Below are 57671 nucleotides of genomic sequence, written 5' to 3'. Positions count from 1 at the left end.
GCGGTTACATGATGACCGGCGGGCACCTTGGAGCACTCTATCAACCGGCTGAACTTATTATCATCGGCGGCGCAGGGGTAGGGGCTTTTATCGTTGGCAACAACGGTAAATCGATCAAGGGCACGTTGAAGGCAATTCCATTGCTGTTCCGTCGCTCGAAATACACCAAAAGCATGTATATGGATCTGCTGGCGCTGCTCTATCGCCTGATGGCGAAGTCGCGTCAGCAGGGGATGTTCTCGCTTGAACGGGATATCGAAAACCCGAAAGAGAGCGAAATTTTTGCCAGCTATCCGCGCATTCTGGCGGACGCCATGATGCTGGATTTCATCGTCGATTACCTGCGTCTCATCATCAGCGGCAATATGAATACCTTCGAAATCGAAGCGCTGATGGACGAAGAGATCGAAACCCACGAAAGCGAATCTGAAGTGCCGGCCAACAGCCTGGCGCTGGTGGGCGACTCCCTTCCGGCGTTTGGTATCGTGGCGGCGGTCATGGGGGTGGTACACGCCCTGGCCTCGGCGGACCGCCCGGCGGCTGAACTGGGCGCGCTGATTGCCCATGCGATGGTGGGCACCTTCCTCGGTATTTTGCTGGCTTATGGTTTTATCTCTCCGCTGGCAAGCGTGCTGCGCCAGAAAAGCGCGGAAACGACCAAAATGATGCAGTGCGTGAAGATCACGCTGCTCTCTAACCTCAACGGTTACGCGCCACCGATCGCGGTTGAATTTGGCCGTAAAACGCTTTACTCCAGCGAGCGTCCGTCGTTTATCGAGCTTGAAGAACACGTGCGCGCGGTGAAAAACCCAAACCAACAGACGACAACTGAGGACGCATGAAAAACCAGTCCCATCCGATCGTCATTGTCAAAAAACGCAAGCACAAGGGCGGCGGGCACGGTTCCCACGGCTCCTGGAAAATCGCGTACGCCGACTTTATGACCGCAATGATGGCGTTCTTTCTGGTGATGTGGCTGATCTCCATCTCCAGCCCGAAGGAGCTTATCCAGATTGCCGAATATTTCCGTACCCCGCTGGCGACGGCGGTGACCGGTGGGCCGCGTATCTCTAACAGCGAAAGCCCGATCCCTGGCGGAGGCGATGATTACACCCAGCAGAAGGGTGAGGTGAAAAAAGAGCCGAACATCGACGAGCTGAAACGCAAGATGGAGCAGGCGCGTCTGAAAAAACTGCGTGGCGATCTCGACCAGCTGATTGAAGCAGATCCTAAACTGCGCGCGCTGCGGCCGCACCTGAAAATCGATCTGGTCCAGGAAGGGCTGCGTATTCAGATTATCGACAGCCAGAACCGCCCGATGTTTAAAACCGGGAGTGCGGAAGTTGAGCCGTACATGCGCGATATTTTACGCGCCATTGCGCCGGTGCTGAACGGCATTCCTAACCGAATCAGCCTTTCGGGCCACACGGATGACTTCCCGTACGCCAGTGGGGAGAAGGGATACAGCAACTGGGAGCTTTCTGCCGATCGTGCCAACGCCTCGCGTCGCGAGCTGGTGGCAGGTGGGCTTGATGATGGCAAGGTACTGCGCGTGGTCGGCATGGCAGCAACCATGCGGGTCTCCGACCGCGGGCCGGATGACGCCATCAACCGTCGTATCAGTCTTTTAGTGCTGAACCAGCAGGCGGAGCAGGCCATCCTGCACGAAAACGCCGAAAGTCAGAATGAGTCACTGGACGATTTAAAACAGCCTGGGGCCGTCCCTGCGGCTGCCGTTCCAACATCGCCACCAGCCAATCCGAGGTGATAGCGTGAGCATGGATATTAGCGATTTTTACCAGACATTCTTTGATGAAGCCGACGAACTGTTGGCGGATATGGAGCAACATTTGCTCGATCTGGTGCCCGAAGCACCGGACTCCGAGCAGCTCAATGCCATCTTCCGCGCGGCGCATTCTATTAAAGGCGGAGCCGGAACGTTTGGATTTACCATCCTGCAGGAAACGACCCATTTAATGGAAAACCTGCTTGATGAAGCACGACGCGGTGAGATGCAGCTCAATACCGACATTATCAACCTGTTTTTGGAAACCAAAGATATTATGCAGGAACAGCTCGACGCCTATAAAAGTTCGGCAGAGCCTGATGCCGCCAGCTTTGAATACATCTGCAATGCGCTGCGCCAGCTCGCCCTGGAAGCCAAAGGTGAGGTCGCTGCAGCCGTTGTCCCTGCGGCAAAGCTGAGCGTTGTCGATGCGGTTGCTGCTGAAGAGGCCGCGCCAGCCGCCGCGCAAGCGGGCAAGCTGCGCGTTGTGCTGTCACGCCTGAAAGAGAGCGAAGTTAACCTGCTGGAAGAAGAGCTGGGTAACCTGGCGAAATTAAGTAACGTAGTGAAAGGCAAAGACAGCCTCGCGGCGACCCTCGATGACGGTATCTGTCAGGACGATATCGTGGCGGTGCTGTGCTTTGTCATTGAAGCCGACCAGATCGCCTTCGAAACGGAAGCCGCCGCGGTAGAAGCTCCGGCTGCAGAAGAAGAGGTTGCTGTCGTTGCCCAGGCCGCCGCACCGGCTGTGGCCCCAGCGGCCCCAGTGCTGAAGGCGGTGCCAAAAGAGGCCGCGGCGCCTGGCCGTGGTGAAAAACCGGCCGCGCGCTCCAGTGAGTCCACCAGCATTCGCGTTGCCGTTGAGAAGGTTGACCAGCTGATTAACCTGGTTGGCGAACTGGTGATCACCCAGTCCATGCTGGCGCAGCGTTCTAACGAACTCGACCCGGTCACGCACGGCGATCTGATCACCAGCATGGGCCAGCTGCAGCGTAACGCCCGCGACCTGCAGGAATCGGTGATGTCCATCCGCATGATGCCGATGGAATATGTCTTCAGCCGCTTCCCGCGCCTGGTGCGCGACCTTGCCAGCAAGCTAAATAAGCAGATTGAACTGACCCTGATGGGCAGCTCAACGGAGCTGGATAAGAGCCTGATCGAGCGCATCATCGACCCGTTAACGCACCTGGTGCGTAACAGCCTCGACCACGGTATTGAACTGCCGGAAAACCGCATTGCCGCCGGGAAATCTCCGGTCGGGAATCTGATCCTCTCTGCGGAACATCAGGGCGGGAACATCTGCATCGAAGTGACCGACGACGGCGCGGGCCTTAACCGCGAGCGCATCCTGGCGAAAGCCATTTCACAGGGGATGGCGGTGAATGAAAACATGACCGACGAAGAAGTGGGCATGCTGATCTTCGCGCCGGGCTTCTCGACCGCCGAGCAGGTGACGGACGTCTCCGGACGCGGCGTCGGCATGGACGTGGTGAAACGTAACATTCAGGAGATGGGCGGCCACGTTGAGATCCAGTCTAAACAGGGCTCCGGCACCACCATCCGCATCCTGCTCCCGCTGACGCTGGCGATCCTCGACGGCATGTCGGTCAAAGTCGCGGACGAAGTCTTCATTCTGCCGCTGAACGCGGTGATGGAATCCCTCCAGCCGCGTGAAGAAGATCTGCATCCGCTGGCAGGCGGCGAGCGCGTTCTCGAAGTGCGCGGTGAGTACCTGCCGCTGGTCGAGCTGTGGAAAGTGTTCGAAGTGGACGGGGCGAAGACCGAGGCCACGCAGGGTATCGTGGTGATCCTGCAAAGCGCGGGCCGTCGCTACGCGCTGCTGGTCGATCAGCTGATTGGTCAGCACCAGGTGGTGGTGAAGAATCTCGAAAGCAACTACCGCAAGGTGCCGGGTATTTCTGCTGCCACCATTCTGGGGGATGGTAGCGTAGCGCTGATCGTCGACGTGTCGGCGCTTCAGGGATTAAATCGTGAACAACGTGTGGCGTACACAGCCGCCTGATTAAGTAGAAGGTAATAACATGACCGGTATGAGTAATGTAACGAAACTGGCGGGCGAGCCATCAGGGCAGGAGTTCCTGGTATTCACTTTGGGCGATGAGGAGTACGGCATCGATATCCTGAAAGTGCAGGAAATTCGTGGTTACGACCAGGTTACCCGCATCGCTAACACGCCAGCGTTTATTAAAGGCGTCACCAACCTGCGCGGCGTGATTGTGCCAATCGTGGATCTGCGCGTGAAGTTCAGCCAGGGCGACGTTGACTACAACGACAATACCGTCGTGATCGTCCTGAACCTGGGACAGCGCGTGGTGGGTATCGTGGTGGATGGCGTATCTGACGTGCTTTCCCTGACCTCTGACCAGATTCGTCCTGCGCCGGAGTTTGCGGTCACGCTGTCGACCGAATACCTGACCGGCCTGGGGGCGCTCGGCGAGCGTATGCTGATTCTGGTGAACATCGAGAAGCTGCTGAACAGCGAAGAGATGGCGCTGCTGGATATCGCGGCGAATCATGTAGCGTAGGTAAATGCAAAACGGCAACCCAGGTTGCCGTTTTTTTTATTTGCTCCCTCTCCCACAGGGAGAGGGCTGGGGTGAGGGCATCAGGCCTCACCCTTTTTCATGCCATTACGCTTCCTGCTTTACCAGTTCAGCTTCAGCTTCCCGCGCACCTTCATTCTGCGAGAGCATCGCCGTCGCAATCCCGTTCCCCAGAACGTTAATCGCGGAACGCCCCATATCCAGGAAGTGGTCGATCCCCATCAGCAGCAGGATCCCCGCCACCGGAATGTTAAAGCTCGGGATCGTTGCGGCCAGCACCACCAGCGAAGAACGCGGCACGCCCGCAATGCCTTTTGACGCCAGCATCAGGGTTAACATCAGCACCGTCACCTCAGAGAAGCTCAGGTGAATGTTGTACGCCTGCGCAATAAACATCGAGGCAAACGAGCAGTACACCATTGACCCCACGAGGTTGAAGGAGTAGCCAATCGGCAGAACGAAAGAGGCGATATTGCGCGAGCAGCCAAAGCGCTCCAGCTGCTCCAGCGTTTTAGGGTAGGCCGCTTCAGAACTGCTGGTGGTGAATGCGACCAGCACCGGATCTTTCAGCATGCTGACCAGGCGAAACACCTCTTTTTTCAGCACCATGTAACCCACGGCCAGCAGCACCATGCAGGTGAGAAGAATGGCAACGTAGTAGCCGCCAATAAAGGAGGCGTAGTTCAACAGGATGCCCAGACCCTGCGTGGCAATGACGGAGGAGATCGCCGCGAAGATGGCCAGTGGCGCAACGTACATCACGTAACCCGTTACCTTCAGCATGATATGGGAAACCACATCCAGTGCGGCCACCAGCGGCGCGTTGAATTTCTGCCCCAGCGACGCGCCGCCGATGCCGAAGAACATCGAGAACACCACAATCTGCAGGATCTCATTGTTCGACATCGCCCCCGCGATGCTGGTGGGAATGGTGTGAGACAGGAACGCTTTCAGCGTCATCCCGCCCACGGCCAGACCGGTATCCACCGCCTCGGTTGGAATAGTCAGGTTCAGGCCGCTTCCCGGACGCTCCAGCGTAACGATAAACAGTCCGACCAGAATAGAAAGCACGGATGAACTGATGAACCATACCATCGCTTTGCCGCCCACCCGGCCTATGGTGGAGGTTTCTCCCAGCTTCATAATGCCTACGGTCAGCGTGCTGAAGACCAGTGGCGCAATAACCATTTTGATCAGACGGAGGAAAATATCGGTCAGAAGGGTAATATTATCCGACCAGGCTTTGATGGCATCCGCAGATGCGTACTCGTGAATTGCCGCCCCTGAAAGAATACCCGCCAGCATGAATATCACGATGAAGAGTGTAAGTTTGTTTGCACTTGCCACGAAAAAAGACCCTCTATGCGCTATCAGATGTCGCCCGCGCCGATACATATAAATTTTTTATTACTGCGCGGGAAAATATTCGGCACATAAATTGACGCAAAGCGTAGGGGGATACAACAAGTTTTTAAGTTTTATTGATTTTGTTGTTGGTGGCATAACGATATATTGTGATGGTGATCACACTATAAGGGATATATTCTCTTCTGAAAAAATAAAAATGCGGCCAAAATAATTTTAATTCATTGTTATTTATAAGAATATTAAGTCAATAGGACACAAGGATTATGCGTTTTGGGGCGGGTGGTGGAAGCGATATCCGTAAACTAAATTCTCATTAACCCCTCTCAGTGGAACCTTAAGCGGGGCTAACATCTTGAACAGCATAAATAAAATGTGGCAAGGGAACGCGTTTGACTTCCGGAGGGTGGAAAATGAAAAGAAAACGCCTTTTAATCTGCGCTGGCGCGTTACTGGCGGCGACAACGGTACATCCTGCGCTGGCCGTGACCAGCAGCGGCACCATCGGTGCGACGCTGACCCTCACAAACGGGTGTCTGATTAACGGATCGCCCACGCAAAACGGTATTAACTTCGGGACACTCGATTTTGGTACCCATCCCGCCACGTTTTCCACGCTGACCACCCAGCTCACCGGCGCCAGCGGCGGGAATACGTTCACCATTCAGTGCACCACCGCCAGCTATACGGTGGCGATCACCGGCAACACTAACTCCACCGCACCCGGTACCGTGGTCGGCACGCCGGGCACGCCTGCGCGCTATCTGATCAATACCGCCAATGCGGCGCAGGGCGTGGCTTACAGTCTGTACAGCGACAGCGGATTTAACAACGTCATCGCCAACAACGCGGCGCTGCCGGTCGCGTCGACGGCGGGCGGGGTCAACAGCTACACCCTTTACGGGCGCATCACCGGCGGCGGTAACAGCGTCACGGTGGTGCCGGGCACTTATACCGACACGATCAACGTCAGCGTCACCTACTAGCTCCAGCCATGAAGGCCTCCTTTTTAAGTCTGCGCGCTTGCGCAGAGGGGATTGTGCAGCCTTTTTTTGCGCTAGCGCTGGGGCTGACCCTGGTTTCCGGGGCCGGCGCGGTGACGTCGCAGTCGTTTAAGGTGAGCGCGACCGTCGTGCCGGGATGTTCTGTCACGACGGGGACCGGCGGGATCTTCGGGACGCTGGATTTTGGAACCCATACCGGCGTGGAGAGTGCCCCGGTCAGCACCAGCTTTGTGCCCAACGGGGCGCTGTCCATCGCCTGCACGCCGGGCGTGGCGCTGAGCATGAGTATCAACGGCGGGCAAAACTACGCCTCGGTGCGCCGCATGACGCGTTCAGGCGGCACCGACGTGGTGGGCTACCGGCTTTACAGCAGCAGTTCACTGGCGGCGAACAGTGAGATTGGGGTCAACCAGGCCATCCCGGTGACCTACACCAACAGCAACAATATTGCACTACCACTTTTTGGCGTAGCGCTGCTGACGGGATTTAGCCCGGCAGGCACCTATTCCGATCAGCTCACCGTGACCTTGTCATGGTGAAAAAGGGAGAACATTCGATGAAGCCACTATTCAGGCATTGGTACCTGGTGAGTATGTTGGGCGTGACCGCCATGGCGGCAGGACAGGCGCAGGCGGCGGCGACCATTCTGTTATGGCCCATCGATCCGTGGCTGTCGGCCGACAGCAAAGCGACTGAATTGTGGATCCAGAATCAGGGAAACAGTGCCACAACGATGCAGGTGCGCATTGTGCGCTGGAAGCAGGAGGGGGGCTTTGAGCGCTATACCGCCCAGCAGGACGTGGTCGCCAGCCCGCCCATCGTCACCATCGGCAAAGGCAGTAAACAGCTGATCCGCCTGATCAAACAGGGTACGGTTCCGATGGGCGTTGAACAAGCCTATCGCATTATCGTGGATGAAATTCCCCAGCCGGACGCGAAGGCCGACCCCGCCATCGGCCTTAAACTGCAGATGCGCTATTCCATACCGCTGTTCGTTTACGGACAGGGGATCCCGACAATAAAAGAGGGGGCGCATCATGCCCTCGTGGATACCCGTAACCTGAGCTGGCGCGTCACGCAGGTGGCGGGCCAGCCTGCCATTGAAGTGCGCAATCAGGGCGATGTTCACGTCAGGCTCAGCCAGGTGGCGCTGGAGCAGGGGGGACAAAAGCGCATGATTGCGGATGGCCTGCTGGGCTATGTGCTGCCGGGCAGCACCCGCAGCTGGCCGATTCCGACCGGGATCCGCCAGCCCAGCCAGATCAGCGCGCAGATTAATGCCAGGGATGCACAATGGCAGTCGACGCCCGTCAACTGAAGCCCGCAATGATGATCCTGCTTTGCGTGAGTACCAGTACCTGGGCCGAACCGGGTGATGACAGCTTACCGCCGCCGCCGCAAGCGCAGGCGATAAACGGGGAGGCGGTTTTCCAGCTCGCCCTGGTACTGAACCACTACGACACCGGGCTGGTGGTTCCCGTGACGCAACGCGACGGCGCTTACTATATCTCCAGCGCCGATTTGCTGCGCGCCGGGCTTCCGCCTGAACATGTGCCCAACGGCGACGTCAATCTCAGCACGCTTCCGGCGGTGCGGGTGGAGTACGACAGTCCCGCCCAGCGTCTGCTGCTGACCGTGCCCCGTGAGTGGATAACCTCCCGCGTCACCCCGTTTGGCGGCCAGCCGACGCAGAGTAAGCCTCACTATGGCAGAGGCGCGCTGCTCAATTACGATTTTTATACCAACCATACCGAGCACGTCGGCGGGCAGGCCTCGCTCTGGCATGAATTCCGCTACTTCAATGAAAACGGTTCATTCTCCTCCACCGGCTACGCCCGCGAAAATTTCACCGGCAACGACGGTCAGCAGGAGGGCTATGTCCGCTATGACACCACCCTGCTGGTGACCAACGAGGAGGACGCCACCACCTGGACCGCCGGGGATGTCATCAGCGATGCCCTGAGCTGGAGCAGCAGCGTCCGCATGGGCGGGATCAGCTATGGGCGTGATTTCTCCCTGCGTCCGGACCTGGTGACCTGGCCGCTGCCGGAATTTTCAGGTGAAGCGGCGGTGCCGACCTCGGTCGACCTCTTCATCAACGGCTACCGCTCCGGGTCCACGCAGCTGCAGCCCGGACCGTTCACCCTGACGAACCTGCCCTACATTAACGGCGCCGGGGATGCGGTGCTGGTCACCACCGATGCGCTGGGGCGCCAGGTGAGTACCACGCTGCCGTTTTACGTCACCAGCGATCTGCTGAAAGAAGGGCTGAGCGACGGGGCCGTTACCCTGGGGAGCCTGCGGCGCAACTACGGCATTAAGAATTTTGACTACGGCCCGGCGGCGGGGAGCGGATCGTATCGCTACGGCCTGACGGACTGGCTGACGCTGGAGGGGCACGCCGAAGGCGCGGAGGAACTGGCGCTCGCCGGTGCGGGGACGGTGGTCAAGCTGGGGCGTTTTGGCGTGGTGAATACCTCGTACAGCCAGAGCCGGATGCGCGGAGATGACGGCGGGCAAATCAACTGGGGCTACCAGTACAGCACCAGCGAGTTCAGCCTCGCCACCCAGCATACCCGCCGCGATCGCGGCTTTGGTAACCTGGCCCTGTATGACCAGCCGACGGTGTACGACGAAAATGACCGCCCCATCGCCAGCTTTAGCCGCAATACCGATCAATATTCCCTGACCTTCAACCTGGGGGAATACGGCAACATCGGGGCGGCCTGGATCGGCGTGGAGAGCTTTGACAGCCAGAAAACCGAGCTGCTTAACCTCTCCTGGAGCCGAAATCTGTGGGGCTCCAGCAGCATTTACCTCGCCGCCAGCCGGGACCAGCAGCGGGGCGACTGGACGGTCGCGATGTCATTCCAGGTGCCGCTGGGCGAACGCGACAGCGCGGCGCTCACCGTGGAAAATACCCCGGATGCAGGCAGCACGCAGCGCATCAACTACAACCACTCGATGCCCTCCGACGGCGGCTTCAGCTGGAATATGGCGTGGGCGAACCAGTCGCGATCGAATAACTACCAGCAGGGAACGGTGGGCTGGCGCAATAACAATATCGAGCTGCAGGGGGGCGGGTACGGCGAGAAGGGCATGATGACCTGGTGGAGCGAAGCGATGGGCTCCCTGGTGCTGATGGACGGCGAACTGTTTGCGGCAAACAAAATCAACGATGCGTTTGTGGTCATCAGCACCGATGGCCAGCCGGATGTCCCCGTCAGCTATGAAAACCAGCCGGTTGGTAAAACCAACCGCAACGGGTATCTGCTGGTGAGCGGCGTCTCGGCCTATTACCCGGCAAGCTACAGTATTAACACCTTGAACCTGCCTGCCGACACCCGGCTGAAAGAGACCGAGCGGCGGGTGGCGATCCGCCGCCACAGCGGTTATCTGGTGGATTTCCCGATGGAACAGGAGCGGGTAGCGAGCGTCATCCTGCACGACGCGCAGGGGGAGGCCATTCCGGTGGGAAGCCAGGTTCGACGCGCCTCGCGCAGCAATGCGGTGGTGGGATATGACGGGATTGCCTGGCTGGAAAACCTCAGCGACGTCAATCTGCTCGACGTCACGACGCCGACAGGCAAACGCTGCAGGGCAACGCTGACCATCGGCGCGAACCCGGACCACAGGCTGCAAACCTACGGCCCGCTGGTCTGCCGGGAGGGGCCATGAAGCGCTGGGTGATGTTGCTCCTGCTGCTGCTCTCCGGCGGCAGCTGGGCGGCCTGTACCGTCAGCACGGTCAATGCGTCGTTCGGCAGCGTCACGTCGTTTGCGCTGAGCGGCTCCGGGGAGGTGGAGACCACCGGCACGCTGGTGGTGGCGTGTGATGCGATACTCAACCTGCTGACGAACGACTCGGTGACGCTGAACTACACCGCAGCAACGATATCGGCCAACAGTCGTGCGACCCTGAAACGCACCGATAATGCCGCCATCACGGACGTGATCCCCACCCGGCTGTGTGGACTTTCGGGTTGCGCGAGCAGCAGTGAGGTACAGATAAGTAAATCGTATACCTGGAGCGGAAATACCTTGCTGGGATTGCTCGGGTCAAAGCAGTACAACATTCCGCTCTATTTCCGCACCGTCGCCGGACAAAACGTCTCTGCCGGGCCGTATCAGGTGCAGTTAACCTTCAGCGTTAACTACAGCGTCTGTTCCGTGGGGGCGCTCGGTATTTGCACCATCAATCAAACGGGAACCGCGACGACCAGTATTCTGCTTAACCTGACCGTCACCAACGACTGCAGCGCCATGACCACGCCGGACGTCAACTTTAGCAGTGCGCCGCTGGTGCAAAATTTCCCCACGGTCTCGCAGGCGATTGCCGTCACCTGTACCAAAGGCAGTACCTATACCATCGGGATTAACAATGGTGCCAACGCGCTGAATAACGTGCGCCGGATGGTGAGCGGCAGTAACTACCTGAGTTATGACATCTATAAAGAAGCCACGACTAACCGCTGGGGCAGCAGCGGCAGCGAACGCTGGACCAGCGCGACCTCCTCGCTGGTCAGCGCCGACGGCCTGCTGCGTACCTATAACTACACCGCCAAAGTCCTGACGAATCAGGCCACGCCACCCGCCGGTACCTACACCGATACGCTGATTGTTGACGTCGCGTTTTAACCCCGCGCTTTTCCCTTTCGCAAATGTAAAGTTCCTGTGGCCTGTGCCGATAACACCGTTAATAAATCTATGAGAAGGTGTTGTATGTTGAACCGTATCCGCGTTGTCACAATGCTAATGATGGTGCTGGTCATTTTCGCACTACTTCAGCTTATCTCCGGCGGGCTTTTTTTCTCGTCGTTAAAACAGAACCAGGACAGCTTCGCCGCCTCGAACGATCTCCGCCTGCAGCAGAGTGAGCTCACGTCGACGTGGGATCTGATGCTGCAAACGCGCATCAACCTGAGCCGCTCGTCCGCGCGCATGATGATGGATCCGAACAATCAGCAGAGCAGCGCGAAAACCGATCTGCTAAAAAATGCCCGGGCTACGCTGGCCGACGCGGCTAAACACTACGCCGCCTTCAGGCAAATCGCACCGCAGCCTGCTATGGCGCAGGTGAGCCAGAACATTGATGAAAAATACAGCGCCTACTATGCCGGGCTTACGGAGCTGATCCAGTTCCTGGAGAGCGGCAACATGGATGCCTACTTCGCACAGCCGACGCAGGGGATGCAAAACGCACTCGGCGCGGCGCTGGGGGAATACGCGAAGGCCAGCGGCGATCTGTATCACTCGGCCTTTACTGAAAGCCAGAATGACTACCGCTTTGCGAAATGGCAGATGGCGGTATTGGCCCTGGCGCTGGTCATTGTGCTGTTCGCTGTGTGGTACGGCATTCGCCACATCCTGCTGAACCCTCTCGGCCGCGTGATTGCCCATATTCGCGAGATTGCCTCTGGCGATCTGACCAAAACGCTGACCGTTTCCGGACGTAACGAGATCACCGAGCTGGCCAACAGCGTCGACCACATGCAGCGTTCATTGATCGAGACCGTCGCCAACGTGCGTAACGGATCCGAGGCGATCTATACCGGCACCAGCGAAATCGCGATGGGGAATAACGATCTCTCATCTCGTACCGAGCAGCAGGCGTCGGCGCTGGAAGAGACGGCCGCCAGCATGGAGCAGCTCACCGCAACCGTGAAGCAGAACGCCGATAACGCCCGCCAGGCGTCTCAGCTGGCAGAAAGCGCCTCCGAAACCGCGCAGCGCGGCGGTCGCGTGGTGGATGGCGTGGTGAAAACCATGCACGAAATCGCCGACAGCTCGAAGAAAATCGCCGACATCATCAGCGTCATCGACGGCATTGCCTTCCAGACCAACATCCTCGCGCTCAACGCCGCCGTGGAAGCGGCACGCGCGGGCGAGCAGGGGCGCGGGTTTGCGGTGGTGGCCGGGGAAGTGCGCAACCTTGCCAGCCGCAGCGCCAACGCGGCAAAAGAGATTAAATCCCTGATTGAAGACTCCGTCTCCCGCGTGGATACCGGCTCCGTGCTGGTGGAGAGTGCCGGGGAGACCATGAATGACATCGTGAATGCCGTTACCCGCGTGACGGACATCATGGGGGAAATCGCCTCTGCGTCCGATGAGCAGAGTCGTGGTATCGACCAGGTTGCCCTGGCGGTATCGGAAATGGACCGCGTGACACAGCAAAACGCCGCGCTGGTGCAGGAGTCCGCTGCGGCGGCCGCTGCGCTGGAAGACCAGGCGAGCCGTCTGAAGATGGCCGTCTCGGCGTTTCGTCTCGCTTCACTCGCTGGAAATACGGTCACTGCGCAAGCTACGTACCGCGCGCCAGCCGCCGACACGGCGGTCACCCGCACGCGTGCTGCAACGACCGGACAAGATGAAAACTGGGAAACATTTTGACTGACAATTAAACCGCGGCTGCTTGCCGCTTGATGGGAGCGTGGATGTTAAATCGTATTCGTATCTCGACCACACTGTTTTTGATTCTGATCCTTTGCGGTGTGTTGCAGGTTGGCAGTAACGGGTTGTCTTTTTGGGCGTTTCGCGATGGCTATCAGAATTTGCAGGACGTTGAGGCGAGTAATCAACAGCGCTCCGCACTGGCACAAACGCGTGCCGTGCTGTTGCAGGCAAGCACTGCGCTGAACAAGGCAGGAACCTTAACCGCGCTCAGCTATCCGCCGGATGACATTAAGGCGCTGATGGCAACGGCGCGCGACAGCCTGAAGCAGGCAGACGCACAGTTTAAGGCCTTCACGGCGCAGGCGGCCGACGGCGAGAAAGAGAAAGCGCTGAAGGCGGCCATGAAAAAGAACTTTGAGCAGTGGTACAGCGATCTGGACCACCAGGCGACCTGGCTTGAGAACAACCAGCTTTCGGACTTCATGGCCGCTCCGGTCCAGGCGTCTCAGGCGGCGTTTGACGGCAGCTTTGACGCATGGCAGCAGGATATCAATCAGTCTGTTCTGCGCGCCGGTGAAGCAAGCCGCACCAGCTATCACATGTCCGGCGTTATCTTTGCCGTCGTTGTGATTCTGGCGGGGCTGCTGACCGGCGGGGCGCTGCTCTGGGCGCGCAGAATGATTGTGCAGCCGCTGGCGATTATCAGCAGCCACTTCGACAGTATTGCGAAGGGGGATCTGGCGCGTCCGGTGGCGGTGTTTGGCAAAAACGAAATTTCGGCGATCTTTGCCAGCCTGAAGGCCATGCAGGGGTCGCTGCGGGAAACGGTATCCGACGTGCGTCAGGGCAGTTATGCCATGCATACGGGGATCTCAGAGATTGCGGCGGGGAATAACGATCTCTCGTCCCGCACCGAGCAGCAGGCGGCGTCGCTGGCGCAGACGGCGGCCAGTATGGAACAGCTGACCGCGACGGTAAGCCAGAACGCCGATAACGCGCGCCAGGCGTCTGACCTGTCAAAACAGGCGGCGCTGACGGCGAAGAGAGGGGGCGATCAGGCCTCTCACGTGGCCAGCACCATGCAGGAGATTGCCGCCAGTTCGCAGAAGATCGGCGACATCATCAGCGTGATTGACGGTATTGCGTTTCAGACCAACATCCTGGCGCTGAACGCCGCCGTGGAAGCGGCGCGCGCCGGCGAGCAGGGACGTGGGTTTGCGGTGGTGGCAGGTGAAGTGCGAAACCTGGCGAGCCGCAGCGCCAACGCGGCGAAAGAGATTAAGTCCCTCATTGAAGAGTCGGTCTCTCGCGTCCAGCAGGGGTCTGCCCTGGTGGATACGGCGGCGCATACCATGCACGAGATCGTCACCTCCGTGACGCGGGTTAACGACATCATGGGCGAGATTGCCTCGGCGTCGGACGAACAGCGTCGCGGGATAGAGCAGGTGGCTCAGGCCGTCAGCCAGATGGATCAGGTGACGCAACAGAATGCCTCGTTAGTTGAGGAAGCGGCAGCGGCAACCGATCAGCTGGCCAGCCAGGCGGATCGTCTCACCGGGCTGGTCGCGGTATTTAATGTGAAAGAGCACGTTGAAGCAGTAACAGAAGTCGGGCGGTCGCAGGCCGTGCCAGTTGTATCCTGAATGTAATTAAGAAGGCGCTATGACATCACCAATGCCCCCTGGGCAAACGTCATTATTGTTGCAGATGACACAGCGCCTCGCGCTGTCCGACGCGCATTTTCGTCGGATATGTCAGTTAATCTACCAGCGTGCGGGGATCGTGCTTGCGGATCATAAGCGGGACATGGTCTACAACCGACTGGTGCGGCGCTTGCGTACGCTGGGGCTGGATGATTTTGGCCGCTATCTGAGCATGCTCGAAGCGAACCAGAACAGCGCGGAGTGGCAGGCTTTTATTAACTCACTCACGACCAACCTGACGGCCTTTTTCCGTGAAGCCCACCACTTTCCGGTTCTGGCCGAGCACGCGCGCCGTCGCACCGGGGAGTATCGCGTATGGAGTGCGGCCGCCTCAACGGGCGAAGAGCCGTACTCGCTGGCGATCACCCTTGCCGATACGCTGGGCATGGCGCCGGGACGCTGGAAAGTCTACGCCAGCGATATCGACACCGAGGTGCTGGAGAAAGCGCGCAACGGCGTGTATCGCCAGGACGAGCTGAAAACGCTGTCGCCGCAGCAGCTGCAGCGTTATTTCATGCGCGGTACAGGGCCGCATGAAGGCCTGGTTCGCGTACGCCAGGAGCTGGCGAACTGCGTCGAATTCGCGCCCGTTAACCTGCTCGATAAGCAGTACAACGTGCCGGGGCCTTTCGACGCCATTTTTTGCCGTAACGTCATGATCTATTTTGATAAAACGACGCAACAGGACATTCTGCGTCGGTTTGTTCCGTTGCTCAAGCCTGACGGTTTACTGTTTGCCGGGCACTCGGAAAACTTCAGCAACCTCGCGCGTGAGTTTAGCCTGCGTGGGCAAACGGTATACGCGCTGAGTAAGGAAAAAGCATGAGTAAAATCAGGGTATTGTCTGTCGATGATTCAGCGCTGATGCGTCAGATCATGACTGAAATCATCAATAGCCACAGCGACATGGAGATGGTGGCCACTGCGCCGGATCCGCTGGTAGCGCGGGATTTAATTAAAAAATATAACCCCGACGTGCTAACGCTGGATGTCGAGATGCCGCGCATGGATGGCATAGATTTCCTTGAGAAATTGATGCGCCTGCGTCCCATGCCGGTGGTGATGGTCTCCTCCCTGACCGGGAAAGGATCGGAAATCACTCTGCGCGCGCTGGAGCTGGGGGCGGTGGATTTTGTCACCAAACCGCAGCTCGGCATTCGCGAGGGGATGCTGGCGTACAGCGAGATGATCGCCGAGAAAATTCGCACCGCCTCGCGCGCGAAGCTCGCGGCCCACAAGCCGATGGCCGCGCCGGCAACCCTGAAGGCCGGACCGTTACTCAGCTCGGAAAAACTGCTGGTTATTGGGGCGTCAACCGGAGGAACAGAGGCAATTCGCCATGTACTCCAGCCATTGCCGCTTTCAAGTCCGGGTATTCTGATCACGCAGCATATGCCGCCTGGCTTTACCCGCTCCTTCGCCGAACGTCTGAACAAGCTGTGCCAGATCAGCGTGAAAGAGGCAGAAGACGGCGAGCGCGTGCTGCCGGGACATGCGTATATCGCGCCGGGGGACAAGCATATGGAGCTGGCGCGCAGCGGCGCTAACTATCAAATCAAAATTCATGACGGACCGCCGGTTAACCGGCACCGTCCGTCGGTGGATGTGCTGTTTCATTCGGTGGCGAAACATGCGGGGCGCAACGCCGTTGGGGTGATCCTGACGGGGATGGGCAACGACGGTGCCGCCGGAATGCTTGCAATGCACCAGGCTGGCGCCTGGACGATTGCGCAGAATGAAGCAAGTTGTGTGGTGTTCGGCATGCCGCGCGAGGCCATCAATATGGGTGGCGTGAGCGAAGTGGTCGATCTTAGCCAGGTAAGCCAGCAGATGCTGGCGAAAATCAGTGCCGGACAGGCAATACGTATTTGACTCAGGAGTATTATTTTATGGCGGATAAAGAGCTTAAGTTTTTGGTTGTGGATGACTTTTCCACCATGCGTCGCATTGTGCGCAACCTGCTGAAAGAGCTAGGCTTCAACAACGTTGAAGAAGCAGAAGACGGCGTGGATGCGCTGAACAAACTGCAGGCTGGCGGGTTTGGTTTTGTCATCTCCGACTGGAACATGCCGAATATGGACGGTCTGGAGCTACTGAAAACCATTCGTGCGGACGCGGGCATGGCGTCTATGCCGGTGCTGATGGTCACTGCAGAAGCGAAAAAAGAGAACATCATTGCCGCTGCACAGGCGGGCGCAAGCGGCTACGTGGTGAAGCCATTCACCGCAGCGACCCTGGAAGAGAAGCTCGGTAAGATCTTCGAGAAACTCGGCATGTGAGGTGTTGGTGATGATGCAACCTGCAATGAAACCCGTTGAAGAACACTCGCCGAGCGACATCATCGTCCGCATCGGCAGCCTGACGCGCATGCTGCGTGACAGCCTGCGTGAACTGGGGCTGGATCAGGCCATTGCCGAAGCGGCAGAAGCGATCCCGGACGCCCGCGACCGTCTGGACTACGTTGTGCAGATGACCGCTCAGGCAGCTGAACGCGCGCTGAACAGCGTTGAAGCCTCACAGCCGCACCAGGATGCGATGGAAAAGGGCGCGAAAGCCCTGACCCAACGCTGGGATGAGTGGTTTGAGAATCCCATCGAGCTGGCGGATGCCCGCGAACTGGTGACCGACACCCGTCAGTTCCTTGGGGATGTGCCGGGCCACACCAGCTTCACCAACGCCCAGCTGCTGGACATTATGATGGCGCAGGATTTCCAGGATCTGACCGGTCAGGTCATCAAGCGCATGATGGATGTGATTCAGGAGATTGAGCGCCAACTGCTGATGGTGCTGCTGGAGAACATCCCGGAACCGGCTGCCCGTCCAAAACGCGAGAACGAAAGCCTGCTCAATGGCCCGCAGCTCGACGCCAGCAAGGCGGGCGTGGTGGCAAGCCAGGATCAGGTGGACGACCTGCTGGACAGCCTCGGCTTCTGATTGTCCATTCCGCCTCAGGGGGGTTACGCCGCCTGAGGCGGTTTACGACAAAATCACCGAAAAGAGCCCGAATAAACGGGCTTTTCCCGCCATTGGATTTCCGCTGCGCTGGCATGATACCCGTGACGTAATGGGCTGAGCATGCACTGTGGCAGAAGAGAACGACGACAAAACGGAAGCCCCCACACCCCACCGACTTGAAAAGGCGCGTGAGGAAGGGCAGATCCCCCGATCCCGAGAATTGACCTCCCTGCTGATCCTGATCGTAGGCGTGTGCATTATCTGGTGGGGTGGGGAGTCGCTCGCCCGCAAGCTGGCGGGGATGCTCTCCACCGGCTTACGTTTTGACCACAGCATGGTCAACGACCCGAATCTGATCCTCAGCCAGATTATTCAGCTGATAAAAGGGGCCATGGTTGCGCTACTGCCCCTGATTACCGGCGTGGTGCTGGTGGCGCTGGTCTCCCCGGTGATGCTGGGCGGGCTGGTCTTTAGCGGTAAATCGCTGCAACCCAAATTTTCAAAACTGAACCCGCTGCCGGGCATTGCGAAAATGTTCTCGGCGCAGACCGGGGCCGAGCTGCTCAAGGCTATTCTCAAATCGGTGCTGATGGGCAGTTCTGCAGGGTTTTTCCTCTGGTACCACTGGCCCGAAATGATGCGCCTTATCAGCGAGTCGCCCCTTACCGCGATGAGCAATGCGCTGAACCTGGTCGGGCTTTGCGCGCTGCTGGTGGTGCTCAGCATTATTCCGATGGTGGGTTTTGACGTTATCTTCCAGCTCTATTCCCACTTCAAGAAACTGCGAATGTCACGTCAGGACATCCGCGACGAATATAAGCAGATGGAAGGTGACCCGCACGTGAAGGGGCGCATCCGGCAGATGCAGCGTGCCGCTGCCCGTCGCCGCATGATGGAAGATGTGCCGAAGGCGGACGTCATCGTTACCAACCCGACGCACTATTCCGTGGCGCTGCGCTATGACGAAAACAAAATGAGCGCGCCGAAAGTGGTGGCAAAAGGGGCGGGGCTGATTGCATTGCGCATCAGGGAAATTGGTACCGAAAACCGCGTACCGATCCTGGAAGCACCTCCGCTGGCGCGAGCCCTTTACCGCCACGCGGATATCGGACAACAGATCCCTGGTCAACTCTACGCCGCGGTGGCGGAAGTGCTGGCCTGGGTATGGCAGTTGAAGCGCTGGCGTCTGGCCGGCGGTCAACGGCCTGTCAAACCTGAGAACCTTCCGGTGCCTGCCGCGCTGGATTTTATGAACGAGAAGGACACTGATGGCTAATCTGGTGGCAATGTTGCGCCTGCCCGGCAACCTGAAATCGACCCAATGGCAGATCCTTGCCGGGCCGATCCTCATCCTGTTAATTCTGTCGATGATGGTACTGCCGCTCCCGGCGTTCATCCTCGATCTGCTTTTCACCTTCAATATTGCGCTGTCCATTATGGTGCTGCTGGTGGCGATGTTCACCCAGCGCACGCTGGAGTTCGCCGCGTTCCCGACCATTCTGCTGTTTACCACCTTGCTGCGGCTGGCGCTGAACGTGGCCTCCACGCGTATCATCCTGATGGAGGGCCACACCGGCGCGGCAGCGGCGGGTAAGGTGGTCGAGGCCTTCGGCCACTTCCTGGTGGGCGGGAACTTCGCTATCGGTATCGTGGTGTTCGTTATCCTCGTGATCATCAACTTTATGGTTATCACCAAAGGTGCAGGGCGTATTGCGGAAGTGGGCGCGCGCTTTGTGCTGGACGGGATGCCGGGCAAGCAGATGGCGATCGACGCCGATCTGAACGCCGGGCTTATCGCCGAAGATGAAGCGAAAAAGCGCCGCGCGGAAGTGACCCAGGAAGCGGACTTCTACGGCTCCATGGACGGTGCAAGTAAGTTTGTGCGCGGGGATGCCATCGCGGGCATCCTGATCATGGTGATTAACGTGGTCGGCGGCCTGCTGGTGGGGGTACTGCAGCACGGGATGGACATGGGCCACGCGGCGGAAAGCTATACGCTGCTGACCATTGGTGACGGTCTGGTCGCACAGATCCCGGCGCTGGTTATCTCCACTGCGGCAGGCGTTATCGTGACCCGCGTCAGTACCGATCAGGATGTTGGCGAGCAGATGGTGGGCCAGCTCTTCAGTAACCCGCGCGTGATGCTGCTGGCGGCTGCAGTGCTCGGGCTGCTCGGCCTGGTGCCGGGGATGCCAAACCTCGTGTTCCTGCTGTTTACGGCGGGGCTGCTGGGGCTGGCCTGGTGGATGCGTGGTCGTGAGACCAGGCCCGCTGCGGATCCGGTTCCGGTGAAAATGCCGGAGAACACCCAGGCCGTAGAAGCGACCTGGAACGACGTTCAACTGGAAGATTCCCTGGGAATGGAAGTGGGGTATCGCCTGATCCCGATGGTGGATTTCCAGCAGGATGGCGAGCTGCTCGGCCGCATCCGCAGCATCCGTAAAAAATTCGCCCAGGACATGGGCTTCCTGCCGCCGGTGGTGCATATCAAGGACAATATGGACCTGCCGCCTGCGCGCTATCGTATTCTGATGAAGGGTGTTGAAATTGGCAGCGGCGATGCTTACCCGGGACGCTGGCTGGCGATTAACCCTGGCACTGCAGCAGGCACGCTGCCGGGCGAGCAGACCGTCGATCCGGCCTTTGGCCTGGCGGCAATCTGGATTGAAAGCGCGCTGAAAGAGCAGGCGCAAATTCAGGGTTATACGGTTGTCGAAGCCAGTACCGTGGTGGCAACCCACCTTAATCACCTGATTGGGCAATTCTCGGCAGAGCTGTTTGGCCGTCAGGAAGCGCAGCAGCTTCTCGATCGCGTGACGCAGGAGATGCCGAAGCTGACGGAAGACCTGGTGCCGGGCGTGCTGACGTTAACTACGCTGCACAAGGTGCTGCAAAACCTGCTTGAGGAAAAAGTGCCGATCCGCGATATGCGTACCATTCTGGAAACCCTTGCCGAGCATGCGCCGCTGCAGAGCGATCCGCACGAGCTGACGGCGGTGGTGCGCGTGGCGCTGGGGCGTGCGATCACCCAGCAGTGGTTCCCGGGGACCGGCGAAGTCCAGGTGATTGGCCTCGATACGCCGCTTGAACGCCTGCTGCTGCAGGCCCTGCAGGGCGGCGGCGGCCTCGAGCCTGGCCTGGCGGATCGCCTGCTGGAGCAAACTCAGGAGGCGCTGGCGCGTCAGGAGATGCTGGGCGCGCCGCCGGTGCTGCTGGTCAACCACGCGCTGCGTCCGCTGCTGTCGCGCTTCCTGCGCCGCAGCCTGAATCAGCTTGTTGTGCTGTCGAATCTGGAGCTGTCGGATAACCGCCATATCCGCATGACGGCAACGATTGGAGGAAAATAATGAAATGGCTATGGATTTTGCTCTTCCCACTGGCGGCTCAGGCCGCCGGGGAAGGGACCTGGCAGGCAAGCAGCATGGGCGTGACCCTCAGCAACCGGGGTGTCGCCATGTCTTCTAATCCGCTGTCGCCCTCTGAAACGGTTTCTGGTCAGATGGGGATGGTGGTGTGGAACTACAGGCTGATTGGCCCAACGCCAGCCGGACTGCGGGTGCGCCTCTGCTCACAGACCCGCTGCACGGAAATCGACGGCGAAAATGGCACAACGCAGGCGTTCAACGGCGTGCCGGCCATTGAACCTTTACGTTTTATCTGGGAAGTGCCGGGCGGAGGACGTTTGATCCCGGCGCTGAAGGTGCAGAGCAATTCTGTCATCGTCAACTACCGCTAGCTGCCTGCCTTTCCACCAGCCATCAGTCAATTCTGATGGCTGTCTCGCAAAATTGACCTCACCTTTTGATGCAACAGAAACGCTGTTTTATAAATTAGTGACACGCGTGACGCGACTCTTTGCATTTTTGCCATTTACCCTGCCCGTGATGGCAGAAACAGAAAGGTATCAGGACGTCGTTGCATTTACTGTAGCCGTGTAAAAACTCCCCGATGAGCCTTACTTGCAGGGAGTCTCCCAAATTTGCTTAGGGTTGACGGCAATGAAAACACGTAAAATTGGACTCGCAAATTATCTTGCTTACGGGGCAGGCGATTTTCTCGGGGCTGGTACGACCGCCCTGACGGCGGCCTGGCTTTTGTATTTTTATACCACCTTCTGTGGACTCACACCGATTGAAGCAACCTTCATCTTTGCCGCTGCGAGGGTGCTGGATGCTGTTGTCAGCCCGTTAATGGGCTTTTTGACGGATAACTTCGGTACGACCTGGCCTGGAAAGCGCTTTGGTCGGCGTAAGTTCTTTATCCTGCTAGGCATTCCGTGCGTGTTCAGCTACTCGTTGATGTGGGTAGGGGACATGAATTTCTGGTACTACCTGCTGACCTATCTGGTGTTTGATATTGTCTACACCATGATTCTGGTGCCTTACGAGACGCTGGTGCCGGAAATGACCGACGACTTCAAACAGAAAACCAAGTTCTCCGGGGCGCGTATTTCTATGGCGCAGATGTCAGCGATCCTGGCCTCCTTCCTGCCGGGGATCCTGCTCACCCACTTCGGTAAAGACAACGCCGTCTCATTCTTTTACGCAAGCCTGGTTTTCTCCGTGCTGTGCGCCCTGATGCTGACCTTTGTCTGGTTCTTTACCTGGGAGCGCCCGCGTGAGGAGTGGTCTGAAGCGGCGCTGCGTGCCGAAGAAGAGAAGAAGAAGCTGACGCTGGGGCAAAGCATCAATCGTCTGTTTGTCGAATTAAGCTCTACGCTGCGCATCAAGATTTTCCGCCAGCATCTTGGCATGTACCTCGGCGGCTACATCGCACAGGACGTATTTAACGCAGTCTTCACCTACTACGTGGTGTTTGTGCTGATGCAGGAAGCGTCAATGGCGTCCAACCTGCTGGGCACGATGGCTATCTTCCAGTTCCTCGCCGTGATCGGGATGATCCCGCTGTGTATTCGCTTCGGACCTGCGCCGTCCTACCGCATGGTGGTGGTGCTGTTTGGCCTGGCGTCTCTCTCTTACGCCATGCTCTATTACGCCGGTCTGAGCGACGTCTACGCTCTGCTGTTGCTGATCTCTGCGGTGGCTGGGCTGGGTCGCGGCGGTATTAACTACGTGCCATGGAATACCTATACCTACATTGCTGACGTGGATGAAGCGATCACCGGCCAGCGCCGGGAAGGGATTTTCGCCGGCATCATGACCCTGACCCGTAAGGCGTCACAGGCCGGTGCGGTGATGCTGGTAGGCATCGTGATGCAAATGTCCGGCTTTGTCAGCGGTCAGAAGGTACAGCCTGCGGAAGTGAGCCACACCATTCTGCTGATCCTGAGCGTGGGCACCATCCTGGTGCTGTTCTGCGGTTTCCTCGTTTCCCTGCGCTTCAGGCTTAATTTGCAGACCCACAGCACGCTGCGTGAGGAGACCGCGAAAATGCGTGAGTGTGGTCATGCGATGCCGGAGTCAGCGACGCCACACGCCCGCGCCACCGTCGAGATGCTGGCCGGTATGCCTTATGAGTCACTGTGGGGCAATAACAACATCGGTTATCTGAATCGCAATAAGCCAGCGGCATCTTCGCTGAAGGATCGCGCGGTACTCAATTCGACATACAACAGAGGTTAAGATGATGAAAGTTTGGCCTGTCAAACATAGCCCGCTATTGCGTCAGCCAGAGCGCTTTATCGCCCGGGACGAGCTGAAATCACTGATTCAAAAAGTGACACACAACCTGGTCAATATCCACGACAAAACGGGTGAATTTTTGCTGCGGCTGGACGACGGGCGCGTGATCGACACCAAAGGCTGGGCCGGATGGGAGTGGACGCACGGCGTCGGCCTGTATGGCATCTGGCAGTACTACTGCCAGACCGGTGACGAAGGGATGCGCAACATTATCGACAGCTGGTTTGCCGACCGCTTTGCGGAAGGCGCCACCACCAAAAACGTCAATACGATGTCGCCGTTTCTGACGCTGGCCTATCGCTACGAAGAGAGCAAAAACCCGGCCTGGCTGCCGTGGCTGGAAAGCTGGGCGGAGTGGGCTATGAATGAGATGCCACGCACCGAACATGGGGGCATGCAGCACATCACGCTGGCGGAAGAGAATCATCAACAGATGTGGGACGACACGCTGATGATGACGGTGCTGCCGCTGGCGAAAATCGGCAGGCTGCTGAATAAGCCGGAGTACGTAGAGGAGGCGATCTATCAGTTCCTGCTCCACGTGCAGAACCTGATGGACCGGGAGACGGGGCTGTGGTTCCACGGCTGGAGCTACGACGGTAATCATAACTTTGCCGGTGCCCGCTGGGCGCGCGGCAACAGCTGGCTCACCATCGTGATCCCCGACTTCCTTGAGCTGGTGGATCTGCCGGAAAACAACGCCGTTCGTCGCTATCTGGTGCAGGTGCTGAAGGCGCAGGTTGCCGCGCTGGCAAAATGTCAGGACGAAAGCGGGTTGTGGCATACGCTGCTGGACGATCCGAACTCGTACCTGGAGGCATCCGCCACGGCAGGGTTTGCCTACGGGATCCTGAAAGCGGTGCGGAAGCGCTATGTTGAGCCTGAATATGCTGACGTTGCTGAAAAAGCGATTCGCGGCATCGTGAAAAATATCTCGCCGGAAGGGGAGTTGCTGCAAACGTCGTTCGGGACGGGAATGGGCAGCGATCTTGATTTTTATCGTCAAATACCGCTGACGTCGATGCCGTATGGCCAGGCAATGGCGATTCTCTGTCTGACAGAGTATTTGCGGAAATACTTCTGATAATAAAAAACCCGGCGTTTGCCGGGTTTCTTTTTTACATACGTTCTACGGTTTCGATACCCAGGGTATCCAGACCCAGCTTCAGGGTCTTCGCCGTCAACTGAGCCAGCTTCAGGCGGCTGTTACGCACCGATTCATTTTCTGCAGACAGAATAGGGCAGTGCTCGTAGAAGCCGGAGAACAGACCCGCCAGATCGTACAGGTAAGCACACATCACGTGCGGCGTGCCGTCACGCGCCACAACCGTCAGCGTCTCTTCGAACTGCAGCAGACGCGCCGCCAGCTGTGCTTCACGATCTTCCGTGATGGTCACTGTCGCATTCGCCAGCACGCTTTCATCAATGTTCGCCTTGCGGAACACGGAGAGCACGCGGGTATAGGCGTACTGCATGTACGGCGCCGTGTTGCCTTCAAACGCCAGCATGTTGTCCCAGTCGAAGATGTAGTCGGTGGTGCGGTTCTTGGAAAGATCCGCGTATTTCACCGCGCCGATACCGACGGCGTTGGCCAGTTTTTCCAGTTCGTCAGCAGGCATGTCCGGGTTCTTCTCTGCCACCAGGCGACGGGCGCGCTCCAGCGCTTCGTCCAGCAGATCGGAAAGCTTCACGGTACCGCCCGCGCGGGTTTTGAACGGCTTGCCGTCTTTACCCAGCATCATGCCGAACATGTGGTGTTCCAGCGGCACGCAGTCCGGCACGTAACCGGCTTTACGCACGATGGTCCACGCCTGCATCAGGTGCTGGTGCTGACGGGAGTCGATGTAGTACAGCACGCGGTCGGCGTGCAGGGTTTCGTAACGGTATTTCGCACACGCGATGTCCGTGGTGGTGTAAAGATAGCCGCCATCCTTTTTCTGGATAATCACGCCCATCGGTTCGCCTTCCTTGTTTTTGTACTCATCAAGGAACACTACCGTTGCGCCTTCGCTCTCCACCGCCAGGTTTTTGGCTTTCAGGTCCGCCACAATGCCTGGCAGCATCGGGTTGTACAGGCTTTCACCCATCACGTCGTCGCGAGTCAGGGTCACGTTCAGACGGTTATAGGTAAGCTGGTTCTGGGACATGGTGATGTCAACCAGCTTGCGCCACATCTCGAGGAAGTATTGATCCCCGCCCTGCAGCTTCACCACGTAGCTGCGTGCGCGCTCGGCAAAGGCTTCGTCTTCGTCATAGTGCTTTTTGGCTTCGCGGTAGAACCCTTCCAGGTCCGCCAGCGCCATTTCACCCGCGTTTTCCTGCTGCTGTTTTTCCAGGTAAGCAATCAGCATGCCGAACTGGGTACCCCAGTCGCCTACGTGGTTCGCGCGGATCACCTTGTGACCGAGGAACTCAAGGGTGCGTACCGCGGCGTCACCGATGATGGTGGAGCGCAGGTGGCCTACGTGCATCTCCTTCGCCACGTTCGGGGCAGAGTAGTCGACCACCACTGTCTGCGCTTCCGGCTGGGAAACGCCCAGACGGTCAGACTTCAGCGCCGCGTCAACGTGGCTCGCCAGGAACGCAGGCTCAAGGAAAATATTGATAAAGCCCGGACCAGCAATTTCGGTTTTGCTGGCAATGCCGGAAAGATCCAGATGCGTCAGTACCTGCTCAGCGAGCTGTCGCGGCGGCATGCCCAGTTTTTTAGCCACTGCCATCACGCCATTAGCCTGATAGTCGCCAAACTGTACTTTTGCTGACTGACGAACCTGCGGTTCGCAATCCGCAGGTGCGCCTGCGGCAATCAGTGCCTGACTGACTTTTTCGGAGAGAAGAGCCTGAATATTCACCTGGATACCTTACGTTTTTGATGCGGGCTTACAACCGCCCGCGCCAGTTAAAGAATTTAGGGCGGGAGTATACTGCAAATGCCTTCTGGCGTCAGCATTGCGGGGGACGAAGATTGCTCAGAATCCAGGCTAAGAAAGCGTGCATAACCATGCAGTCATAAAAAGCCGGATTCTGCGGTTGGTCAAAACGGGGCAACGGAGTAAATTAGCGACTTTGCGACACGAAAAGAGACTGACTTATGGCGAACTGGCAATCCATTGACGAACTGCATGATATTTCCGCAGATTTACCGCGCTTCACAAAGGCGTTCACAGAACTTGCCACCCGTCTTGGTCTGGATATCGTGCCGCTTACGGCGGATCACATTTCCTTGCGCTGCCACCAGAATGCCACCGCCGAGCGCTGGCGTCGCGGGTTTGAACAGTGCGGCGAGTTGCTCTCTGAGAACATCATCAATGGACGCCCCATTTGCCTGTTCAAACTGCATGAGCCGGTGAACGTGGCGCACTGGCAGTTCACCGTGGTTGAACTGCCGTGGCCGGGCGAGAAACGCTATCCGCACGAAGGCTGGGAGCATATCGAAATCGTCCTGCCGGGTGAGCCGGAAACGTTGAACGCGCGCGCCCTGGCCCTGCTGTCAGACGACGGGTTAAGCAAGCCGGGGATTTTTGTGAAGACGAGTTCACCCAAAGGCGAGCGCGAGCGTCTGCCTAACCCGACGCTGGCCGTGACGGACGGGCAGGTGACCGTGAAATTTCATCCCTGGACCATTGAGCAGATCGTTGCCAGCGAAGCCTGAGAGTTGTGATTCGTCGCTGAGACACGAAACGAGAGGCGTGCCATGATGGCGCGTTAAGCTGATTTTAAGGAGAAGCAGATGGCGCTGCTGGAGATTTGTTGTTACAGCGTGGCGTGTGCCGTAACGGCGCAACAGATGGGAGCTGACCGGATTGAGCTATGCGCCGCCCCGAAAGAAGGGGGGTTAACGCCTTCATACGGCGTGTTGAAGTCTGCCCGCCAGGCCGTCACCATCCCGGTCCATCCGATTATTCGGCCTCGCGGCGGCGATTTTTGTTACACGGCGGGCGAGTTCAGTGCCATGCTTGAAGATATCGCGCTGGTTCGTGACCTGGGCTTCCCGGGGCTGGTGACCGGCCTGCTTGATGAGGATGGTCACGTCGATCTGCCGCGGATGCGTAAGGTGATGGACGCCGCGAAAGGAATGGCCGTCACCTTTCATCGTGCGTTTGATATGTGCAAAGATCCCCTGCAAGCATTTGATACGCTTGCCGAACTTGGCGTGGCGCGCGTCCTGACATCGGGACAGCAGTCTTCTGCGGAAAAAGGTCTGCAATTAATTACGGAACTAAAAGCACATTCCGGTGTTCCAATAATAATGGCGGGTGCGGGAGTCCGTGCCAGCAATCTGGAACGGTTTTTAAACGCCGGGGTGGAAGAGCTTCACAGCTCTGCGGGGAAATGGATACCTTCACCCATGCGTTATCGCAATACAGGGCTGTCAATGTCGACGGATGCTGAAGCGGATGAATATTCTCGCTACGGCGTAGAGGGAGAGTCGGTTGCGGAAATGAAGTCGCTGATTGAGCGTCATCACGTGTAGCAACGTACCGATTTTTACCGCGCATCATGTCGCCCAATATGATGCTTGCTTGTACCAGGCCCCTGCAATTTCAACAGGGGCCTTTTTTTATCCCCTCACCCCACAGGGGAGAGGGGAAAACTACGGCTTGGTCGCAATCAACACCGCACGCATGGGTGCAGGATAGCCTTCAACGGTTTTGCTGTGGTCGGCCGGGGCGAGGAACTGCTCCAGCGATTCGGTGATCATCCAGTCGGTGCGGCGCTGCTCTTCGAGAGACGTTACGCAAACATCGGCAATGCGCACATCCACAAATCCGCATTTCTCCAGCCAGTTTTTCAGCGCCAGCGCGGACGGGATGAAGTAAACGTTGCGCATCTGTGCGTAGCGATCGCCCGGCACCAGAACCGCATGCTCATCGCCTTCAATTACCAGCGTTTCCAGCACCAGCTCGCCGCCGCTGACCAGCTGATCTTTGAGCTGCCACAGGTGTTCAAGCGGGGAACGACGATGATACAGCACGCCCATTGAGAAGACGGTATCGAACGCTTTCAGGGCAGGGAGCTGCTCTATGCCCAGCGGCAGCAGGTGCGCGCGCTGGTCGTTGCCGAGCAGTTTTCGCACTGCCTCAAACTGGCACAGGAAGAGCTGCATCGGGTCGATGCCGACCGCCAGATGGGCTCCCGCGCCAATCATGCGCCACATGTGGTAACCGCTGCCGCAGCCTACGTCCAGAATGGTGCGCCCGGTCAGGTCGGAAAGGTGCGGCAGTACGCGATCCCACTTCCAGTCTGAGCGCCACTCGGTATTGATGTTCACGCCGTACAGCGAGAACGGCCCTTTGCGCCACGGCATTAAATTACGCATCAGCGTTTCGATGCGGTTGATCTGCCCGGCAGGGAGCGGCTCTGCGCTTTCCGCCGTCACGCTGTGCAGTAAATCCAGACGATGCGGCGTCAGCTCCGGCAGATACTCCACGGCATTTGACCACTGCTTTAACAGGCCGTGCTGCTGATCGCGCTGCCACGCGGCAATCTGCGCCGGCAGGGTCTCCAGCCAGTGGGAAAGGTGATTTTTAGCAATCAGCTGATAAAAGTTGCTGAATTCAATCATGCGGCATCCCCGGCTTTTAGCGCCACCAGAGAGCCAAAGTTAAAGCACTGGAACCACAGTTCGCTGTGCTCAAAACCGGCTTTGTGCAGGCGCGCTTTATGGGTTTCCACGGAGTCCGTCAGCATCACGTTTTCCAGCATGCTGCGCTTCTGGCTGATCTCCAGCTCGCTGTAGCCGTTCGCCCGTTTGAAATCGTGGTGCATGTTGAACAGCAGCTCGCCTACTTTGGCATCCTCAAAGCTGAATTTTTCAGAAAGCACCAGCGCGCCGCCGGGATTCAGCCCCTGGTAAATTTTGTCCAGCAGCAGCTGGCGGTCTTCAGGCACCAGGAACTGCAGGGTAAAATTCAGCACTACCATCGAGGCGTTATTAATCTCGATCTCGCGGATATCGCCTTCCACCACGTCCACCGGAACGGGGGCTTTGTACGCGTCAATATGGCGACGGCAGCGTTCCACCATGGCCGGGGAATTATCGACGGCAATGATTCGGCAGCCATCGTGATGAATGTTACGACGTACCGACAGCGTTGCCGCGCCGAGCGAGCAGCCCAGGTCATAGACCTGCGTACCGGGTTGAACGAAGCGCTCAGCCAGCATACCGATCATAGAGATAATATTTGAATAACCGGGAACAGAGCGCTGGATCATATCCGGGAAGACTTCGGCTACCCGTTCATCGAAGGTCCAGTCGCCCAGGCTGGCGATAGGCGCGGAAAAAAGCGTGTCGCGATCTGACATAACGTAAAAATCCGGGAAAAATAAAGTGGCGTATTGTGCGCTAATGGAGGGAGAAAACCAACTCCCACGGCATATACCACAGGTTAGCCAGCACCATCAGCAAAAGTGAACACCAGGTCGCGCTCATGCCGGAACGACGCCAGCGGAATAAACGGTGGTGAAAGCCGTAATAATGCATTAACCGGCCAGCAATAAGCATCAGACCACAAATATGCACCATCCAGGTTTCCGCGCCATTCATCTCCATAAACAGCAGCAGGATGAGAGCAACGGGAATGTATTCCACCGCATTACCGTGAATGCGAATAGCGCTTTGCAGTTCGGAGAAACCGCCGTCGCCGTAAGAGACGCGGTACTGCATCCTGAGGCGCACAACATCAAACGAAAATTTAATCAGCAGTAATGCACCTAACACCGCATACAGCGCGCTGACCATACTAACTCCCTGTTTTTTGGCAGATGGCACTTCACTATGATAGGGGGTGATATCAGAAAAGAGAAGATTGTTGTGGGATGGAAGGGACGCAGCCCACGGACGGCACCGCTGCCTGCAAGGCCTGCCACAGAGCATCGACCAGTTCGGGCGCCTGTGCAATATCCGGCGTGTGCAAAAAGAGGTACGGCGTGGTGGTGTGCTCCCAGCTCGCGAGTTTTTGCAGCCAGACGGCGAACATCGCCTGATTTTGCTGCATATTGTCGCTGCCGATGAACCTGACCATCGGGTTCTGTGCGGTCACGATGGCGTGGACCGGCACTTTCGGTTTTTTACGCTGAGCATCAACGATGGCCTCGTTATGCGGTACCGCGCTGTGCACCGGACGACTGTCGAGTATCACCCGGTTAACGGAACGATCCAGCAGGCCCCGGTTGAGCGCTTTTTCGGCTTCGCCTTTCGCAAAGAAGTCCTGATGTCGGACTTCCACGCCGTAGGTGAATTCGCGGGGCAGGGCATCCAGGAACTGCCACAGGGCGGGCAGATCGCGCGGGCCAAACGTGGCGGGAAGCTGGAGCCAGTATTGTCCAATTCGGTTCGCCAGCGGCGACATGCGCGTGAAAAATTCTTCCGTTAAGTCCCCGCAGTTGCGCAGCGCGGCCTGGTGGGAAATGGTCGCCGGAAACTTAAAGCAGAAACGGAAATCGTCCGTTGTTTGCTCCCGCCAGCGTTCGACTATCTCGGCTTTGGGCAGCGCATACAGCGTGGTGTTACCCTCGACGCAGTTAAAGTGTCGGGCATACTCTTCAAGCCTGGTAATGCCCAGGCGCACCCATTTCGGGTGCGACCACTGGGGCAGGCCCACGTACATCATAGCGCGCTTAAAATCTCATCCGTGCTGCGCACGCGTCCGATGCGCGGGAAGATATGGGTCATGCTGCCCTGATGCTGTTCGGCGGAAGCCGCGCTGCAGGCATCTTCAGCAATCACCAGATTAAAGCCCAGCTCCCAGGCGTTACGGGCTGTCGATTCGACGCCGATATTGGTGGAAATGCCGCACAGAATAATGGTGTCGATACCGCGGCGGCGAAGCTGCAGCTCAAGGTCGGTCCCGTAGAACGCGCCCCACTGGCGTTTAGTTACTTCGATATCGCTGTCGCGTTTGCCCAGCGACACCGGGTACGTCCACCAGTTTTCCGGCAGGGCATGTGCGGGCGCCTGGGCATCAACGGGCTGTTTTAACGCCTCGGCGAAATCAGCGGACCAGCCGACGCGCACCATGACCACAGGGGCACCGCTGGCGCGGCACTTCTCGGCCAGGCGAGCGGCGCGGCTGACGACTTCATCCGCTGCGTGTGGGCCACCGGCGAAGGGCAGGATCCCTTCCTGTAAATCAATCACAACAAGCGCGGTTTTGCGGGCATCAAGTGTTAACATCGTCACTCCAGGTAAATTAATCACTTCCGTAACACCTTACGACGTGATGACCTGTTATCGGTCGGATAATTTTGTTAATTTTTGTGAGAATGCGCAATAAGAGTGCAGCAAACGACCGTCTGGCGGTGGTTGGCTCTTATCGTCCGGCGGAATTTCCAGTATAATAGCCGCCTTTTTTCATCCAGTTGTGACATACAGAAAGCTGCGACATAGTAGCCTGCATACCAGGCGACATTTAGCCTGCGGCTAATTAAGGGATATCTCATGCGTACAGAATATTGCGGGCAGCTGCGTCAGTCCCACGTCGGACAGCAGGTCACCCTGTGTGGTTGGGTCAACCGTCGTCGTGATCTTGGTAGCCTTATCTTCATTGATATGCGCGACCGTGAAGGTATCGTTCAGGTGTTCTTCGACCCGGATCGCGCAGATGCGCTGAAGCTGGCCTCTGAACTGCGTAATGAGTTCTGCATTCAGGTCACCGGCACCGTACGTGCGCGTGACGAGAAAAACGTTAACGCAGACATGGCGACGGGCGCTATCGAAGTGCTGGCGTCCGATCTGGTTATCATCAACCGTGCCGAAGCGCTGCCGCTGGACTCCAACCACGTCAACACTGAAGAAGCGCGTCTGAAATACCGCTACCTGGATCTGCGTCGTCCGGAAATGGCTCAGCGCCTGAAAACCCGTGCGAAAATCACCAGCCTGGTGCGTCGCTTTATGGATGACCACGGTTTCCTCGATATTGAAACCCCGATGCTGACCAAAGCGACGCCGGAAGGCGCGCGCGATTACCTGGTGCCATCCCGCGTTCATAAAGGCAAATTCTACGCGCTGCCGCAGTCACCGCAGCTGTTCAAACAGCTGCTGATGATGTCCGGCTTCGACCGCTATTATCAAATCGTTAAGTGCTTCCGCGACGAAGACCTGCGCGCTGACCGTCAGCCAGAATTTACCCAGATCGATGTTGAAACTTCCTTCATGACCGCCGAACAGGTGCGTGAAGTGATGGAAGCGCTGGTGCGTAGCCTGTGGAATGATGTGAAGGGCGTTGAGCTGGGCGATTTCCCGATCATGACCTTCGCCGAAGCGGAACGTCGCTACGGCTCCGACAAACCAGACCTGCGTAACCCGATGGAGCTGGTGGACGTAGCAGACCTGGTGAAATCCGTTGAGTTCGCGGTATTCGCGGGACCGGCTAACGATCCGAAAGGCCGCGTGGCTGCCCTGCGCGTACCGGGCGGCGCGGCGCTGAGCCGTAAGCAGATTGATGACTACGGCAACTTTATTAAGATCTACGGCGCGAAAGGTCTGGCCTATATTAAAGTGACCGAGCGTGCGAAAGGTCTGGAAGGGATCACCAGCCCGGTGGCGAAGTTCCTGAACGCGGACATCGTGGAAGCGATCCTTGAGCGCACCGGTGCGCAGGACGGCGACATGATCTTCTTCGGCGCAGACAACAAGAAAGTTGTTGCTGATGCAATGGGCGCGCTGCGTCTGAAGCTCGGCAAAGACCTGAACCTGACCGACGAAAGCAAATGGGCTCCGCTGTGGGTTATCGACTTCCCGATGTTTGAAGACGACGGTGAAGGCGGCCTGACCGCGATGCACCACCCGTTCACCTCGCCAAAAGAGATGACGGCGGCAGAGCTGAAAGCGGCGCCGGAAGAGGCAGTGGCAAACGCTTATGACATGGTTATCAACGGCTATGAAGTGGGCGGCGGCTCCGTACGTATTCACAGCGGTGAAATGCAGCAGACCGTGTTCGGCATTCTGGGTATTAACGAGCAGGAACAGCGCGAGAAGTTTGGCTTCCTGCTGGACGCCCTGAAGTACGGCACGCCTCCGCACGCGGGTCTGGCCTTCGGTCTCGACCGTCTGACCATGCTGCTGACCGGCACCGATAACATTCGTGACGTTATCGCCTTCCCGAAAACCACTGCCGCAGCGTGTCTGATGACCGAAGCGCCAAGCTTTGCCAACCCGGCAGCGCTGACCGAGCTGGGCATTGAAGTGGTGAAGAAGGAAGAGAAAAACTGATATGGCATATAAGCTTCCCGTTTCTGTCCTGGTGGTCATTTATGCAGAAGACACGAAGCGGGTGCTGATGTTGCAGCGGCGCGACGATCCTGATTTCTGGCAGTCGGTTACCGGCAGCCTGGAAGAGGGGGAGACCGCGGCGCAGGCCGCCGCGCGTGAAGTAAAGGAAGAGGTCACCATTGACGTTGCTCATGAGCAACTGACCCTGAAGGACTGTCAGCGCACGGTGGAGTTTGAAATTTTTAGCCATTTACGTCATCGCTATGCGCCGGGCATTGAGCGCAACACGGAGTCGTGGTTCTGTCTCGCGCTCCCCCATGAGCGGGAGATCGTGTTTACCGAACACCTGAACTACCGCTGGGTGAACGCGGCGGATGCCGCCGCACTGACCAAGTCGTGGAGCAACCGGCAGGCGATTGAAGAATTTGTAATTAACGCGGCCTGAGAAGGCGCGATTTTTGGAGAACTTTTTATGGCAGGTCATAGTAAGTGGGCCAACACCAAACACCGTAAAGCGGCACAGGATGCCAAGCGCGGTAAGATCTTTACCAAAATCATTCGCGAGCTGGTGACAGCAGCGCGTCTGGGCGGCGGCGACCCGGCTTCTAACCCACGCCTGCGCGCGGCGGTAGATAAAGCGCTGTCTAACAACATGACGCGTGACACCCTGAACCGTGCTATCGCACGCGGCGTGGGCGGTGATGAAGACGCGAACATGGAAACCATCATTTATGAAGGTTACGGCCCTGGCGGTACTGCGGTGATGGTTGAATGCCTGTCCGACAACCGTAACCGTACCGTTGCGGAAGTGCGCCACGCGTTCACCAAAACCGGTGGCAACCTGGGCACTGACGGCTCCGTAGCTTACCTGTTCAGCAAAAAAGGCGTCATCTCTTTCGAGAAAGGCGACGAAGATGCGATCATGGAAGCGGCGTTAGAAGCGGGTGCGGAAGACGTGGTGACCTACGATGATGGTGCCATTGACGTCTACACCGCGTGGGAAGAGATGGGTGCCGTGCGCGATGCGCTGGAAGCGGCGGGCCTGAAAGCGGACAACGCTGAAGTCTCCATGATCCCGTCCACCAAAGCGGATATGGATGCAGAAACCGCACCGAAACTGCTGCGTCTGATCGACATGCTCGAAGACTGCGACGACGTGCAGGAAGTGTACCACAACGGTGAAATCTCTGATGAGGTTGCAGCGACTCTCTGATGAGAGCCTGTAAACCGTTTACGGGAGACGCGTGATGTCGATTATCCTCGGGATTGACCCCGGCTCACGCGTCACCGGGTATGGCGTTATCCGTCAGGTGGGACGCCAGCTAACCTACCTCGGCAGTGGATGCATTCGCACCAAAGTGGACGATCTGCCGTCGCGCCTCAAGCTTATTTATGCGGGCGTATCGGAGATCATCACCCAGTTTCAGCCAGACTATTTCGCCATTGAGCAGGTCTTTATGGCGAAGAACGCGGATTCGGCGCTGAAGCTCGGTCAGGCGCGTGGGGTGGCCATCGTGGCTGCGGTGAACCAGGATTTGCCGGTATTCGAATACGCGGCAAGGCAGGTCAAGCAGACGGTGGTGGGCATCGGTAGCGCGGAGAAGAGCCAGGTGCAGCACATGGTGCGCACCCTGCTGAAGCTTCCCGCGAACCCGCAGGCCGACGCCGCCGATGCGCTGGCGATTGCAATTACCCACTGCCACGTCAGCCAGAACGCGATGCAAATGAGCGAGTCGCGGCTCAATCTGGCGCGAGGCAGGTTACGATAATCAGAAATCAGGCTGGATAAACATCCAGCCTTTTTTTATTATGTCGGCAGTTAATTTCTCCCAGAACGCAGGAGCGTCACGTGATAGGCAGACTCAGAGGCATCATCATTGAAAAACAACCCCCGTTAGTGCTGCTGGAAGTGGGTGGCGTGGGCTATGAAGTCCATATGCCGATGACCTGTTTCTACGAGCTGCCGGACGCGGGCAAAGAGGCGATTGTCTTTACCCAGTTTGTGGTGCGTGAAGACGCTCAGCTGCTGTACGGCTTTAACAACAAGCAGGAACGCACCCTGTTTCGCGAGCTGATTAAAACCAACGGTGTGGGGCCTAAGCTGGCGCTGGCGATTTTGTCCGGCATGTCCGCTCCGCAGTTTGTGAATGCCGTTGAGCGTGAAGATCCCGCGGCGCTGGTTAAGCTTCCGGGCATTGGTAAGAAAACCGCAGAGCGTCTGATAGTTGAGATGAAAGACCGCTTTAAAGGTCTGCACGGCGATCTGTTCACTCCGGCTGCCGATTTGGTTCTGACTGCTCCGGGTACGCCTGCCTCTGATGATGACGCCGAGCAGGAAGCGGTTGCCGCGCTGGTGGCGCTGGGCTATAAACCTCAGGAGGCCAGCCGGATGGTGAGCAAAATTGCCAAACCGGACGCCAGCAGTGAAACTCTGATTCGTGAAGCGCTGCGCGCTGCATTGTGAGGTAAAGGATGATTGAAGCAGACCGCCTGGTATCGGCAGGCACCCTTCAGGCAGAAGACGTGGTGGATCGTGCGATCCGCCCGAAGCTGCTTGATGAGTACATCGGCCAGCCGCAGGTTCGTTCCCAGATGGAGATTTTCATCCAGGCGGCAAAGCTGCGCGGCGATGCGCTCGATCACCTGCTGATTTTTGGCCCGCCGGGGTTAGGTAAAACTACCCTGGCGAATATCGTCGCCAATGAAATGGGCGTCAACCTGCGTACCACCTCCGGCCCGGTGCTGGAGAAAGCGGGCGATCTGGCGGCGATGCTGACCAACCTTGAACCGCATGACGTGCTGTTTATCGATGAGATCCACCGCCTGTCACCGGTGGTGGAGGAAGTGCTCTATCCGGCGATGGAAGATTACCAGCTGGATATCATGATCGGCGAAGGCCCGGCCGCGCGCTCCATCAAAATCGATCTGCCGCCGTTTACCCTGATTGGCGCCACGACCCGCGCCGGGTCGTTGACCTCTCCGCTGCGCGACCGCTTTGGCATCGTTCAGCGTCTGGAGTTTTATCAGGTGCCCGATCTTCAGCACATTGTGGGGCGCAGCGCGCGCTACATGGGGCTGGATATGAGCGAAGAGGGGGCATATGAAGTGGCGAAACGTTCCCGCGGTACGCCGCGTATTGCCAACCGCCTGCTGCGCCGCGTGCGTGACTTTGCTGAAGTGAAGCACGATGGTTCGATTTCCGCCGAGATCGCCGCTCAGGCGCTGGATATGCTGAACGTCGATGCTGAAGGCTTTGACTATATGGACCGTAAACTGCTGCTGGCGGTGCTGGACAAGTTCTTCGGTGGCCCGGTCGGGCTGGATAACCTGGCGGCGGCAATTGGCGAAGAGCGTGAGACGATTGAAGATGTGCTGGAGCCGTATCTGATCCAGCAGGGCTTCTTACAGCGTACCCCACGTGGTCGTATGGCGACGGTGCGGGCGTGGAATCATTTCGGTATTACGCCGCCCGCAATGCCGTAAGTAGCGATAAATTGTAGCCCCGGTAAGCGAAGCGCCACCGGGGAAATGCTCACTACTGCGCGGTCTTTTTCATCATACTGAAAACAAACAACACCGCCGCGCTCAAGACCACAGACGGTCCGGCCGGCGTGTCATAAAACGCCGAAAAGGTTAACCCGCCCGTGACGGCGATCATCCCGATAACCACCGCGATACCGGCCATTTGCTCTGGCGTACGTGCAAAACGGCGCGCCGTGGCGGCAGGGATAATCAGCAGCGACGTGATGATCAGTGCGCCGACAAACTTCATTGCCACGCCAATCGTTAACGCCGTCACCAGCATCAGCAGCAGCTTCACGCGCTGCAGCTTCACGCCGTCGACAAACGCCAGATCCGGGCTGACGGTCATTGCCAGTAAATTCCGCCACTGCCACAGCAGAATACCCAGTACCACCACCACGCCAATGGCGATCGCGATGAGATCGTCAGGCGTTACGGCCAGCAGATCGCCGAACAGGTAGGCCATCAGGTCAACGCGGATATTTGACATCAGGCTAACAACGACCAGACCCAGCGACAGCGCGCTGTGCGCCATGATGCCAAGCAGCGTATCAATCGCGAGGTGAGGGCGCTTCTCCAGCCAGACCAGACCGGCCGCCAGCAGCAGCGTGACCACAATCACCGCGTAAAAGGGATTCACATCCAGCAGCAAACCAAAGGCAACGCCCAGCAGCGACGCATGCGCCAGGGTATCACCGAAGTAAGACATTCTGCGCCACACCACAAACGAGCCGAGTGGGCCTGCGGCGCAGGCAAGCATAACCCCGGCCAGCCAGCCGGGCAGTAACAGTTCAATCATGAGTGTCCATTTCCCCGACGCAGAACGATTCGTCCCTGCAAATCATGGCGGTGATTATGATGATGGCGATAAATGCCAAGCTGTTCAGCGCCGCGAGGGCCGAACATGGAGATAAATTCCGGGTGCATTGAGACCACTTCAGGCGTGCCGGAACAGCAAATGTGATGGTTGAGACACAGCACTTCGTCGGTTTTCGCCATCACCAGATGTAGGTCATGGGAGACCATCAGCACGGCGCAGTTCAGTTCGCGGCGCAGCTGGTCGATCAAATCATAAAGCGCGACCTGACCATTGACGTCCACGCCCTGGGTTGGCTCATCCAGCACCAGCAGCTGCGGGCTGCTCAGCAGCGCACGGGCCAGCAAAACGCGCTGCGTCTCACCGCCGGACAGCTTCTGCAACGGCGCGTCGATAAGGTGGCCCGCCTGCACGCGCTTCAGCGCCGGGAGAATATCGGCTTTTCGCGTGCCCGGACGCAAACGCAGAAAACGATTTACCGTCAGCGGCAGGGTGGCGTCCAGATGTAATTTTTGCGGCACATAGCCGATCCGCAATTTTTCCTCGCGCGTGATTACACCTTCATCCGGTGTAACCAGACCCAGCACCACGCGCACCAGAGTGGATTTACCTGCGCCATTGGGGCCGAGCAGCGTCAGAATTTTTCCGGGCTTGAGATCCAGCGATACGTCAGAGAGGACGCGGCGCTGGCCAAAGGAGACCGAAATATTGTCGAGAGAAACCAGAGTCGTCATGTCAATTTAAGCTTGAAGAAGTCAACGAATGTTATAATATCACATTCCACGCATTCACTACGATGATTAGTCGCATTATGTTACATAAAAATACGCTTCTTTTCGCAGCATTATCCGCTGCCCTTTGGGGAACAACCGCACAAGATGTTAACGCTGCCGTTGTTGCTTCGCTTAAACCGCTTGGATTCATCGCGTCGGCCATTGCCGATGGGGTAACGGAAACCCAGGTTCTGCTCCCTGACGGGGCCTCAGAGCATGACTATTCTCTGCGCCCGTCTGATGTAAAACGCTTACAAAACGCAGACTTAGTTGTCTGGATTGGTCCGGAGATGGAAGCATTCATGCAGAAATCCGCCAAACAGATTGCTGATCAAAAACAGGTCGCGATTGCCGGGCTTTCCGGCGTGAAACCGTTGCTCATGAAAGGGGCGGATGATGACGGTGACGAACATGACCATCACGCTGCAGAGGGTGAAAAAGGTGATGGAGATCACCATCACGGCGAGTACAACATGCATCTCTGGCTATCCCCAGAGATAGCGCGGCTTTCAGCGGTTGCAATCCATGACAAATTAGTGGAACTTATGCCGCAAAGTCGAGCCAAACTAGACGCCAACCTGAAGGATTTTGAGGCACAATTAGCCGCAACCGATAAGCAGGTAGGTAATGAGCTCGCACCGTTGAAAGGAAAAGGGTATTTCGTTTTTCATGACGCCTACGGCTACTACGAAAAACACTACGGCCTGACCCCGCTTGGGCACTTTACCGTCAACCCTGAAATTCAACCTGGTGCGCAGCGTTTACATGAAATCAGAACACAGTTGGTTGAGCAGAAAGCGACATGCGTTTTTGCTGAGCCACAGTTCAGGCCAGCGGTCGTAGAAGCCGTGGCCAGGGGAACATCCGTGCGCATGGGAACCCTTGACCCGCTAGGTACGAATATCCAGTTGAGCAAAGCGAGCTATTCGCAGTTCCTCAGCCAACTGGCGAACCAGTATGCGAGCTGCCTGAAAGGAGATTAACGAGGAAGTGAATACGTGCAACAGATAGCCCGCTCTGTCGCCCTGGCATTTAACAATCTGCCTCGACCCCACCGCGTTATGCTGGGGTCGCTTACAGTTCTCACCTTAGCGGTCGCCGTCTGGCGGCCCTATGTTTACCACCCGAGTTCTGCCCCTATCATTAAAACCATCGAGCTTGAAAAGAGCGAGATCCGCTCTTTGCTGCCTGAAGCCAGCGAGCCTATCGACCAGGCCGCTCAGGAAGATGAAGCTATCCCTCAGGATGAACTGGACGATAAAACCGAGAACGAAGCGGGGATCCACGAATACGTTGTCTCTACCGGTGACACGCTGAGCAGCGTGCTCAACCAGTACGGTATCGACATGGGCAATATCAGCCAGCTGGCCGCTGCGGATAAAGACCTGCGTAACCTGAAAATCGGGCAACAGCTCTCCTGGACATTAACGGCGGATGGCGATCTTCAGCGTTTGACCTGGGAAATGTCCCGCCGCGAAACCCGCACCTATGACCGCACTGCAAACGGTTTCAAAATGACCAGTGAAATGCAGAAAGGCGACTGGGTTAACAGCGTGATGAAAGGTACCGTGGGCGGAAGCTTTGTTTCCAGCGCCCGTGATGCGGGCCTGACCAGCGGTGAAATCAGCGCGGTGATCAAAGCCATGCAGTGGCAGATGGATTTCCGTAAGCTGAAGAAAGGCGATGAGTTTTCCGTCCTGATGTCCCGCGAAATGCTGGACGGCAAGCGCGAGCAGAGCCAGCTGCTGGGGGTGCGTCTGCGCTCCGAGGGAAAAGATTACTACGCCATTCGCGCTGAAGATGGCAAGTTCTATGACCGCAGCGGTACGGGCCTTGCGAAAGGCTTCCTGCGTTTCCCGACGGCGAAACAGTTCCGCGTCTCCTCTAACTTTAACCCGCGTCGTCTGAACCCGGTTACCGGGCGCGTTGCGCCTCACCGCGGGGTAGACTTCGCGATGCCGCAGGGCACGCCGGTGCTGTCCGTTGGCGATGGCGAAGTGGTGATGGCAAAACGCAGCGGTGCAGCAGGCTATTACGTGGCTATCCGTCACGGTCGTACCTATACCACCCGCTATATGCACCTGCGTAAGCTGCTGGTCAAACCGGGGCAGAAAGTGAAACGCGGCGACCGTATCGCGCTCTCCGGCAACACCGGACGCTCTACTGGACCGCATCTGCACTATGAAGTGTGGATCAACCAGCAGGCCGTGAACCCACTGACGGCCAAACTGCCGCGCACCGAAGGCCTGACAGGTAAAGATCGTTCCGATTACCTGGCGCAGGCGAGAGAGGTGATACCGCAGCTGAGCTTAAACTAAGCTCTCTGTTTTGTGAAAAAAGCCGGTGTCAGTATGCGCCGGCTTTTTCTTTTGTGCGTGGGCGACTGCCTCGCTACACTATCTGAATAATTTTTTGCGTCACCAGACCCTGGAACCAGCATGGAAACAAAAAAAAATAATATTGAATACATTCCTGAGTTTGAAAAATCCTTTCGACACCCGCGCAACTGGGGCGCCTGGCTGGGGGTTTACACCTTTGCGGGCATCGCTATGCTGCCTGCCGCGCTGCGCGATCCCGTACTGGGAAAAATTGGCCGTCTGGCCGGGCGCTTAGGTAAAAGCGCGCGTCGTCGTGCGCAGATCAACCTCTATTACTGTTTTCCTGAAAAAAGCGATGCCGAGCGCGAGGCCATCATCGACGCGATGTATACCACCGCACCGCAGGCCATGGCGATGATGGCGGAGCTGGCGCTGAAAGGACCGGAAAAAATCATCGACCGCGTTGACTGGAAAGGGCTGGAAATCATCGACGAAATACGTCGCAATGATGAGAAGGTCATTTTCCTCGTGCCGCACGGCTGGGGCGTGGATATCCCGGCAATGCTGATGGCTTCCCAGGGGCAGAAAATGGCGGCGATGTTCCATAACCAGGGCAATAAAATCTACGATTTTGTCTGGAATACGGTACGTCGTCGTTTTGGCGGACGTTTGCATGCGCGTAACGACGGCATCAAGCCGTTTATTCAGTCGGTACGTCAGGGGTACTGGGGCTACTATCTGCCGGACCAGGACCACGGACCTGAGCACAGCGAGTTTGTCGACTTCTTTGCAACCTACAAAGCCACGCTCCCCGCCATTGGGCGCCTGATGAAGGTTTGCCGCGCCCGCGTGATCCCGCTCTTTCCGGTTTACGACGGTAAAACGCATCGTCTGAGCATTGAAGTCCGTCCGCCGATGGACGACCTGCTGACCGCGGACGATCGCACCATCGCGCGCCGCATGAACGAAGAGGTGGAGCTGCTGGTGGGGCCGCATACCGAACAGTACACGTGGATACTGAAGCTGCTGAAAACGCGGAAGCCGGGAGAGACGGAGCCCTATAAGCGTAAAGAGCTTTACCCGAGGAAATAGAAAACCTTTACCTTGCCCCTCTCCCCTTAGGGGAGAGGGGATCGGATCTTACTCTACAGTCAGTACGCGCGTGGTATTGGTTGAGCCGATGGTGCTCATCACGTCACCCTGCGTCACGATGACGATATCACCAGACACCAGGTAACCTTTATCGCGCAGCAGGTTTACGGCATCGTGCGCCGCGGCTACGCCGTCATTGGTGCTGTCGAAGTGTACCGGGGTAACACCGCGGTACAGCGCCGTCAGGTTCAGCGTACGCTCGTGGCGTGACATGGCGAAAATCGGCAGGCCGGAGCTGATGCGAGAGGTCATCAGCGCGGTGCGGCCAGATTCGGTCATGGTGATGATCGCCGTAACGCCTTTCAGATGGTTGGCCGCATACATGGCGGACATCGCAATCGCTTCTTCCACATTGTCGAACTGGATATCCAGGCGGTGCTTGGAGACGTTAATGCTTGGGATCTTCTCCGCGCCCAGGCAGACGCGCGCCATTGCGGCCACGGTTTCTGCCGGATACTGGCCCGCCGCGGTTTCCGCTGACAGCATCACCGCATCGGTACCGTCCAGCACGGCGTTAGCGACGTCCATGACTTCCGCACGGGTTGGCATTGGGTTAGTGATCATGGATTCCATCATCTGGGTGGCGGTGATCACCGCGCGGTTCAGCTGACGTGCGCGACGAATCAGCGCTTTCTGGATACCGACCAGTTCAGGGTCGCCGATTTCCACGCCCAGATCGCCACGGGCAACCATCACCACGTCAGAGGCGAGGATCACATCGTCCATCGCATCCTGATCGCACACGGCTTCCGCGCGTTCAACCTTAGCGACGATTTTGGCATCACAGCCTGCGTCACGGGCCAGACGGCGCGCATAGTTCAGATCTTCGCCACAGCGTGGGAAGGAGACTGCCAGGTAGTCAACACCGATCTGGGCCGCCGTTACGATATCCGCTTTGTCTTTGTCGGTCAGGGCTTCCGCAGAGAGGCCGCCGCCCAGTTTGTTGATGCCTTTATTGTTGGAGAGCGGGCCGCCGACGGTGACTTCAGTGAACACTTTCATCCCCTGAACTTCCAGCACCTTCAGCTGGACGCGACCGTCGTCGAGCAGCAGGATATCGCCAGGTACCACATCAGCCGGCAGGCCTTTATAGTCGATCCCGACTTTCTCTTTATCGCCTTCGCCTTTGCCGAGGTTGGCATCCAGCAGGAATTTGTCGCCGATATTGAGGAAAACTTTACCTTCTTTAAAGGTTGATACACGAATTTTTGGACCCTGCAGGTCGCCGAGGATAGCGACGTGGCGGCCCAGCTTAGCGGCGATCTCACGCACTTTATCGGCACGCAATTTATGGTCTTCTGGCGTACCGTGAGAGAAGTTCATACGCACCACGTTGGCGCCAGCGGCGATAATTTTTTCGAGGTTATTATCGCGATCGGTGGCCGGGCCTAAGGTGGTGACGATCTTGGTTCTGCGAAGCCTTCTGGACATGTAATACTCCGTTGACTGAAACAACTTTGGTGTTGCGTGAACATTGAATCGACCTTCATCTACCGCAAGGCAGCAAAGAGGGGGCCGAATGCCGAAAATCGTTACATCTAATTATGGGTTACGTCTTCGTTATCTACTTTCAGGGAACATCGCTCTTTATAAGCAATTCTTTATCAAAACGCGATTCCTTCAGCGCTTCCTTGACTCGCTTCAAGTTATCTCGGAATTTTGCGCCCCGGCGTAAGGTAAATCCGGTCGCCAGCACGTCGATTACCGTGAGTTGCGCCAGACGGGACACCATTGGCATATACATGTCGGTATCCTCAGGCACGTCCAGGGTAATGGCGAGAGTCGCCTCCCGCGCCAATGGCGTGCCGGCGGTGGTGAGGGCGATTACCATGGCATCGTTTTCACGGGCCAGCTGCGCCAGCTCAACCTGGCTTTTGGTGCGGCCAGTGTGCGAAATCAGTACCACGACGTCATCCTCACTGCAATTCATACAGCTCATGCGTTGCAGCACAATGTCATCGGAATAAATAACCGGCACGTTAAAGCGGAAGAATTTATTCATGGCGTCGTGCGCCACGGCGGCTGACGAGCCAAGACCGAAGAATGCAATGCGTTTGGCCTGGGTGAGTAAATCCACCGCGCGGTTTACTGAACTCATATCCAGACTTTGACGAACGTGATCGAGCGTGGCCATGGCCGACTCAAATATTTTTGCCGTATAGGCATCTACGCTGTCGTCTTCATCCACATTACGATTAACATAGGGGGTGCCGTTTGCCAGACTTTGTGCCAGATGCAGTTTAAAATCAGGAAAGCCGCGCGTTTCCAGGCTGCGGCAGAAGCGGTTGACCGTCGGTTCACTGACGCCCGCTTCCTGAGCCAGAGCGGCGATGCTTGAATGAATCGCCTGAGCGGGCGCGGCCAGAATGACTTCAGCCACTTTTCGCTCGGATTTGCTAAGGTGTTCCAGTTGATACTGGATTTTTTCAAGCATGTTCATTGTTAACAAGGCGCTCATGGGGGTGGAAACGATTTCACTCATTGATGAAATCTTGATTCGATTAGCCGATATTACCCCTGTGGCTTCCCTAAAGGGTAACAGTCGACAAGATAATGTTGTTGTTTTTTTTCATTACTTGATCGATGTCGGGTTTTGCTATGACCCTGTTGCGCAAATTATCGACGGCTGTTGCGTCATTACGTCGCCATAATCGGCTGAATGGCGAAAAATCGCCGTATCGCACGAGACGATAAGCGCTAATGGTTTCGGGAATGACGTAAAAGCAGTACAGTGCATTGTAATAAAATTACAACGATACCTGGCAGAAGCACCAGGTGATCCAACTGAGGAGAATGACATGGCGGTAACGCAAACAGCCCAGGCATGTGACCTGGTCATTTTCGGCGCGAAAGGCGATCTTGCACGCCGAAAATTGCTGCCTTCCCTGTATCAACTGGAGAAAGCGGGCCAAATTCATCCGGATACGCGTATCCTGGGTGTTGGGCGCGCCGACTGGGACAAGGACGCTTATACCAAAGTTGTCCGCGAGGCGCTCGAAACTTTCATGAAGGAAAAAATTGATGAAAGTTTGTGGGATACCCTCAGCGGTCGTCTCGATTTCTGCAACCTGGACGTTAATGACGTCAGCGCGTTTTCCCGCCTGGGTGCCATGCTGGATCAGAAAAACCGTGTCACCATTAACTATTTCGCCATGCCGCCAAGCACCTTTGGCGCCATCTGCAAAGGTTTGGGCGAAGCCAAACTGAACGCCAAGCCGGCGCGCGTGGTGATGGAAAAGCCGCTGGGGACGTCGCTGGCTACCTCGCGTGAAATCAACGACCAGGTGGGCGAGTTCTTTGAAGAGTGCCAGGTCTACCGTATCGACCACTATCTCGGTAAAGAGACGGTACTGAACCTGCTGGCGCTGCGTTTCGCTAACTCCCTGTTTGTGAATAACTGGGACAACCGTACCATTGACCACGTGGAAATTACCGTGGCGGAAGAGGTGGGGATTGAAGGTCGCTGGGGTTACTTTGACCAGGCCGGCCAGATGCGCGACATGATCCAGAACCACCTGCTGCAAATTCTGTGCATGATTGCCATGTCTCCACCGTCTGACCTGACGGCTGACAGCATCCGCGATGCCAAAGTGAAAGTGCTGAAGTCGCTGCGCCGCATCGACCGCTCCAACGTGCGCGAGAAAACCGTTCGCGGCCAGTACACTGCCGGGTTTGCGCAAGGCAAAAAGGTGCCAGGCTACCTGGAAGAAGAGGGCGCGAACAAGTCCAGCAACACCGAGACGTTCGTGGCCATCCGCGTGGACATCGACGACTGGCGCTGGGCGGGGGTTCCGTTCTACCTGCGCACTGGTAAGCGTCTGCCGACGAAGTGTTCCGAAGTGGTTGTCTACTTTAAGAACCCGGAACTGAACCTGTTCAAAGAGTCCTGGCAGGAGCTGCCGCAGAACAAGCTGACCATCCGTCTGCAGCCGGACGAAGGGGTGGATATCCAGATCCTCAACAAAGTGCCGGGCCTGGATCATAAGCACAACCTGCAGACCACCAAGCTGGATCTGAGCTACTCCGAAACCTTCAACCAGACGCACCTTGCGGATGCTTACGAGCGTCTGCTGCTGGAAACCATGCGCGGTATCCAGGCGCTGTTCGTGCGTCGCGACGAAGTGGAAGAGGCGTGGAAATGGGTCGATTCCATCACCGAAGCCTGGGCTGCCGATCAGGATGCGCCAAAACCGTATCAGGCGGGTACCTGGGGGCCTGTGGCGTCGGTGGCGATGATCACCCGCGATGGCCGCTCCTGGAACGAGTTTGAGTAGGATATTCCACTAGCCCGAAAGTGTTATTTTACCGGTAACATGATCTAACACAGCTAGTGGCACAATTTTTATACTTTTAAGCTCCGCGTGGATTCACCCGCGGGGCTTTTTTTATTACACTGCCGGAAGTGATTTTGCCCCTGAGCTCCGGACAGCAAGCGTTTCAGCGTTGTTAACAACCGCCAGCGACTTTGTAAACTCCCGAGCCCGGACAGATAAATTAAAGGAGCTTTTATGAATCCTGTATTGTTACGCGTAACACAACGCATTATCGAGCGCTCGAAAGAGACCCGTTCGGCCTACCTCGCCCGCATTGAACAGGCGAAAAGCAACACCGTTCACCGCTCCCAGCTGGCCTGCGGTAACCTGGCCCACGGCTTCGCCGCCTGCCAGCCCGATGACAAAGCCTCCCTGAAAAGCATGTTGCGTAACAATATCGCTATTATCACGTCTTATAACGATATGCTCTCCGCGCACCAGCCGTATGAGGTCTATCCCAACATCATTCGTAAAGCGCTGCACAGCGTGAACGCGGTCGGGCAGGTGGCGGGGGGTGTCCCGGCCATGTGCGACGGCGTGACGCAGGGGCAGGATGGTATGGAGCTGTCGCTGCTGAGCCGCGAAGTGATTGCGATGTCTGCGGCTGTGGGCCTGTCACACAACATGTTTGATGGTGCGCTGTATCTCGGCGTGTGCGACAAAATCGTCCCGGGCCTGGTGATGGCAGCGCTGTCGTTTGGTCATCTGCCTGCGATTTTCGTGCCGTCCGGCCCGATGGCCAGCGGTCTGCCGAATAAAGAAAAAGTGCGTATCCGCCAGCTGTATGCGGAAGGCAAAGCCGATCGTCAGGCGCTGCTGGAAGCCGAAGCCGCCTCCTACCATGCGCCGGGCACCTGTACGTTCTACGGCACGGCCAACACCAACCAGATGGTGGTGGAGTTTATGGGGATGCAGCTTCCGGGCTCGTCCTTTATCCAGCCGGACGCGCCGCTGCGCCAGGCGCTGACCGAGGCCGCGGCCCGTCAGGTGACGCGCCTGACAGGAAACGGCAATGAATGGATGCCGATGGGCAAAATGGTCGACGAAAAAGTGATCGTCAACGGTATCGTCGCCCTGCTGGCAACCGGCGGTTCAACTAACCACACCATGCACCTGGTGGCCATGGCGCGCGCGGCGGGTATCCTGATTAACTGGGATGACTTCTCCGACATCTCCTCCGTGGTACCGCTGATGGCGCGTCTGTACCCGAACGGTCCGGCGGACATCAACCACTTCCAGGCCGCGGGCGGCGTGCCGCTGCTGATGCGCGAGCTGCTGAAAGGCGGTCTGCTGCATGAAGACGTGAACACCGTAGCCGGATTTGGTCTGCAGCGCTACACCCAGGAGCCGTGGCTGAACAACGGTGAGCTGGACTGGCGCGACGGGGCAACCGCGTCTCTTGATCCGCAGGTGATTGCCACTATCGACAAACCGTTCTCCCACCACGGCGGTACCAAAGTGCTGAGCGGCAACCTTGGCCGCGCGGTGATGAAAACCTCTGCCGTGCCGGAAGAGAACCAGGTTATCGAGGCCCCGGCGGTAGTGTTTGAAAGCCAGCACGACGTGTTGCCTGCCTTCGACGCCGGTCTGCTGGATAAAGACTGCGTGGTGGTCGTGCGTCATCAGGGGCCAAAAGCGAACGGCATGCCAGAATTACATAAACTTATGCCACCACTTGGTGTATTATTGGACCGCCGTTTCAAAATTGCGTTAGTGACCGATGGCCGCCTGTCAGGCGCATCCGGCAAAGTGCCTTCCGCCATCCACGTCACGCCTGAAGCCTACGACGGCGGCTTGCTGGCGAAAGTGCGCGACGGCGACATGATCCGCGTGAACGGCCAGACTGGCGAGTTAACCCTGCTGGTGGATGACGCGGAGCTGGCGGCACGTCAGCCTCATATTCCTGACCTGAGCGCATCGCGCGTGGGGACCGGACGCGAAATGTTCAGCGCGCTGCGTGAGAAGCTCTCCGGTGCGGAGCAGGGCGCAACCTGTATTACGTTTTAAGACGACTTGATTTTAACGATCTGGCGAGAGAGAACTCTGATGAAAAACTGGAAAACAAGTGCAGAAGCAATCCTGACCACTGGCCCTGTCGTGCCGGTTATCGTGGTAAACAAGCTGGAGCACGCTGTGCCAATGGCGAAAGCGCTGGTTGCGGGCGGCGTTCGCGTTTTGGAAGTGACCCTGCGTACCGCCTGCGCGATGGATGCCATCCGCGCCATCGCTAAAGAAGTGCCGGACGCCATCATCGGTGCGGGTACCGTTCTCAACGCGCAGCAACTGGCGGAAGTGACCGAAGCCGGCGCACAGTTTGCCATCAGCCCGGGCCTGACCGAGCCGCTGCTGAAGGCCGCGACCGAAGGCACTATTCCCTTGATCCCGGGCATCAGCACCGTTTCTGAACTGATGCTGGGCATGGACTACGGTCTGAAAGAGTTCAAATTCTTCCCGGCGGAAGCGAACGGCGGCACCAAAGCGCTGCAGGCAATTGCGGGTCCCTTCTCTCAGGTACGCTTCTGCCCGACGGGCGGTATCTCCCCGGCTAACTACCGCGACTACCTGGCGCTGAAAAGCGTGCTGTGCATCGGCGGCTCATGGCTGGTTCCGGCGGATGCGCTGGAAGCGGGCGACTGGGATCGCATTACGAAACTGGCTCGTGAAGCGGTTGAAGGCGCGGAGCAGTAAGCCATATGCAGCATGAAAAACGGGCCTTTCGGCCCGTTTTTTTATCCTGCTACCTGAACGTTCGCTGCCGCCGCTTTTGCTCTTGCTACGGCCTCGTCAACGTTATCCCCGGTGGCTAACGCCACGCCCAGACGACGCGTACCGTCGATCTCCGGCTTGCCGAACAGACGGACCTGCAGGCCTGCGCCAACCGCGCCTTCGACGTTATCAAACGTCACATTCTGACTGGTCAGCTGCGGAAGGATCACCGCCGACGCCGCCGGGCCGTACTGGCGGATGCCGCCAACCGGCAGGCCGAGGAAGGTGCGCACGTGCAGGGCGAACTCCGAGAGATCCTGCGAAATGAGCGTGACCATACCGGTGTCGTGCGGGCGAGGGGAGACTTCGCTGAAGATCACTTCGTCACCGCAGACGAACAGCTCCACGCCGAACAAGCCATAACCGCCCAGGGCCAGAACGGTTTTACGGGCAATCTCCCGGGCACGCTCCAGCGCCAGGTCGCTCATCTGCTGCGGCTGCCAGGATTCACGATAATCGCCATCTTCCTGGCGGTGGCCAATCGGGTCGCAGAAATGGACGCCGTCCACGGCACTGACGGTGAGCAGAGTGATTTCGAAATCAAACTTCACCACGCCTTCGACGATCACGCGACCGGCACCGGCACGGCCACCCTGTTGCGCATAATCCCACGCGCTGTCCAGCGCGCTGCTGTCGCGAATAAAGCTCTGACCTTTCCCGGAAGAGCTCATCACCGGCTTAATGATGCACGGGTAGCCAATCTCTTCAACGGCCTGCAGGAATGCGGCTTTGTCACCCGCAAAACGGTAGCTTGAAGTAGGTAGCCCCAGCTCCTCCGCCGCCAGGCGGCGAATGCCTTCACGGTTCATGGTCAGCTTTGCGGCTTTCGCGCAGGGCACCACGCGCTGGCCTTCCTGCTCAAGGGCGATCAGCGTATCGGTTGCGATAGCTTCAATTTCCGGCACGACAAAATCCGGTTTCTCCCGTGCAATGAGCGTACGCAGGGCATCACCGTCCAGCATGTTAATCACATAAGAACGATGGGCGACGTGCATGGCGGGCGCGTCGGCGTAGCGGTCTACGGCAATCACCTCCACCCCTAAACGCTGACACTCAATGGCGACTTCTTTACCCAGTTCGCCCGATCCCAACAACATTACGCGCGTCGCCGCAGGTCGCAGCGCGGTTCCTAAACGAGTCATAACATTCCCCCTGAAAAAGATGCGCGCAGTATAAACGAAAACGTTTGCGTCTGTCTTGCGCACGGCAAAAGGGCAGACCAGAAATTTGCGCTTCTTTAGGCTTGATGGACATTTCCTGACGCCTGCTCGCTTACGCTGGAGAACATGTTAACCGTTAAGCGAGGGAAACCATGTCAGGCTGGTTAAATCAACTGCAATCCATGTTAGGGCAGAAAACGTCTGGTTCCGGCGAACAGGGGCTGAGCAAACTGCTGGTACCGGGGGCGCTCGGTGGGCTGGCAGGGCTGCTGGTTGCCAATAAATCCTCACGCAAGCTGCTGGCGAAGTACGGTACCGGCGCGCTGCTGGCCGGGGGCGGCGCTATCGCCGGCACCGTGCTGTGGAACAAATATAAGGACAGGGTGCGAGCGGCGCACCGCGATGAACCTCACTATGGGGAGCATACTTCTCCGCTGGATCTGCGCACGGAGCGGCTCATCCTTGCGCTGGTGTTTGCCGCCAAAAGCGACGGGCATATTGATGATAATGAAAGAGCGGCTATCGAACAGCAGCTGCGCGAGGCGGGTGTTGAAGAACAGGGCAGAACGCTGGTGGCGCAGGCCATTGAACAGCCGCTCGATCCGCAGCGTCTGGCACTGAGCGTGAAAAATGAGGAAGAGGCGCTGGAACTCTATTTTCTCAGCTGTGCCGCCATAGATATCGATCACTTTATGGAGCGTAGCTACCTTAACGCCCTCGGCGACGCGCTGAAGATCCCTCAGGACGTGCGCGAGGGGATAGAAAAAGATATCGGGGAACAAAAACAGGCGCTACAGGGCTAACTCGCGTCCCCGGGGTCATGTTTCGCTTGCATCATGCGCGGGTTTTGCCAACCTTATAGGGTGTAAAACTTAAAAGAATGATGACATGCCACCGAAAGCCCGACGTACTCCTTATGCGATCGTCACGCATGGCGATACGCGCATAGACAACTACTACTGGCTGCGGGACGATTCGCGTTCCCGGCCAGAGGTGCTCGACTATCTGCACGAGGAAAACGACTATGGCCGCAGGGTCATGGCCAGCCAGCAGGCGCTTCAGGACCAGCTGCTGAATGAAATGGTGCAGCGTATTCCCCAGCGCGACATCTCCGCGCCCTGGACCAAAAACGGCTATCGCTATCGCCATATCTATGAGCCGGGCAACGAGTATCCCATCTATCAACGACAGTCGGTATTAAGCGCCGAGTGGGATGAATGGGACATTTTGCTGGATGCGAACCAGCGTGCCGCCCACAGCGAGTTTTATACCCTGGGTGGTATGTCCATCTCCCCGGACAACACCATCATGGCGCTTGCGGAGGATTATCTCTCCCGGCGCCAGTACGGCCTGCGTTTTCGCAATCTGGAAACCGGCAACTGGTATCCGGAAATGCTGGAGAACGTCTCCCCGGATTTTGTCTGGGCGAACGATTCCGAAACGGTCTACTACGTTAAAAAGCACGCCTCCACGCTGCTGCCTTATCAAGTGTGGCGGCATACCGTAGGCACGGACTCAGCCGATGACGAGCTGGTCTATGAAGAGAAAGACGAAACGTTTTATGTCAGCCTGCATAAAACCTCCTCGCGCCACTATGTGATTATCTTCCTCGCCAGCGCCACCACCTCGGAAGTGCTGCTCCTGGATGCCGAACTGCCTGACGCCCAGCCGCTCTGTTTCCTGCCGCGCCGCAAGGATCACGAGTACAGCCTGGATCACTTCCAGCACAGCTTTTATCTGCGTTCGAATCGTGAAGGCAAGAACTTTGGTCTGTACAAAACCAAGGTGCGCGACGAGCGTAAGTGGGAGGTGCTCATTCCCGCGCGGGATCAGGTGATGCTGGAAGGATTCACGCTGTTTACCGACTGGCTGGTGGTGGAGGAGCGCCAGCGGGGGCTGACCAGTATCCGGCAGATCAATCGTAAAACGCGTGAGGTGATAGGGATTGCGTTCGACGATCCGGCCTACGTCACGTGGATCGGCTTTAACCCGGAACCTGAATCGTCCCGGCTGCGCTACGGCTACTCGTCGATGACTACGCCGGATACGCTCTTTGAGCTGGATATGGATACCGGACAGCGCCAGGTACTTAAGCAAAGCGAAGTGAAGGGCTTTGATTCCGACAATTACCGCAGCGAACACCTGTGGGTCACCGCGCGCGATGGCGTGGAGGTGCCTGTTTCGCTCGTTTATCACAAGGCGCATTTCCAGAAGGGTAAAAATCCGATCCTGGTCTACGGCTACGGCTCCTATGGCTCCAGCATGGATGCCGACTTCAGCAGCAGCAGATTAAGCCTGCTCGACCGCGGCTTTGTTTTCGCCATTGCCCATATTCGCGGCGGCGGCGAGCTGGGGCAGCACTGGTATGAAGACGGGAAATTCCTGAAAAAGAAAAACACCTTCAACGACTATCTCGACGTCTGCGATGCGCTGATTGAGCAAGGCTATGGCGATCCTCAGCTATGCTTCGGCATGGGCGGTAGCGCGGGTGGGATGCTGATGGGGGCGGTCATCAATCAGCGGCCCGATCGCTTTAAGGGCATTGTTGCGCAGGTCCCGTTTGTCGATGTGGTTACCACCATGCTCGATGAGTCCATCCCTTTGACGACCGGGGAGTTTGAGGAGTGGGGCAACCCACAGGATGAAACCTATTATCGCTATATGAAAGAGTACAGCCCGTATGACAACGTAGAAGCGAAAGCGTACCCGCACATGCTGGTGACGACCGGTTTGCACGATTCACAGGTGCAATACTGGGAACCGGCAAAATGGGTAGCAAAGCTGCGGGAGCTGAAAACCGATGACAACCTGCTGCTGCTCTGTACCGATATGGACTCCGGGCACGGGGGGAAATCGGGTCGATTCAAATCCTACGAAGGGGTGGCCCTGGAGTATGCCTTTTTGATAGGCCTGGCGCAGGATACGTTGCCAGGCCGTGTGCAGCGTTAAGCTTCGCCCAGATAGTGTTTCAGGGTTAAGCGCAGCTCCGGGCTCATTTTGTCGAGGTTGTTATACAGCCAGCGCAGATAGCCCGGATCTTTATCCGCAATATCCGATACCGCTCTCCCGCGGTATTTGCCGAAGGTGAACGTCGTCAGCAGCGCAGGGCGTCCGGTGATCGTTGCCATATCATCCGGCGTCCAGCCCGATGTGTTCATAATATCTATGAGCAGCGCAGCGGTGATATAGCAGTCATACAGGGCGCGGTGATGGTGCAGCCCTTCAGGGGTTCTGACGCTGAGCTTGCGGGATTTATACAGCGCCATATTGCTGTATTTGATCCCTGGCCAGAGGCGACGCGCCAGCTTCATGGTACAAATCCACTCCCCGGGCATTTCGGGGAGTACCCGACGGTCAAAGCTGGCGTTGTGGGCAACGTACCATGGGCTGCCGTAGTAGTGCGGGATAACATCTTCTATCCAGGGTTTATCCGCCACCATTGATTCTGTAATGCGATGGATAGCCATGGCCTGTGGGCTAATAGGACGATCGGGACGCACCAGATGGCTCATCGGGTTGACGATTTTTCCATCAACCACGTCGACCGAGGCCACTTCCACAATTCCGCCCTGAAGATCGCAAGTTTCGGTATCAATGACGCGCAGCATGAAAATCTCCTGAGCTTAAAACGCTTAGCCTAAAGGAATGATATCGCCTTGCCAACCCTGTCCGTTGCGCGTGCCGGTCAACAGGAGCTCACCCTTATCTGCCCGAACGATCAGCTGGCCTTTTTCATCCCATAACGCGCTGCCCGCGCCGGCATTTGCCATTAACACCGCGATGGCATACCTGTGTGCAAAGCGCTGCAGGGTATTGATGGACTGTCGCCAGCGGTAATCCCTCACCGACTGGCAGCTGGTGAAGAGTGTTGCCTGCGGATCAAGATTCGGTGAATCGCTTTGCCCATCGATAATCGTGAGTTGTTTATCACCCGGCACCAGGCTGGCGCCGCTCCCCTGAGGGTAACGCAGAATACGATCGCGGGAGGGGATAAACAGCGCAAGGCCTTTCTGGCGTTGACCGTTTCGTTCAACGGGAAGCCCTGCAATGAGGGTAATGCGGTAAAAATGCGCGGCATCAAGCAATGGCTGTAGTCGATCGTCTTCGGGCGGAAGCGGTAATGCCGTCGCGCCCGGGCCGGTTAATGAGAGTTCCGGGAAAACCAGCAAATCGCACTGATGCTGTGCTGCTTCGGCAATAAAGTGGAGATGGTGCGCAATATGGTCATCTACGCTGTGATGCTGCCCGCCATACTGGGCTGCCGCAATATTCCAATGTGACATCGTGACTTCCTTATACACAGAGTCGCAGGGATTAAAGAGTACACCTAATTTAATCAGGGTTTTCTTATCCTGCCAGATTCCGCGTAAGGAAGTGTAACGAGTCGTTAAGCTTATTTAACTTTCGGCTCGTACGGCAAGCGGGAGAGGTTGACCGAGGCGAGACGGTGGGCAATTAACCTTTCGCGAAACCAGTCACGAAGATGGGCGGGCTGTTCTCGCTCCACCACTTCAGCCACGACGGGCATGTTGTAACGCTCTTTAAAGGCGACGCCAGCGGCAGCGAGATCGACATTCACTTTATCCATCTCGTCCTGAGGAAGGGCGGCCAGATTGATCTTCATTACCTTCTCCTTATTTTGCGGCGGCAACGTTACCGCGATTGCGCGACGATGACAAGCAGAGCGGGATGATCCTCGACTCGTTTATTATACAGCGTTATTCTTTAGCATACAGACATAACAAAAAGGAATGATTGTGATGGGTTTATCCGCTTCCCGCGCGGTATGCGCACTGGTTTTTTTGGCCTCAACGGTAATCTCACCCTCCGTGCTGGCGCATGCGCATCTTGAGCAGCAGAGCCCGGCAGCGGACAGCCAGGTGGCGTCACCGCAGGTGCTGACGCTGAATTTCTCCGAAGGTATCGAGCCCGGATTTAGCGGCGTCGTGGTAACGGATGCGCAAAAGCAGGTGATCAAAACCGGTACCGCCACGCGAGACGAAAAGAACAAAGCACAGCTGACCGTTCCGCTGGAACAGACGCTGGCGCCGGGGGCTTACCGGGTGGACTGGCACGTGGTTTCCGTCGACGGCCATAAAACCAAAGGCAGCTATCGCTTCAGCGTGAAATAGCATGCTGGGACTGTTATACGTAGGATTGCGCTTTATCCATTTTGCGGCGCTAATGCTCGTTTTTGGCAACGCGCTTTACAGCGTCTGGTTTGCGCCTTCCGGGCTGCACCGCCTGATGGCCCGACGTTTCCAGCTCCAGCAGAGAGTGGCATCCATCGTCAGCCTGGCCGCTGCGCTACTGATGTTTATGCTTCAGGGCGGCTTAATGGGCAACGGCTGGGGCGATGTGTTTAACCCGCAAATCTGGTACAGCGTGCTGGGAACGCGGTTTGGTGGCGTCTGGTTGTGGCAAATTATCCTCGCTGCCATCACCGTTGTCGTCGCGTGGCTCGCGCCGCTGAAAGGCTCGCGCCTGCTGCTGCTCGCCATGGGCCAGCTTATCCTGCTGGCAGGGGTAGGGCACGCGGCGATGAGCGACGGCCCGATGGGGGCGATACAGCGACTCAATCATGCTGTTCACCTGCTGTGTGCCGCAACCTGGGTGGGTGGATTGCTGCCGCTGCTGTTTTGCATGCATCTGGCGAAAGGACGCTGGCAGAACGCGGCCATCTATACCATGATGCGTTTCTCGCGCGTGGGGCATTATGCCGTCGCAGGCGTGCTGCTCACCGGCGTAGTGAATGCGCTGTTGATTCTGGGCATCCATATTCCCTGGCAGGCTGGCTACGTGCAGTTTTTGTTGTTCAAATGTGCTCTCGTGGCGTTGATGGTGGCAATTGCGCTGGCAAATCGGTATTTTCTGGTGCCACGGTTCCGTCCGGATTCCGGGCGCGCACAACAGATGTTTATCAGGATGACACAGGCAGAGGTGGTGCTGGGCGCACTGGTTCTGGCAACGGTCAGTCTGTTTGCTACCTGGGAACCCTTCTGACAAGGTTAACTATTAAATGAAAAAGACAGTACTTTCTCTCTTATTGCTGGCCTGCGCGGGAAGCGCTCTGGCGGCACCGCAGGTAATCACCGTAAGCCGCTTTGAAGTGGGCAAAGACAAATGGGCCTTTAATCGCGAAGAGGTGATGCTGACCTGCCGCCCGGGCCATGCGCTGTATGCGATCAACCCGAGCACGCTGGTCCAGTACCCGCTCAACGATACCGCTGAGCAGCAGGTCGCCAGCGGCAAGAGCAGCGGTCAGCCAGTCAGTGTGATTCAGATTGATGACCCGGCCAACCCGGGGCAGAAGATGAGCCTGGCACCGTTTATCGAGCGCGCTGATAAGCTCTGCTGACGTTCAGATTTCCAATAAAAAAACCGCAGATGCTCGCCAGAGCACTGCGGTTTTTCACTTTTAATGATGCTCTGACGCTTTTTTTCAGGCCACTTTTGCTGTGGACTGGAAAACCTGGCGTCGTCATCTATTCTTAAAAGGCAAGGCGACTTAGCCTGCATTAATGCCAACTTTTAGCGCACGGCTCTCTCCCAAGAGCCATTTCCCTGGACCGAATACAGGAATCGTATTCGGTCTCTTTTTATCTATATGTTTCTCAAAAGGTTTCTTCGGTTATGGACCGAAAACCCCGAGAATAGATGGACAGTTCCCTATCCTGACTAAACCATAACATACTCAGGACCGCGTACGTCCAGGGTTTTTTGGCATCTTTGTTAAAAAATTGTGGCCTGGCGATCGCTGTGGAATCTTCGTCGGTGAAGTAAAGGCCCGGCCTGATAGTTAAATAATGAATTCCCTGAATTTATCTTTGTTGTTAACGATATACTCGGGGAAATTGTCTGCCGACAGCTCTTGCCTGATTAACTTCCTGTCTCGTCCCCAGATATCTTCGGCGTTTTTTATCACCTTCATGATATGTTCCGGGTTGTTGAACTCAGGCAGATCGTATTCCGTGTGGGAGATGGTGGACATTTTTTCTGATATGCGTTCAGGGGTCATAACCCATGAGAAATGCCAGCCACTATTTTCAATGATGCGATTGTTAAGTTTGAACCAGTTCCATTTAAGCCAGGACCAGTTTTTGACGCTTCTGGTGCGTTTAAGATTTCTGAACGACTCAGGCTCGCCGCCAAAAAAATGAACGAGGTTTTTATATTTTGTCGCTCTCGGCAGTTTACATTTTCTTGGGGTGTTATCTGTATTAAAA

Annotated in this window: 54 protein-coding genes and 1 pseudogene (1 of these 55 running past the window's edge); 39 read left to right on the top strand and 16 right to left on the bottom strand. The window is 57.2% G+C overall.

The features are described from left to right. The 4 genes in view from motA to cheW are tightly spaced (at most 19 nt apart) and all read left to right on the top strand, a layout consistent with a single transcriptional unit that may run on beyond the window. Nucleotides 1-842, top strand: partial view of a flagellar motor stator protein MotA gene (motA, locus tag IM284_RS13745; RefSeq protein WP_008500417.1) — the 3' portion only. 46 nt of this gene lie to the left of the window's left edge; the window shows 842 of its 888 coding nt (coding positions 47-888); its start codon lies off the left edge, out of view; the stop codon is at nt 840-842. Beyond that, nucleotides 839-1768, top strand: a complete 930-nt coding sequence (motB, locus tag IM284_RS13740) for a flagellar motor protein MotB (protein WP_028013653.1) — start codon at nt 839-841, stop codon at nt 1766-1768. Before motA ends, motB begins: the two co-directional genes overlap by 4 nt. Nucleotides 1769-1772: 4 nt before the next feature. Continuing rightward, nucleotides 1773-3809 (top strand): chemotaxis protein CheA, encoded by a 2037-nt coding sequence (cheA, locus tag IM284_RS13735; protein WP_047367824.1) that lies wholly within the window; start codon nt 1773-1775, stop codon nt 3807-3809. Nucleotides 3810-3828: 19 nt separating this feature from the next. After that, entirely contained in the window at nt 3829-4332 is a 504-nt protein-coding gene (gene cheW, locus IM284_RS13730; protein ID WP_014884351.1) for a chemotaxis protein CheW, read from the top strand. A gap of 105 nt (nt 4333-4437) precedes the next feature. Here the strand turns inward: cheW and IM284_RS13725 are convergent, their stop codons facing one another. After that, nucleotides 4438-5697 (bottom strand): dicarboxylate/amino acid:cation symporter, encoded by a 1260-nt coding sequence (locus IM284_RS13725; protein WP_028013651.1) that lies wholly within the window; start codon nt 5695-5697, stop codon nt 4438-4440. Between the two features lie 431 nt (nt 5698-6128). On the opposite strand from IM284_RS13725, the gene IM284_RS13720 reads away from it, so the two are divergent. The 16 genes from IM284_RS13720 (at nt 6129) to IM284_RS13645 (ending at nt 24495) form a co-directional block, all read left to right on the top strand. Then, entirely contained in the window at nt 6129-6701 is a 573-nt protein-coding gene (locus tag IM284_RS13720; protein ID WP_028013650.1) for a spore coat protein U domain-containing protein, read from the top strand. A gap of 8 nt (nt 6702-6709) precedes the next feature. Then, nucleotides 6710-7258 carry a spore coat U domain-containing protein gene (locus IM284_RS13715; protein ID WP_028013649.1) on the top strand — a complete coding sequence of 183 codons (549 nt, stop codon included), beginning with the start codon at nt 6710-6712 and terminating at the stop codon, nt 7256-7258. Nucleotides 7259-7275: 17 nt separating this feature from the next. Then, nucleotides 7276-8037, top strand: a complete 762-nt coding sequence (locus tag IM284_RS13710) for a molecular chaperone (RefSeq protein ID WP_047368121.1) — start codon at nt 7276-7278, stop codon at nt 8035-8037. Beyond that, entirely contained in the window at nt 8013-10397 is a 2385-nt protein-coding gene (locus tag IM284_RS13705) for a fimbria/pilus outer membrane usher protein (RefSeq protein ID WP_045260326.1), read from the top strand. Before IM284_RS13710 ends, IM284_RS13705 begins: the two co-directional genes overlap by 25 nt. After that, the gene (locus IM284_RS13700; protein WP_045260325.1) at nt 10394-11356 is read left to right on the top strand and encodes a spore coat U domain-containing protein; all 963 of its coding nucleotides are present in this window, start codon (nt 10394-10396) and stop codon (nt 11354-11356) included. The genes IM284_RS13705 and IM284_RS13700 overlap by 4 nt, the downstream gene beginning before the upstream one ends. A gap of 84 nt (nt 11357-11440) precedes the next feature. Next, complete coding sequence (gene tar / locus IM284_RS13695) at nt 11441-13108, top strand: methyl-accepting chemotaxis protein II (protein WP_047367823.1); 1668 nt, start codon at nt 11441-11443, stop codon at nt 13106-13108. 44 nt (nt 13109-13152) lie between these two features. Next, on the top strand, nt 13153-14754 hold the full coding sequence (tap, locus tag IM284_RS13690) for a methyl-accepting chemotaxis protein IV (protein ID WP_047367822.1): 1602 nt from the start codon (nt 13153-13155) through the stop codon (nt 14752-14754). A gap of 19 nt (nt 14755-14773) precedes the next feature. Further along, nucleotides 14774-15640: a protein-glutamate O-methyltransferase CheR gene (gene cheR, locus IM284_RS13685; protein WP_014884342.1), complete on the top strand. Its 867-nt coding sequence runs from the start codon at nt 14774-14776 to the stop codon at nt 15638-15640. After that, nucleotides 15637-16686, top strand: coding sequence for a chemotaxis response regulator protein-glutamate methylesterase (locus tag IM284_RS13680; protein ID WP_014884341.1), 1050 nt, complete (start codon nt 15637-15639; stop codon nt 16684-16686). Before cheR ends, IM284_RS13680 begins: the two co-directional genes overlap by 4 nt. Nucleotides 16687-16703: 17 nt before the next feature. Beyond that, a complete protein-coding gene (cheY, locus tag IM284_RS13675) occupies nt 16704-17093 on the top strand; it encodes a chemotaxis response regulator CheY (RefSeq protein ID WP_008500431.1) in 390 nt (129 codons plus the stop codon). Between the two features lie 10 nt (nt 17094-17103). Then, nucleotides 17104-17748, top strand: a complete 645-nt coding sequence (gene cheZ / locus IM284_RS13670; RefSeq protein ID WP_028013643.1) for a protein phosphatase CheZ — start codon at nt 17104-17106, stop codon at nt 17746-17748. Nucleotides 17749-17896: 148 nt separating this feature from the next. Then, nucleotides 17897-19045: a flagellar biosynthesis protein FlhB gene (flhB, locus tag IM284_RS13665; RefSeq protein ID WP_041909432.1), complete on the top strand. Its 1149-nt coding sequence runs from the start codon at nt 17897-17899 to the stop codon at nt 19043-19045. Then, nucleotides 19038-21116, top strand: a complete 2079-nt coding sequence (flhA, locus tag IM284_RS13660) for a flagellar biosynthesis protein FlhA (RefSeq protein WP_028013641.1) — start codon at nt 19038-19040, stop codon at nt 21114-21116. Before flhB ends, flhA begins: the two co-directional genes overlap by 8 nt. Beyond that, the gene (locus IM284_RS13655) at nt 21113-21505 is read left to right on the top strand and encodes a flagellar protein FlhE (protein WP_028013640.1); all 393 of its coding nucleotides are present in this window, start codon (nt 21113-21115) and stop codon (nt 21503-21505) included. The genes flhA and IM284_RS13655 overlap by 4 nt, the downstream gene beginning before the upstream one ends. Before the next feature lie 262 nt (nt 21506-21767). Next, the gene (locus IM284_RS13650; protein ID WP_047367821.1) at nt 21768-23351 is read left to right on the top strand and encodes an MFS transporter; all 1584 of its coding nucleotides are present in this window, start codon (nt 21768-21770) and stop codon (nt 23349-23351) included. 4 nt (nt 23352-23355) lie between these two features. Beyond that, on the top strand, nt 23356-24495 hold the full coding sequence (locus IM284_RS13645) for a glycoside hydrolase family 105 protein (protein WP_047368120.1): 1140 nt from the start codon (nt 23356-23358) through the stop codon (nt 24493-24495). Between the two features lie 34 nt (nt 24496-24529). Here the strand turns inward: IM284_RS13645 and argS are convergent, their stop codons facing one another. Continuing rightward, complete coding sequence (argS, locus tag IM284_RS13640; RefSeq protein ID WP_028013635.1) at nt 24530-26263, bottom strand: arginine--tRNA ligase; 1734 nt, start codon at nt 26261-26263, stop codon at nt 24530-24532. A gap of 239 nt (nt 26264-26502) precedes the next feature. Here argS and IM284_RS13635 point away from each other — a divergent pair, with 239 nt between their 5' ends. After that, on the top strand, nt 26503-27063 hold the full coding sequence (locus IM284_RS13635; protein ID WP_047367820.1) for a VOC family protein: 561 nt from the start codon (nt 26503-26505) through the stop codon (nt 27061-27063). A gap of 78 nt (nt 27064-27141) precedes the next feature. After that, complete coding sequence (gene cutC, locus IM284_RS13630; protein ID WP_028013633.1) at nt 27142-27885, top strand: copper homeostasis protein CutC; 744 nt, start codon at nt 27142-27144, stop codon at nt 27883-27885. A 120-nt stretch (nt 27886-28005) separates the two neighbouring features. On the opposite strand, the gene cmoB is transcribed toward cutC, so the two are convergent. Genes cmoB through IM284_RS13605 form a run of 5 tightly spaced genes read right to left on the bottom strand, consistent with a single transcriptional unit; the run spans nt 28006 to nt 31587 of the window. Then, nucleotides 28006-28977 (bottom strand): tRNA 5-methoxyuridine(34)/uridine 5-oxyacetic acid(34) synthase CmoB, encoded by a 972-nt coding sequence (gene cmoB / locus IM284_RS13625; protein WP_047367819.1) that lies wholly within the window; start codon nt 28975-28977, stop codon nt 28006-28008. Further along, nucleotides 28974-29717, bottom strand: a complete 744-nt coding sequence (cmoA, locus tag IM284_RS13620) for a carboxy-S-adenosyl-L-methionine synthase CmoA (protein WP_045260318.1) — start codon at nt 29715-29717, stop codon at nt 28974-28976. The genes cmoB and cmoA overlap by 4 nt, the downstream gene beginning before the upstream one ends. A 40-nt stretch (nt 29718-29757) precedes the next feature. Next, entirely contained in the window at nt 29758-30153 is a 396-nt protein-coding gene (locus IM284_RS13615; protein ID WP_028013630.1) for an MAPEG family protein, read from the bottom strand. Between the two features lie 52 nt (nt 30154-30205). Beyond that, nucleotides 30206-31024, bottom strand: a complete 819-nt coding sequence (locus IM284_RS13610; protein WP_047367818.1) for a DUF72 domain-containing protein — start codon at nt 31022-31024, stop codon at nt 30206-30208. Then, nucleotides 31021-31587 (bottom strand): hydrolase, encoded by a 567-nt coding sequence (locus tag IM284_RS13605; protein ID WP_047367817.1) that lies wholly within the window; start codon nt 31585-31587, stop codon nt 31021-31023. Before IM284_RS13605 ends, IM284_RS13610 begins: the two co-directional genes overlap by 4 nt. Before the next feature lie 264 nt (nt 31588-31851). Between IM284_RS13605 and aspS the strand changes: the two genes are divergently transcribed. The 6 genes from aspS to ruvB all read left to right on the top strand — a co-directional run bounded on the left by aspS (nt 31852) and on the right by ruvB (nt 37107). Continuing rightward, on the top strand, nt 31852-33624 hold the full coding sequence (gene aspS, locus IM284_RS13600) for an aspartate--tRNA ligase (protein WP_047367816.1): 1773 nt from the start codon (nt 31852-31854) through the stop codon (nt 33622-33624). Nucleotide 33625: 1 nt separating this feature from the next. Next, nucleotides 33626-34069, top strand: a complete 444-nt coding sequence (gene nudB / locus IM284_RS13595; RefSeq protein ID WP_045260316.1) for a dihydroneopterin triphosphate diphosphatase — start codon at nt 33626-33628, stop codon at nt 34067-34069. 27 nt (nt 34070-34096) lie between these two features. Then, nucleotides 34097-34837 (top strand): YebC/PmpR family DNA-binding transcriptional regulator, encoded by a 741-nt coding sequence (locus IM284_RS13590; protein WP_003859747.1) that lies wholly within the window; start codon nt 34097-34099, stop codon nt 34835-34837. Between the two features lie 34 nt (nt 34838-34871). Continuing rightward, complete coding sequence (ruvC, locus tag IM284_RS13585) at nt 34872-35393, top strand: crossover junction endodeoxyribonuclease RuvC (RefSeq protein ID WP_003859749.1); 522 nt, start codon at nt 34872-34874, stop codon at nt 35391-35393. An 80-nt stretch (nt 35394-35473) separates the two neighbouring features. Continuing rightward, entirely contained in the window at nt 35474-36088 is a 615-nt protein-coding gene (gene ruvA, locus IM284_RS13580) for a Holliday junction branch migration protein RuvA (RefSeq protein ID WP_047367815.1), read from the top strand. An 8-nt stretch (nt 36089-36096) separates the two neighbouring features. Beyond that, entirely contained in the window at nt 36097-37107 is a 1011-nt protein-coding gene (gene ruvB, locus IM284_RS13575; protein WP_028013623.1) for a Holliday junction branch migration DNA helicase RuvB, read from the top strand. A gap of 52 nt (nt 37108-37159) precedes the next feature. On the opposite strand, the gene znuB is transcribed toward ruvB, so the two are convergent. Both znuB and znuC read right to left on the bottom strand, forming a co-directional pair. Next, nucleotides 37160-37945 (bottom strand): zinc ABC transporter permease subunit ZnuB, encoded by a 786-nt coding sequence (znuB, locus tag IM284_RS13570; protein ID WP_041909449.1) that lies wholly within the window; start codon nt 37943-37945, stop codon nt 37160-37162. Next, nucleotides 37942-38697, bottom strand: coding sequence for a zinc ABC transporter ATP-binding protein ZnuC (gene znuC / locus IM284_RS13565; protein ID WP_028013621.1), 756 nt, complete (start codon nt 38695-38697; stop codon nt 37942-37944). Before znuC ends, znuB begins: the two co-directional genes overlap by 4 nt. A gap of 77 nt (nt 38698-38774) precedes the next feature. On the opposite strand from znuC, the gene znuA reads away from it, so the two are divergent. From znuA to lpxM, 3 genes are all read left to right on the top strand, one after another. Beyond that, nucleotides 38775-39719: a zinc ABC transporter substrate-binding protein ZnuA gene (gene znuA / locus IM284_RS13560; RefSeq protein WP_047368119.1), complete on the top strand. Its 945-nt coding sequence runs from the start codon at nt 38775-38777 to the stop codon at nt 39717-39719. 15 nt (nt 39720-39734) lie between these two features. Continuing rightward, nucleotides 39735-41054: a murein DD-endopeptidase MepM gene (gene mepM / locus IM284_RS13555; protein ID WP_028013619.1), complete on the top strand. Its 1320-nt coding sequence runs from the start codon at nt 39735-39737 to the stop codon at nt 41052-41054. A 120-nt stretch (nt 41055-41174) separates the two neighbouring features. Further along, nucleotides 41175-42146, top strand: a complete 972-nt coding sequence (gene lpxM / locus IM284_RS13550) for a lauroyl-Kdo(2)-lipid IV(A) myristoyltransferase (protein ID WP_047367814.1) — start codon at nt 41175-41177, stop codon at nt 42144-42146. 48 nt (nt 42147-42194) lie between these two features. On the opposite strand, the gene pyk is transcribed toward lpxM, so the two are convergent. Together pyk and IM284_RS13540 are read right to left on the bottom strand one after the other, a co-directional pair. Beyond that, the gene (pyk, locus tag IM284_RS13545) at nt 42195-43637 is read right to left on the bottom strand and encodes a pyruvate kinase (RefSeq protein ID WP_028013616.1); all 1443 of its coding nucleotides are present in this window, start codon (nt 43635-43637) and stop codon (nt 42195-42197) included. Nucleotides 43638-43776: 139 nt separating this feature from the next. Beyond that, nucleotides 43777-44646 (bottom strand): MurR/RpiR family transcriptional regulator, encoded by an 870-nt coding sequence (locus IM284_RS13540; protein ID WP_028013615.1) that lies wholly within the window; start codon nt 44644-44646, stop codon nt 43777-43779. Between the two features lie 358 nt (nt 44647-45004). Here IM284_RS13540 and zwf point away from each other — a divergent pair, with 358 nt between their 5' ends. The 3 genes from zwf (at nt 45005) to kdgA (ending at nt 49207) form a co-directional block, all read left to right on the top strand. Beyond that, entirely contained in the window at nt 45005-46480 is a 1476-nt protein-coding gene (gene zwf / locus IM284_RS13535; RefSeq protein ID WP_028013613.1) for a glucose-6-phosphate dehydrogenase, read from the top strand. A 234-nt stretch (nt 46481-46714) separates the two neighbouring features. Beyond that, a complete protein-coding gene (gene edd / locus IM284_RS13530; RefSeq protein ID WP_041909456.1) occupies nt 46715-48526 on the top strand; it encodes a phosphogluconate dehydratase in 1812 nt (603 codons plus the stop codon). Nucleotides 48527-48565: 39 nt separating this feature from the next. Next, complete coding sequence (gene kdgA, locus IM284_RS13525) at nt 48566-49207, top strand: bifunctional 4-hydroxy-2-oxoglutarate aldolase/2-dehydro-3-deoxy-phosphogluconate aldolase (protein WP_047367813.1); 642 nt, start codon at nt 48566-48568, stop codon at nt 49205-49207. 41 nt (nt 49208-49248) lie between these two features. Here kdgA and purT read toward each other — a convergent pair whose 3' ends face one another. Then, the gene (gene purT / locus IM284_RS13520; protein ID WP_047367812.1) at nt 49249-50427 is read right to left on the bottom strand and encodes a formate-dependent phosphoribosylglycinamide formyltransferase; all 1179 of its coding nucleotides are present in this window, start codon (nt 50425-50427) and stop codon (nt 49249-49251) included. A 170-nt stretch (nt 50428-50597) separates the two neighbouring features. On the opposite strand from purT, the gene IM284_RS13515 reads away from it, so the two are divergent. Beyond that, the gene (locus tag IM284_RS13515; RefSeq protein ID WP_045260314.1) at nt 50598-51248 is read left to right on the top strand and encodes a tellurite resistance TerB family protein; all 651 of its coding nucleotides are present in this window, start codon (nt 50598-50600) and stop codon (nt 51246-51248) included. An 85-nt stretch (nt 51249-51333) separates the two neighbouring features. Beyond that, nucleotides 51334-53394, top strand: coding sequence for an oligopeptidase B (gene ptrB / locus IM284_RS13510; RefSeq protein WP_047367811.1), 2061 nt, complete (start codon nt 51334-51336; stop codon nt 53392-53394). Here ptrB and exoX read toward each other — a convergent pair. The 3 genes from exoX to IM284_RS13495 form a co-directional block, all read right to left on the bottom strand. Beyond that, nucleotides 53391-54053 carry an exodeoxyribonuclease X gene (exoX, locus tag IM284_RS13505; protein ID WP_025756911.1) on the bottom strand — a complete coding sequence of 221 codons (663 nt, stop codon included), beginning with the start codon at nt 54051-54053 and terminating at the stop codon, nt 53391-53393. The genes ptrB and exoX overlap by 4 nt on opposite strands. Before the next feature lie 24 nt (nt 54054-54077). Further along, nucleotides 54078-54728 (bottom strand): nitrilase-related carbon-nitrogen hydrolase, encoded by a 651-nt coding sequence (locus tag IM284_RS13500; protein WP_045260312.1) that lies wholly within the window; start codon nt 54726-54728, stop codon nt 54078-54080. Between the two features lie 110 nt (nt 54729-54838). After that, the gene (locus IM284_RS13495; RefSeq protein ID WP_008500465.1) at nt 54839-55069 is read right to left on the bottom strand and encodes a DNA polymerase III subunit theta; all 231 of its coding nucleotides are present in this window, start codon (nt 55067-55069) and stop codon (nt 54839-54841) included. A 136-nt stretch (nt 55070-55205) separates the two neighbouring features. Here IM284_RS13495 and yobA point away from each other — a divergent pair, with 136 nt between their 5' ends. The 3 genes from yobA to IM284_RS13480 are packed head-to-tail and all read left to right on the top strand — an operon-like array spanning nt 55206 to nt 56803. After that, the gene (yobA, locus tag IM284_RS13490) at nt 55206-55577 is read left to right on the top strand and encodes a CopC domain-containing protein YobA (protein ID WP_045260311.1); all 372 of its coding nucleotides are present in this window, start codon (nt 55206-55208) and stop codon (nt 55575-55577) included. Nucleotide 55578: 1 nt separating this feature from the next. After that, nucleotides 55579-56448: a copper homeostasis membrane protein CopD gene (gene copD, locus IM284_RS13485; RefSeq protein WP_047367810.1), complete on the top strand. Its 870-nt coding sequence runs from the start codon at nt 55579-55581 to the stop codon at nt 56446-56448. Nucleotides 56449-56464: 16 nt separating this feature from the next. After that, nucleotides 56465-56803, top strand: coding sequence for a YebY family protein (locus tag IM284_RS13480; RefSeq protein ID WP_028013604.1), 339 nt, complete (start codon nt 56465-56467; stop codon nt 56801-56803). A 441-nt stretch (nt 56804-57244) separates the two neighbouring features. Here IM284_RS13480 and IM284_RS13475 read toward each other — a convergent pair. Next, nucleotides 57245-57671, bottom strand: a pseudogene (locus IM284_RS13475) (benzoate transporter); the annotation flags it as partial.

It is taken from the genome of Enterobacter cloacae complex sp. P12RS (genome assembly GCF_014895875.1).
Taxonomy (GTDB): Bacteria; Pseudomonadota; Gammaproteobacteria; order Enterobacterales; family Enterobacteriaceae; genus Enterobacter; species Enterobacter bugandensis.
The sequence above is the reverse complement of the archived record's forward strand: the minus strand, read 5'-3'. Positions and strand labels throughout refer to the sequence as shown.

Coding starts and splice junctions, on each gene's coding strand:
- motB (WP_028013653.1), top strand. CDS start 839: ATGAAAAACCAGTCCCATCCGATCGTCATTGTCAAAAAACGCAAGCAC.
- cheW (WP_014884351.1), top strand. CDS start 3,829: ATGACCGGTATGAGTAATGTAACGAAACTGGCGGGCGAGCCATCAGGG.
- IM284_RS13720 (WP_028013650.1), top strand. CDS start 6,129: ATGAAAAGAAAACGCCTTTTAATCTGCGCTGGCGCGTTACTGGCGGCG.
- IM284_RS13715 (WP_028013649.1), top strand. CDS start 6,710: ATGAAGGCCTCCTTTTTAAGTCTGCGCGCTTGCGCAGAGGGGATTGTG.
- IM284_RS13710 (WP_047368121.1), top strand. CDS start 7,276: ATGAAGCCACTATTCAGGCATTGGTACCTGGTGAGTATGTTGGGCGTG.
- IM284_RS13705 (WP_045260326.1), top strand. CDS start 8,013: ATGGCAGTCGACGCCCGTCAACTGAAGCCCGCAATGATGATCCTGCTT.
- IM284_RS13700 (WP_045260325.1), top strand. CDS start 10,394: ATGAAGCGCTGGGTGATGTTGCTCCTGCTGCTGCTCTCCGGCGGCAGC.
- tar (WP_047367823.1), top strand. CDS start 11,441: ATGTTGAACCGTATCCGCGTTGTCACAATGCTAATGATGGTGCTGGTC.
- tap (WP_047367822.1), top strand. CDS start 13,153: ATGTTAAATCGTATTCGTATCTCGACCACACTGTTTTTGATTCTGATC.
- cheR (WP_014884342.1), top strand. CDS start 14,774: ATGACATCACCAATGCCCCCTGGGCAAACGTCATTATTGTTGCAGATG.
- IM284_RS13680 (WP_014884341.1), top strand. CDS start 15,637: ATGAGTAAAATCAGGGTATTGTCTGTCGATGATTCAGCGCTGATGCGT.
- cheY (WP_008500431.1), top strand. CDS start 16,704: ATGGCGGATAAAGAGCTTAAGTTTTTGGTTGTGGATGACTTTTCCACC.
- cheZ (WP_028013643.1), top strand. CDS start 17,104: ATGATGCAACCTGCAATGAAACCCGTTGAAGAACACTCGCCGAGCGAC.
- flhA (WP_028013641.1), top strand. CDS start 19,038: ATGGCTAATCTGGTGGCAATGTTGCGCCTGCCCGGCAACCTGAAATCG.
- IM284_RS13650 (WP_047367821.1), top strand. CDS start 21,768: ATGAAAACACGTAAAATTGGACTCGCAAATTATCTTGCTTACGGGGCA.
- IM284_RS13645 (WP_047368120.1), top strand. CDS start 23,356: ATGAAAGTTTGGCCTGTCAAACATAGCCCGCTATTGCGTCAGCCAGAG.
- IM284_RS13635 (WP_047367820.1), top strand. CDS start 26,503: ATGGCGAACTGGCAATCCATTGACGAACTGCATGATATTTCCGCAGAT.
- cutC (WP_028013633.1), top strand. CDS start 27,142: ATGGCGCTGCTGGAGATTTGTTGTTACAGCGTGGCGTGTGCCGTAACG.
- cmoB (WP_047367819.1), bottom strand. CDS start 28,977: ATGATTGAATTCAGCAACTTTTATCAGCTGATTGCTAAAAATCACCTT.
- cmoA (WP_045260318.1), bottom strand. CDS start 29,717: ATGTCAGATCGCGACACGCTTTTTTCCGCGCCTATCGCCAGCCTGGGC.
- IM284_RS13615 (WP_028013630.1), bottom strand. CDS start 30,153: ATGGTCAGCGCGCTGTATGCGGTGTTAGGTGCATTACTGCTGATTAAA.
- IM284_RS13610 (WP_047367818.1), bottom strand. CDS start 31,024: ATGATGTACGTGGGCCTGCCCCAGTGGTCGCACCCGAAATGGGTGCGC.
- IM284_RS13605 (WP_047367817.1), bottom strand. CDS start 31,587: ATGTTAACACTTGATGCCCGCAAAACCGCGCTTGTTGTGATTGATTTA.
- aspS (WP_047367816.1), top strand. CDS start 31,852: ATGCGTACAGAATATTGCGGGCAGCTGCGTCAGTCCCACGTCGGACAG.
- nudB (WP_045260316.1), top strand. CDS start 33,626: ATGGCATATAAGCTTCCCGTTTCTGTCCTGGTGGTCATTTATGCAGAA.
- IM284_RS13590 (WP_003859747.1), top strand. CDS start 34,097: ATGGCAGGTCATAGTAAGTGGGCCAACACCAAACACCGTAAAGCGGCA.
- ruvC (WP_003859749.1), top strand. CDS start 34,872: ATGTCGATTATCCTCGGGATTGACCCCGGCTCACGCGTCACCGGGTAT.
- ruvB (WP_028013623.1), top strand. CDS start 36,097: ATGATTGAAGCAGACCGCCTGGTATCGGCAGGCACCCTTCAGGCAGAA.
- znuB (WP_041909449.1), bottom strand. CDS start 37,945: ATGATTGAACTGTTACTGCCCGGCTGGCTGGCCGGGGTTATGCTTGCC.
- znuC (WP_028013621.1), bottom strand. CDS start 38,697: ATGACGACTCTGGTTTCTCTCGACAATATTTCGGTCTCCTTTGGCCAG.
- znuA (WP_047368119.1), top strand. CDS start 38,775: ATGTTACATAAAAATACGCTTCTTTTCGCAGCATTATCCGCTGCCCTT.
- lpxM (WP_047367814.1), top strand. CDS start 41,175: ATGGAAACAAAAAAAAATAATATTGAATACATTCCTGAGTTTGAAAAA.
- pyk (WP_028013616.1), bottom strand. CDS start 43,637: ATGTCCAGAAGGCTTCGCAGAACCAAGATCGTCACCACCTTAGGCCCG.
- IM284_RS13540 (WP_028013615.1), bottom strand. CDS start 44,646: ATGAACATGCTTGAAAAAATCCAGTATCAACTGGAACACCTTAGCAAA.
- zwf (WP_028013613.1), top strand. CDS start 45,005: ATGGCGGTAACGCAAACAGCCCAGGCATGTGACCTGGTCATTTTCGGC.
- edd (WP_041909456.1), top strand. CDS start 46,715: ATGAATCCTGTATTGTTACGCGTAACACAACGCATTATCGAGCGCTCG.
- kdgA (WP_047367813.1), top strand. CDS start 48,566: ATGAAAAACTGGAAAACAAGTGCAGAAGCAATCCTGACCACTGGCCCT.
- purT (WP_047367812.1), bottom strand. CDS start 50,427: ATGACTCGTTTAGGAACCGCGCTGCGACCTGCGGCGACGCGCGTAATG.
- IM284_RS13515 (WP_045260314.1), top strand. CDS start 50,598: ATGTCAGGCTGGTTAAATCAACTGCAATCCATGTTAGGGCAGAAAACG.
- ptrB (WP_047367811.1), top strand. CDS start 51,334: ATGCCACCGAAAGCCCGACGTACTCCTTATGCGATCGTCACGCATGGC.
- exoX (WP_025756911.1), bottom strand. CDS start 54,053: ATGCTGCGCGTCATTGATACCGAAACTTGCGATCTTCAGGGCGGAATT.
- IM284_RS13500 (WP_045260312.1), bottom strand. CDS start 54,728: ATGTCACATTGGAATATTGCGGCAGCCCAGTATGGCGGGCAGCATCAC.
- IM284_RS13495 (WP_008500465.1), bottom strand. CDS start 55,069: ATGAAGATCAATCTGGCCGCCCTTCCTCAGGACGAGATGGATAAAGTG.
- yobA (WP_045260311.1), top strand. CDS start 55,206: ATGGGTTTATCCGCTTCCCGCGCGGTATGCGCACTGGTTTTTTTGGCC.
- copD (WP_047367810.1), top strand. CDS start 55,579: ATGCTGGGACTGTTATACGTAGGATTGCGCTTTATCCATTTTGCGGCG.
- IM284_RS13480 (WP_028013604.1), top strand. CDS start 56,465: ATGAAAAAGACAGTACTTTCTCTCTTATTGCTGGCCTGCGCGGGAAGC.